Below are 44,428 nucleotides of genomic sequence, written 5' to 3' on the forward strand. Positions count from 1 at the left end.
CTCCTTCGAGAATTAATCTATGAAGATTATCTCATCTGGAGACTGAGTTGCATACGTGTGTAGTATTTGACGCTTACTAATGAATTAGACCCAATTAAAAATATTTTGAATGCAAAAGATCAAACTAATTATGAGGACGAAAAACAGGACTATTATAAATTTTATAGAGGACATATAGAAAACTATCAAATAATAGAAGATATTTTTCAAAGTAAATTTGGTTATCACAATACAGATTACAAAGATATAATGAATTCTTTTTGGATTACATACAAATGTTTTTTACAGCTTGAATATCCAGAAATATTTTTGCCAAAAAGAGTAATAAGAAATAGAAAGTTGATCTCTTTAGAGGTGGGGGCTGTGAATGAAATATTATCTAAATATAGCTATCCACCGAATTATGGTGAAATAGATAAGGTATATGTGAAATTTTATCATTCAAATTTTCCTGAATTAATAGTTAAAGAAGGAGATACTTGGATAAACTTGTTGCTGCATAATTATGAATATTTTGGTCTTGTTCATGAAAACGATGAACTTAAAAAATTTGCTACTCGAACGCACACAATTGGTAATATTGCTGTTGTGCCTAAAGGATTTAATAGTGGTAGAAAATCTCATGATTATTGGGATTGGGGCATGAAATATTTAAATGAATTTTTAGCATATTTAGGCTCTTGGGAAATTTTTTTACGCATGCATTTTTTAGAGATGTATGTTGATAAACAGAAAAAAGTTTTACCTTTTTGGAAGGAACATCTGAAAATAAACGCAGATGTACTTCCAAATAGTACAGAAGATATTTTAAGTTTTTTAAAATTTGTTAATAGTGCAATTGAGGAACGTGGGAAATTGATTCTAGAATAGTTTTAGTTAAAAAAACTAGTATTTTTATAAATAGCATCTCAAATTCAAATAAATGAAATTAAGATGCTATTTATTTTTAGTCAGTGTTTTGATAGGTAAGCGTCAAATGATATAGCTACCATTCGTTTTTAATACTGTTATTTACTTTCATTATCCAACAAGTCACCATTCACTATGATTTAGAGCTAAATGCCGTTATGTTCACAACAGCATTCATTCCATTTTCACTGTTTTGCTCATACTCAAGCTGGTTAATCTCTAAAATTCGCTCTGCATGCGTTAATTCGTCTAAAAATGTGTACATATCATCATAATTATCCGAGCTAAATGCAATCGAATAGTTTGGTGAGTTTAAAGCAGGGTAAGATTCTGGTAAATCACTAGCTTCACTAGCCACTATTTTTGAGATTGCAATATCGGATGCTGATTCTATATCTTCTAATTCCACTAATAATTGGTCAATCAATATAGTTTTTGGCAATTGTCTTTCTAATTGTTCATTACGAACCGTTGCTTCACTGATTGCTTGTTGATTATCTTTTACTTCATTGATTAACTTTTCTTGTGACGCTATCTCCTCTTCTAACTGCTTCACTTCTGTTTGGGCAGGGTAAACGTATTTATAAAAACCAAAGATTCCCCCAAGGATAAGCATAAGCACAATAAAAATTAAGGCCACTGAATATCTTCTATTCCATTCTATAATCACATTAATCAGCCTCCTTTAATAAAGAATCCTTGTTAATGGAGAACGTAAACACAGCTAAGTATTCATCCTCTATTTGTTCCAACTCGACTAGATCAGCTTGTTCGACAAATGCAAAACCACGCATTGCTTGAGCAAATTTTGACGTATCGTCAATTGATTCCGCCTTTACACTTACCCTTAGACCATCTGTTATTGTAAACATATAATGCTCGATAGAGGATTGATCTGGTAGTATGGAATGGGCTTGCTGTACTACATAAGCACTTGGAAAAATAACGCCTTGTAATTGCTCGATATGCCTTTCTAACACATTTACTTTTTGAATCACTTCGCTTTCCTGACTTATTTCGTTAAGGTGTATACTATTCTTGGTTCTTACCTTCATTAGCGATTCTTGTTTACTATCTAAATAATTTTGATATAGAAAAAAACCAATACCTATCAGTAACGCACTTATAATAGAAATCCCGATTAAGACATACGGAGATGCATTCGTTTTTTTCTTTTCAACTAAATTAATTTCTATCATATGATTGATCTCCTTAACGTTTAATATGGAATAAAAAGAATTATTTTCTTAACGTTAGGCCATACAGTTCCGTATACTCTAATGGAAGCTCTTGATTATTTAATGGTGTCTGAACACTTAAATTAAATCTTTCCTCTAATAAACTTTTTATTTTCAAATGGTACTTAGAATCACCAGCTAACGCCATACGATCAATTTGCGCACTGTTATTCGTAATCGAATATTGATAAAAATCCATGAAACGCTCAATGGTGACAAATTGTTCTTCTACTATACTTTGAAAAGGTTCTTGATCGATTGAATTTGACGCATTATCTTCTTCTTGGTGATAATTGTTAGACACACTAGCTCCTTCAAGATAAATATGTCGATTAAAGATAGGGCGATCATTATGAAACACTGTCAAAACGATATCGGCTTTTCTCCACTGAATCAATAACAGATGCGCCTCTTTGTTGATTAAATCATGTGTAGCAAAAACCCGATAGACAGATAAGAAAGAAAAATCTGCGATCGTCAACTTGCAATTGGCTTGATGAAACACATCTATGTATGATTCTAAGCGATCCTTTGGATATGCAAAAAGTAAAATATGGCTTAAATCTTCCTCTTGTTTAATTATTTCATAATCAATGACAGGATTTTTAAATGGTAAACGAATTGAGTTATCTAATTCCATTTCGATATATTGTTTTATTTCTTCACCACTTAATTGCTTCGGAACAGCTTCATCACGTAACGTAACAAAAGCGTCAGGTACGCAAAAGGCTACTTCTTTGTTCCTCCAATTTTTTTCTTTGACTAAAGCTTTTAAAACACCTATGAATCGAGGCTTATCAATGATTTTTCCATCTTCTATTAAACCAGGCTCGAGTTTAATCTCGCCATGATCACTTGTTTGATTATTTTGATATAGATAACGAACAACATGATCTGTTAACATCAAGTTAATTCGATCCTTTTTGAGAAGTCCCATTTTCATCCGTCCTTAAAAAAATGATGTCATATACCAGTTCAACATATCTTGTCCGAAAAAGTAAGTAATACAAGCAGCTACACAAATAAACGGCCCAAACGGTATCGGTGATTTGCGATCTACTTTTTTTCTTATAAGTAATATCACACTAACAACAGTACCTATTAATGTAGCAATGAAAAACGTCAATAACACACCTTGATATCCAACAATTAAACCTAGTAAAGCAAATAACTTCATGTCTCCTGCACCCATTCCTCCTTTACTACTAATAATAATAAGAAAAATCATAATAAATCCTATCAGCGAGCCAACAATCGGAGACCACCATGGATCAAGCGGTGACAGGATTCGCATAAATAGGATGAATGGGGAAAAAAACAGCAAAATTTTATTGGGGATTAGCATATATTTTATATCAGAAACGATGATAATCGCACATATTGAAACTAACAATAGTGCCATAAGTAATTCTATTTTGAAACCTATTAAATAGTAGCTAAGCGCGAATAGTGAAGCTGTAAATAGTTCAATGACAGGATATATTAACGAAATGCTTGTTTTACAGCCTCTACATTTCCCACCTTGACGTATAAATGAAATGATCGGTAATAATTCATACCAAGATAAGTTTTTACCACATCGAGGACAATACGATCGTTCTGACTCTAAAAATTTTTTTGTTGGGATTCGTAAACCCACAACGTTAAAGAACGAACCAAACACACTTCCGAATATAAATAATATAATTGTAATAATAAGCTCCATCCTATTCTCCTAGATATGTATAGAGACCCCTTACATAAGGGATCTCTGAAAATATTAGCTGATTTAACCTCATTTTAATTCATACGTATTACTAGCCTCAACGAAACTAATTGTTCCAGTTGGTAGTTCACCATCGTCCTCTAAATATCCGCCAGTAACTAAATCAGCCACTGACATCCCATCAGTAAAATTGCCCTCAGCATCTGCTAACCTTGCTGCATCTAGAACTAATTCTATTTCTGCTTCACTTGCATTAGTCTCCGCTGATTCAATCACATTACCAATAGCAGGTACAGCAATTGCAACGATAATTGCTAGAATAACGATTACTGCTAATAGCTCAACTAATGTAAAACCTTTCTCACTACGTAATACCTTCTTCAACTTGTTTACCATTTCCTTACCTCCCCTAATTTGTATAAAAAAAAGACTCACATCATCTAGTACATTCATGGTGTCAGTCGGTTGCACTACTAGCTCCAATCTATCCAAGTGCCCAAATAAAGATAGATCTTCTTCACTCCTATATTATTTCATAACAATTACTATTATACTATAAACATGGTAAATGTCTATAACTTTAATACTATATTTTATACTTTTTTTAGATATTTTCAAACAAACTAAACATCGGGATAACAATCGACAAAACAATTGCTCCTACGACAAAAGCTAGGAAAATAATCATCACTGGCTCTATTAATGACTTTAGTTTATCTGAGCTTTCATCTAATTCTTGTTCATAGAATTCTGATACTTTTTTTAGCATGGCATCTACTGAACCTGTACGCTCTCCCACAGTAATCATTTGAGTAATTAATTTAGGAAATATCCAATGGTTCTTCATCGGCTCTGTTATTGATTCACCACTCTCTAATGAATCCTTCGATTGTTGAAGAACTTGCTTCATTACTTTATTCTCAATCACATTTTCCGTAATAGACACAGCTTGAAGAATTGGAACAGAACTATTTAATAATGAGCTCAGTGTTTGTGTCATTCTAGCTAATAGTGCTTTTTGAATAAAAACTCCAAATATCGGCATTTTTAATTTCATTACATCAAAATAGTATGACATTGTTGGATTTTTATTTAATAGCCGAACAATAATGACACTAAGTAAAGTGATGAGCAATAAGACCCACCAGTATGATTGGACAATCTCACTAATCTGTAAAACAACTTGCGTATAAGTTGGAATCTCTTGGTCAAATGACAGAAACATATTCGTGAATATCGGTACAATAACAGCTAATAAGAATATAGTAATAACAATCGCCACTATTCCCACAACGATTGGATAAGTTAAAGCGGTAATAATTTTCTGTCGTAATTGATATTGTTTTTCATAGTAATTTGCCATTCGATTTAATATTTCATCTAAGTTACCACTCACCTCGCCAGCTCGTACCATACTAATAAATAATTCTGGGAATAACCGCGGAAATTCTGCTAGGGCATTAGACAAGCTATTTCCTTCTTCAAGTGAATATTGTACTTGGTTTAATGATTTTTTTAACGGTTTACTATTTGTTTGCTCTTGTAGGATGACTGTTGCTTCAACTAATGTAATCCCCGCATCAATTAACGTAGCAAACTGTCGTAAAAAAATGACAAAATCTTTGTTTTTAATCGGTTTTCCTATATAAATATCTTTGTAAAGAATTGGATTCAACTCTTTTAGTTCAAACAAGATAAGACCATTCGCTTGTAAATGTCTCATTGCTTCTTTTTTTGTTTCACTATTCACCTTGCCTTTAATTAATTTGCCCTTTAAATCTTTTGCTTTATAAGAAAAATATTTCATCCATTTCACCTTCTTTCATCACAAGCAAGGAATCAATCGTTTAAATTTTCACATATGCCGCAGCATGCTTTTCACTTATCATGCCTTGTTGCAACAACCGTTTGATATCCATTGACATCGTATGCATGCCAAATTCTTTTGACGTTTGCATTGTGTTCGGTATTTGATGCATTTTCTCTGAACGAATCAAATTTTTTACCGCAGGTGTATTAATTAATATTTCAGTTGCTGCTATTCTTCCAGACCCTTTTAACAACGGAAACAATCGTTGTGAGATAATTGCTTCAAGCACATTTGCTAGTTGAATTCTGATTTGTCCTTTTTGATGCGCTGGAAACACATCAATAATTCGATCCATGGTAGATGCTGCATTTGTTGTATGTAAAGTACCTAAAACTAAGTGCCCTGTTTCTGCAGCTGTTATAGCGGTTGATATTGTCTCTAAATCTCTCATTTCACCTACTAAAATGACATCGGGATCTTGCCTTAAACACGCACGTAAACCTTTTTGGAAATTGATCGTATCAAAGCCAATTTCGCGTTGATCGATGAGACAATGATTATGCTGATGTAAATATTCAATTGGATCTTCTAAAGTGATAATATGCCGATTCATACGCTGATTCATATAATCGATCATCGAAGCCAATGATGTACTTTTTCCACTGCCTGTTGGCCCAGTTACTAATACTAAGCCTTGGGATAATTGCGCAATTTCTTTCATCACATCCGGAAGGTTTAACGAATCAATTGACGGAATTACTGTCGGTATTGTACGTATCGCTAACGAAAGGCAATTCCTTTGAAAATAAATATTCATTCGAAAACGTGAAACTTGCTTCACGCCATGTGACAAATCAAGCTCTCGTTCTTTCATTAGCTTATCCCATAATGTTTCTGTTAGAATTTCTTTTGTCATTCTCTCCGTATCTTCTGGCTTTAGTTTATTTTCACCGAAAGGTTGCAGTCTTCCATCAATTCGAAATATTGGTTGTGAACCAACTGTTAAATGGATATCTGAAGCATTCTTTCGATACGCTGATACTAACAAATCTTCTAAGCTGTAATGCACATGAATCACCTACTCTTCCGTTGCTACTCGTAATACTTCATCTATTGTTGTCAATCCATTTTTCACTTTTAATAATCCATCATCTAATAAAAATCGCATCTGATTATCTTTTAAATAGGCTTTTATTTCAGACATATTCGATTGATTCATCATTAAATTTTTTACTTTTTCATCAATGACTAACAATTCATGAATTGCTAATCGTCCTCGATATCCTGTATGTCTACAACTATCACAGCCTCCCCCTTCATACACTTCATTTATTTCAATAAAACGATTTTCAAGTACCCGTTTTTCCATTTCAGATATCGGTCGTGTTTTTTTACAATCAGGACATACCTTTTTCACCAAGCGCTGAGCCATAACAGCAGATAGTGCAGATACGACAAGATAAGGCTCAACACCCATATCAAAAAGACGCGGAATAGCAGCAATTGCACTATTAGTATGCAAGGTGCTAAAAACTAAGTGTCCAGTAAGCGCCGATCGAATAGCAATTTCAGCTGTTTCTCTATCTCGAATTTCCCCAACCATGATAATATTCGGGTCTTGCCTCAAAATAGATCGAAGTCCTTTAGCAAATGTCAAGCCAACAGTACTATTCACTTGAACTTGATTAATGCCTTCAAGCTGATATTCGACTGGATCTTCAATCGTAATAATGTTGACATCTTCCTGATTAAGTTCATTAATCGAGCCATATAACGTCGTTGTTTTACCAGAACCAGTTGGCCCTGTTAGCAAAATTAACCCAGATGGCTGTTTGATCGCTTCCCTATATTGAGTTAACGTTCCTTCTGAGAAGTCAAGCTCTGTTAACGTCTTAAAAATATTAGATAAATCTAATATTCGAATAACAATTTTTTCACCAAAAACAGTTGGAAGTGTGGAAATTCGTAGATCAACTGGTTTTGTATCAATCATTAAACGAATCCGCCCATCTTGTGGTAACCTCGTCTCAGTAATGTTTAATTCTGATAAAATTTTCACACGTGCAATTAGTGCATTTTGCAGTCTTCTTGGGACTGTTTTTTCAGAACGTAACATGCCGTCTACTCTATATCGAATGACCACTTTTGTTTCAGTCGGATCAATATGAATATCACTTGCTTTCATCGTTACGCCGGTTTGTAGTATTTGATCTAGTACTCTAACAGCTGGCGCGTCCTCAGCATCCATTTCTTCATCTGAATAGACATTACCCATATCATAATATTTATTGATGGCTTGGAGAATATCGTCTCTTGTTGCAATGACTGGCTTTACGATAAAACCAGTAGAAAGCTCCAAATAGTCAATTGCGTAATAGTCTAGTGGATCATTCATCGCAACCGTCAACACATTCTCGCGTTGTTCAATCGGTAATAAAATATATTGTCTCGCGAACTCTTTTTGAACTAATTCCATCATCGCGTCATCAATTGAAAATCGATATAATGAAACACTGTTTATTTTTAGATGAATCTCTAATACTTCTAACAGTTGGCGTTCAGTGATATATCCCTGTTCAACTAATGCATCGCCTAACTTCTGCTTTGGCTTCTTTTGTTCTAGCACCTGAATGATTTCTTGCTCTGTAATTAATCCGTGCTCTTTTAAAACATCACCGAGTTTTCGTTTCGTTCGGGTAACCATATGACACCTCATTCTATGTTAAATTTCTACATCAATCTATCTCTACCGATGGTTCTTTCGTAATTAAATCATCATCAGATGGTGAATCAGCTGATCCAAAAGGAAATTCACCTGACATATCTTTATATGTAACACCAGTTCCACCACTACCAGTTAGTGAATTACCAATTAATGTTCCGGTTATCATTGCTCCGGCTCCCACTTTAATATTAGCGTTAGGGGCTAGTAATAATAGATTGGAAAAAGAACCTCCATCAAAGGTTACATTGTTACCTCCAGTAACAATAAATCCTTTAAAACCACCACCACCTTTTAATGTTACATTAGCAGTTTTAGCAAATAATGAACCTATAATTTTTGTACTACTTGATAAATTCACACTATTATTTCCTGCCAAATAGACATTTACTTGGTTAACTGCACCTCCACCATTGATTTCACCGTAGCCCATCGAAAAAATATTTTTAACATAAAAATCAATTGTCCCTGTACCAATAATCTCTATATGTCCACCAGGAACATTTAGATTATCAACGACAATATCAACATTTTGGTTGTTCGTATTAATCTTCAACGTGCTATCGCCCGTTATTGAAATGCTGTTAAAGGAAATATTTTCCAATAAATTCAATGTATGATTTTGAGTTATATTTAGATTTCCATTGACATCAACTTTTTCAAACTTCTCACTTGTCGCTAGAGTATAAGAAGGGAAAATTGGAAACGAATCCACAATTCGCTGATATTCTATCCAAGGTAATATATTCGTATTTGGTTTTACTATCGGTGGTGTTCCTCCTGCATCATTCAAAGCATGATTAACCGCTGATTCTGGCACATATGCCGCTCCATCAGTTATTGATGTCCCACCGCTCATATTTATCGTATTTGAATCAGAAGACTCAACATAAACATTTCCGTTTAAAGTTGATGAACCCGATAAATGAATATTATTTTTAACGATCGCTACTGCTCTGTCTGGGATATTCAGTACATTTCCTGATGTCCAATTAATCTGAAATGGACGTGTAACCGTACGTGTTCTTTCGCCGATTACACCTTCTGAAATGATTTGATAGTTTCTAGGATTTGAAGTATTTAGCTCTTGGATGGAAATGTTCGCTGAGGGGTTGTCCTTAAATATGCTAGAAAAGTTAGTCAGTACTTTGTTATCTAATTCGTCTAACTTATTATTAAACGTCGTATAAAATTCTGCTTGATTACTAGTACTATCGTACACATCATTTACAATTGATTCTATCGATGCATACGTTTGATTCGCTCCTCCTTCTGCTATATAAAAAGTTGACTGGTAGGCACGATCAACACTGGACAAATTTACATTGGCAAATGATGCAGTAGCTAATGCTATACCTAATAAAGATAATACAGTCAACGTCATTAATACAGTAGCTAATATGGAACCATTCTCTTCTTTTAATCGTAGTTTACTAAAAAACAACACCGATCCTCACCTACTCCCTAAGGTATATTATTGTTGATAAGCGCTGTTGTTCATTTCCTGCATCTGCTGTACTGGCAATCGCAATGTCAAGCTCTAGATCGTTTTTTTTTATTTCAAATAATCCAATTTCATCACTAATTGAAGTTCCATTTTTCAATACATGTGGGGCACTGAATTCATAGCTATCTGAACCAATGTTTAACACATCATCCGTGACACTTACTTGACTAGGATTGTGTGAACGTACTTCTTTCGTTATCGTTGCCATGACATAACGAACCTGATCCTGATGTTCAATCATTTCTGTTTGGTTCTTGTATTGCTTTTGACCAAACATCATAGCAGAACCTACTAGCATAATAATGATTGACATTAAAGATAGAACCGCTAATAACTCTACTAACGTGATACCTTTTTGCTCCTTCCACATGGAAAACACCTACTATTCTTCCCAAAGGATTTTTGTTTCCATTTGACCTTTCAATTTACCTGATAGGTCGTATACATGAACAAGTACATTTTTTAACTTATCACTAATTACTTGATCTTCTCCGTCTTCCGCTACTGCAATACTAATTTTCACTTTATTCGAGTCTACTGTTTTAGTGAACTTATGCTGACCAGACGAATCATCATATGTATCTGTTTCGGTCTTTAATTGATTCACTCCATCTAAAAAAGACATCGTTTGACTAATATGATAAGTATTCTCTATTTCTGACTGCGCAATATAAGTCGCATCACTTATCTCGTCCGATACGTCTACTGTTTTCCTAGATTGAATGAAAAAAGTTAAGAATGTAACAATAATAATGGATAACAGTAAGATAGATGCAAGGACTTCTACTAGAGTCATAGCCTTCTCTTCACGTAAAACAGATTGATTGATTCGAAAACGATATAGTTTTCTCAACTTTAATTCATCCTTTTTTACCAGTACTTACATTTAATATAGTACATTAGAACCTATTTGTACATACTAAAGTATAAAAATATGAACTTTTTTAACTATATCATATTACCGGTGTTTTCTCATTTATTTCCTTGTATTTTTTTTCTTGATTTTCCGACAAAATTTAATGAACCTGTAATACATGTCATCATCGATTGATTTTTCAAATGATCTAGTACCTCTCGATAATCTTCCATCACCTGTTTATTCTCGTTTGTCGAAACATGAAATAAATCAATTGCTTTTGCAGCACGTGGATGATCAAAGCTAGTAAATATAATTTGATCAAATACCGGATCGACTAGCTGAATCATTTCTTCAATCGGTTTATCCTTGAACATCGCCATGATTAATTGTTTCTTTTCACTTGGATAATATGCTCTAATTGATTGAATAAATTGTGCAATACCCTCTGCATTATGCGCGCTATCTACAATAACTAATGGCTGATCTAACACCTGTTCAAACCGTCCACTTATGCTAGTATCTGCAATCCCTGTCAAAATAGATTGCTTCGTAAGACTTAGATTACTTTCATTTAATTGTAATAATGCTTGCACGGCTAACGTTGCATTATGTATCTGATAGACACCTCTTGTTCCTAAAGAGACAGGAAAGCGGTGATTCGCATTTATGAAATGAAATGGGTTTTTGTTATTTTCTAATTGATAGGAAAATTCAACACCGAGTTGAAAAAGTGGTGCTCTTTTTTCCTGTGCAATCGTTTTGATTACTGAGACTGCTTGCTTTGGCAATTCACCTATAATGACTGGGGTTTGCGCTTTTATAATACCTGCTTTATGTGATGCAATCGCTTCATAGGAATTACCTAAAAAATGCTGGTGGTCTTTTCCTATCGTTGTAATAATACTAAGAATTGGCTTTACAACATTAGTAGCATCATCCTTTCCACCCATTCCCGCTTCAATTAAAGCAATATCAGCATGATCTTTTAAGTAATTGAGCGCAACAACCACAATGATTTCAAACGAGCTTGGCGGGTCTCCTTTCAAATCTAAACGTTCGATTTCCTCTAGTAATAAAAGTAAATATCTAATAAATGATTCATCAGTAATTGATTGTCCATCCAATTGAATCATTTCATTTCGAGTTGTTAATGATGGAGAAGTAAACGTTCCCACAGTGTAATTAGCTTGCTGTAATGCGGATGCCATAAACGCTAGCGTTGAACCTTTTCCATTCGTACCTGCAATATGAATTGCCTTTAGCTTCTTTTCGGGATGGTTACATGCCTTCAACAATCGTTTTATTCGTTGTAATCCAGGTTTAATTCCTATTGTTTCTCGTTTATCTAAAAATTGATTGACTTGTTGTATTGTTTGTATCATATGATCCCTACTTCCATTACCATTGTTTTTCCGTCATAATATACTATAGTATATCAAATCATCACAAGAAAGGATTGGAGGCCATGCATGGATGGGTTGTTTATAATGGACATTTACAAAGTGAAGCATTCCTCACTTTTTCACAGTGGATATATGATGCGGGCAAAAAACTTGGTATTACGATGGAGCAACGAAAAAACAATGAGGTTTTCGTATTATTAGAGCAGGATAAGCCGTTAATTGATACGCTAAATTACCAACAGAAGCCTGATTTCGTTGTTTTTATTGACAAAGATATTGCGTTGGCTAAACAATTAGAAGCGATTGGTATACCTGTATTTAATTCAGCACAAGCGATTGCCACCTGCGATAATAAAGTCGACATGTATCCTGTGTTAAACCAAGCTAGTATTGCAATTCCAAAAACAGTCATTGCACCAAAAATATTTTCTAAAGAAAAAGCAATACAGTTATCTCCCTTTCATCAATTAGAAGAAACTTTTCAATACCCTTTTATTATTAAAGAAGGTTATGGCTCTTATGGTCAACAAGTATATTTGATTCACAGTCGAGAGCAGTTGGATGAGAAAATACAAGAAATTGCCGATCGCCCTTTTTTATTCCAAGAATTCATTTATTCTAGTTATGGGAGAGATCTGCGTATTTATGTAGTAGGAAATGAGGTAGTTGCTGGATTAGCACGCACGGCTCAAGATGATTTTCGTGCAAATGTTGCGATCGGAAGTACAGTGAAAGCACACTTACCTACTGATAAGGAAAAAAAACTAGCAATTGATGCTGCACAAGCGGTTGGCACAGATTTTGCTGGAGTGGACCTGTTGTATGATGAAAATGAAGAACCGATTGTTTGTGAAGTTAACACCAGTGCACATATTAAGAATATTTATGATTATACAGGAGTGAACATTGCTGAACATATTATGACTTGGATCGTGAAAAAACAAATGAGTGAAAACAATCATTTTTATCCTCATTAAATTAAAACCCAAGCGGGTCAATCCACTTGGGTTTTAATTTTAACCTTTTAGCTCTTGTAATCGTTCCTTAACTTTCTCGCGTTTGTTGAGATAGTCTTTTTCTTTTTGACGTTCTTCTTCTACTACTTTTTCAGGTGCTTTTTTAACAAAACCTTCATTTCCAAGCTTCTTCTGAACACGTTCTACTTCCTTATTTAATTTATCTAATTCAGTATTTAATCGTTCAATTTCTTTATCAATATCGATTAAACCTTCAATAGGTAAATACAGCTCTGCCCCAGTAACTACTGCTGACATTGCTTTTTCTGGTGTAGTTACCTCTGTAACAATAGTTAATTCACTTGTATTACAGAATCGCTCTAGATAATGACGATTTGCTTGTAATTGTGATTCAATGGTTTCATCTCCAGCTTTTACAAAGAGCACAATTTGTTTAGACATTGGTGTTTCCACTTCCGCACGAATATTACGAACAGAACGAATAATCTCAACAAGACGATTCATTTCTTCTGCAGCTTGCGCATCATGTAATTCTGGACGAACAACCGGCCATGCAGCACGCGTAATAGATTCTCCTTCATGAGGTAGATGCTGCCAAATTTCTTCCGTAACAAAAGGCATTAACGGGTGAAGCATTCGCATGATTTGATCTAACACATAAGCAAGGATCGATCTTGTCTTTTGCTTAGCCGCTTCATCATCACCATACAATGGAAGCTTCGCCATTTCGATATACCAATCACAGAAATCGTCCCAAATGAAATTGTAAAGATGGCGACCAGCTTCACCAAAGTCATATCGATCAGCATGTTTATTCACTTGCTCAATGGTTTCATTTAAGCGTGTTAAAATCCATTTATCAGCAACTGACTTTTCACCTGACAAGTCAATATCTTCGTACTTTAATCCTTCTAAATTCATTAAAACAAATCGAGAAGCATTCCAAATTTTATTAATAAAATTCCACGTTGATTCGATTTTTTCATATTGGAAGCGTAAATCCTGTCCAGGTGTAGAGCCTGTTGCCAGGAAGTAACGTAAGGCATCTGCACCATATTGGTCAATTACCTCCATTGGATCAACACCATTTCCTAATGACTTACTCATTTTTCTTCCTTCTGCATCACGAACCAGACCATGAATTAACACGTCTTTAAATGGGCGTTCATCATTAAATTCAAGCGATTGGAAAATCATCCTTGCTACCCAGAAGAAAATAATATCATAACCAGTTACTAATACACTTGTTGGGAAGAAATGTTTAAAATCCTCACCTTCCGCATTTGGCCAATTTAATGTTGAAAACGGCCATAAAGCAGAAGAGAACCAAGTATCTAACACATCACTATCCTGTTCCCAGTTTTCGATATCTGCTGGTGCTTCTTTCCCTACATACAATTCACCAGTTTGTTTATGATACCAAGCTGGAATTCGGTGTCCCCACCACAATTGACGTGAAATACACCAGTCACGAATATTATCCATCCAGTGAAGATACGTTCCTTCAAATCGGCTTGGTACAAAATTAACTTTTTCTTCTTCTGATTTTTTCTGGAGTTCTACTGCCGCTTCTGCTAAAGGCTTCATATTTACAAACCATTGCGTTGATAAATAAGGCTCTACTACCGCTCCGCTTCGTTCAGAGTGGCCAACTGAATGCATATGCTCCTCTATTTCAAATAAAACACCTTGTTCTTGTAAATCTGCCACCAATTGCTTTCTACATTCAAAACGATCAAGCCCTTGGTATTTACCAGCGTTCTCATTCATTGTACCGTCTTCATTCATTACTAAAACGCGTTCTAGATTGTGGCGGTTTCCAATTTCAAAATCATTCGGGTCATGTGCAGGTGTAATTTTTACTGCTCCTGATCCGAATTCCATATCAACGTAGTCATCAGCTACAATTTCAATTTCTCTACCTACAATCGGTAAAATTACTTTTTTACCAATCAAATGCTGATAGCGTTCATCATTAGGGTTTACAGCCACCGCGGTATCACCAAGCATTGTTTCCGGACGAGTTGTCGCAATCTCAATTGCACCTTCTTCGTCCTTTAGCGGGTAACGCATATGATAAAAATGACCTTTTACTTCCTCATGAATTACTTCGATATCAGACAATGCTGTTTTTGTTGCTGGATCCCAGTTAATAATATACTCCCCACGATAAATGAGACCTTTTTCATACAAGGAAACAAACACTTCTTTTACTGCGTTTGAAAGTCCTTCGTCCAATGTAAATCGTTCTCTTGAGTAATCTAAACCTAAGCCAATTTTAGCCCATTGTTCTCGAATAAAGGAAGCATACTCTTCTTTCCAATCCCAAGCTTTTTCAAGAAACTTTTCCCGACCAAGTTCATATCGGTTTGTTCCTTGCTCTTTTAATTTTGCTTCTACTTTTGCTTGTGTAGCAATACCTGCGTGATCCATTCCTGGTAGGTATAACACATCATACCCTTGCATTCGTTTCATTCGTGTAATGATGTCTTGAAGTGTTGTATCCCACGCATGACCAATATGTAATTTTCCTGTTACGTTTGGTGGTGGAATAACAATTGTAAATGGCTCTTTGTCTTTATCTCCACTTGCTTCAAAAAATTTTCCGTTTACCCAGAAATCATAGCGGTCTTTTTCAACTGCTGCTGGATCGTACTTTGGTGGTAAATTCGTATTGTTTTGCTCCACGCTATAATCCTCCTTCATTCCTTTAAAAACTGTTTCATGAAAAATCATTACCCATCATTTTTTTGTTATTTGTAAAAAGTGGTGATGTAATGTTCGCTCCATAACACCTATAATAAAAGACTTTATAATTAAAATTGTGGTTATTCTTGAACCGCAGATAAAATATACTCGCTTTCCGCAGGCACGGCTCGGGCCCACATGAGGTGGGTCAGTTAGACGTTGTCACAGGATGTGACGGTCTTAGTCTAACATACATCCAAGTGGATCTTCGGACTCGTGCTGTTCTTGCAGGAGTCTCGTATATTTTCTCTGCTAGGGTTCTCATGTTTTAAAAATTCCTATCCCTTTGCTTTATCTAACAAAAGAATCCACGTCTTCTAATATAGAGCCTACTATTCTACATGAAATGGACGTAAAAAACCCTTTTCATCCTAATTAAAGGACGAAAAGGGTCTAGTTTCCGTGGTACCACCTTCATTTGCATGTTTAAATAAGCACACATGCACACTCATTAATGATGTAACGATTCTTCACCGGCTGCTCTTACTATTATTTCTGAGAAGCTGCATCTGAGGCGACATTCCAAAACGGACAGTCCTAGAAAACCTTTCAGCAAATGGCTTTCTTCTCTGTTGGGGTCGATTTTGTACTCTTCCTCTTCTTAGCATTTCAAATTGATTCAATTGTATATTCGTTATTGTATACAATTCTCAGCATAAAAGTCAATATATAAACGAAATACAGTAAAATTAGAACATCTGATTTAGTGTAATCATACTATACACCAAAAGAATGATTTGAGGTGTAAATCATGAGTCGTTACTATCGTTATCGTTTACCACCATGGTGCCGAACTTGGTTAATCATTATTGAACGATGTATGTTACCTGTTTTGATCGTTCAATGTCTACGTACATTATTTTTCCCAACAACATTAGATGTATTCTTACTTGGGCTATTTACTGGTATTTATGTAGCTTTTTATTTAGAGTGGATCTAAGTTTGTTCTTCTTGGTTGTTTTCAATCATTTTTTCTCGAGCGATTTGCTGTTGTTCTTGAACCATTAATCCTGCCATTAACCTACGATAGCCTTGGATTAGTGAAGGAATTAGTTCTATTTGTTTACTTTCCCTCTCAAAGTACTGTTTAATGGTCTTCAAATAAGGATCAGGCTGTAATAAATAAATTGCTAATAAGCCACGTTGACTATTTGTTAGTGGATAATTTTTTTCATAATAAGGGATTGCTTGGGTGATCTGTGACATGTCCGTATCGTGTGTAGCTGTCTGGTAATAAACGAAGGATGCAATTTCTGTCATAGGATCACCTATATGCGTATGCTCCCAGTTGATTAGATAACCATAATCATCAGTTGCGACATAATGTGATGTCGTTGCAAACCCATGGCATACCGATTGATATCCGATTTCTTCTTCCTTTATATCTATTAAATAATTATCGTACCAATTATTTAGTTTTTGAAATATAGGTTCTATCTCATGGAACTGTGTACAGAGCTCTAACCCAAAAGGAGATAGATAACGTTTTTGCTCTACTTGCTCAACATAATCCACCAGTGATGAAAGTTTCTTTTCTGTTTCAAGCTTATCCCTCTTTATTTGTTCTTCTGTCAAAGAAAGGTTAACATAATGACGTTGTTTTGTTACGTCATGTAAACTCCCAAGCACTCCAAAAAAATCTTTATAGGAAAGATTCATTGGTGTGTTTTCTTGTTGACCCACCCATGGCATAACATAATAAATGGCTGATTGACGTAAGGTAAAAATAGTACCTTTTAAATTCTGAAATACAGGTAAAATAAAGGATAACTGTCTTTTTTCCCTCAATTGATAGACCTCATACCAATTATTTAATGTAGTCGGTGTAAGTGACGACATTTTTAGTGCGAAGATTCCGTTTTGGCTATATATTTTCCACAGACGAGGAGTTATTTGCTCTGCTCTAAATTGCTCTAATCCATAATGTTTTAAGACCTCTTTTAATTGCTCGATCCCTTTCACCTCCTTGTAGGTTAAAAGAAAAAATGGTAACAACACAACAATGTGCAGCTACCAAGGAAATCTCATCCTGATAAATTTAAATTATTTATTTCTTTTTACGTTTATTAGGAATATATAAAATTTGACCCGCCGATAAGTCATCATTTTCTAATGCATTTGTTTGTGAAAGCTGTATCGTTGGTACTTTATAGCGTTCAGCTATGGTTGCTAATGTATCAGATTCTTGAACAATACACATACGTAGTTTTGTATAAGATTGTTCTTCTTCATGGTTAAATAAGTGAACAATACTTGTTTCGTCTTCTGTTCTTTCTGTTTCAAAGGACTCCTCAGATGGCATTTCATTAATTTCTATACTTTCAATCGATTCGATAGACTCCACTGATTCTACTGACTCAATGGATTCATCTGAAGACTCTGATGATTCAATCGGCTCTGTTTTTTTACCAAAAAAGTCGGCAAATGATTGCGATTTATTTGTTGGCCATCTGCCTGCTTTTTCATTATCTACATTGTCTGTTGTTTCCTGACTTGATTCATTCGATGATTCTATTTCTTTTGATTCATTTAACTCTGCCGATTCTTCTAATTCTTCTGCCTGGTCTTTTATTTCTGGTTCTGCCACCTCAAAGCGAAAAGTATCTGAATCGTTTGTTTCTTCATCGAAGTCAACAGCTACTTGCTCTAATTCACTATCTTCATCCTGCTCTTCACTGCGTTCTTCACAATCAATTCCATGTATAGCAATAGTCGCGTTTAATCGTAGTTTGCTTTGTTCTGGGATTTCATAGTCAAACGTTTCAATACCAACTAAAACATCATCTAAATTAGAAACTCGATGTGACGGAATGGAGATTTCAACAGGAAATTGATGGGCAAAATAATTCACTCCATCTTCTTGCCGTTCAACTGTATCCAAATATCGTTGATTAGGGTACTCTCGAATATCAAGTGTTTCATCAATATAAACTGGATTAGCATCAAGGTCTACATAATATTCCCCTCTTAATTCCATAACACCTCGGACAGATATGTGGTCTGAAAATGTCTGTATAGAAATTTCAGGTTCCAAGGAAATATGGATCATCTCCCCTACTTCCTGTCCGTTTTTCAATCTTAATGATTCATCTAATTCAAATGTAAATACATTCTGATTATGATCTGACACAAAAATTCCTCCTCTCCAAATCAAATACCATTAGACAAACAATCTTCTCTTTTACAGGTATATGATTTTATTCAAGAAATATGCTTAAAACATGTAAAGGAGAGGAGAGGAGATTTACAATTTTTAAGGAGGTTTTGAGAGGAAGTTTTTAAGTGCCTAAATGCTTTATTTATGTATAGTATTAATTTTAAAATCGTTTGTTGAAGAGACTGTCTAGGGCATATTTACTTTCCATACATCGTGCTCTTTTTTCACACCAATAAATAAATGATACGTAATGGAGCCGAATGAAACTTTCAAATCAACAGAATCTGCTTTCGATGAAATAGAATCATAATTCCTAAAGGTCAATACTAAGTTTTCATCTTTTAATTGACGTTCTTTATAATATTCATTTTTAAATTCTAAAAAATTAGGTGTTGTCTCACCATGATAGGTTAACGAATAAATGCCTTCCAAATCATTTTTAGCCACTGAATGTAGATAAACTAAGACAATGTGTTCAGACGAAAAAGATCTGAGATAACTGATGTCTTTGTCTTCCTTAAACAGCTTATAGGCGGAGATTTCTTCTTCTGTTAGGTTATTTAAATATGAAAATTCTATAGTGTCTTCTTTTACATTTTCGTTGTTATTATTTGCTTCATTCTCGATAAAACCCGTTAAAAAGAATAAGGTAGTTAATAACGTAACAATGATTTTATACATCTTCCATTTCGCCTTCTTTGTTAGTTGTCTATATAAGGACAGATCCTATATTAACGAAAATGCTAGCTTAATAAAATTTCCGAAAAACAATACGAATGCTAAAAACACTGATAATCCCAATGTAAGAATGACGGTAGTTACACTCATCGCCATCCCTTTCCAATCTTGAATACCAGCAAAGCCTATTACACCGAAAACTAACGTTATTAGAGTAATAATTAAGACCAAATTTAAAGGATGGAAATTTAGAACAGAGTAATCAATAGGGCTTGAAAAAGAAACGATATAAAACAAAAAAATGCAAACGAATGAAGATATGAAAGAGCGCATATTAATTTTTTTCATAAGAAAAACACCTTTTTATTAAAGAATTTTTTGATCGACTGGTCCTAATTAAATTAGCGTTTAATATCTGTAAAATACCGATATAAACTTATTACCCCTACTACAATTAACACGGTCATAGCAACACCATAAAAAATTGACTTAAACGTATGACTAAGTGAATCCATACTACTTACCATTGAAGAACTTAAAACAAAAAATAATATCAATACTGTGATTTTTCTGTTTTCCAAATATCTCTTCCTTTCAGATAAAAAGAATTTTTCAGTTTAACGTTACTACTAAGTTAGCTGATTGTAATGTAGTAAAAATAGTTATTTCTTATATTGCCTATTCTTTTTGTTTAACCTCTATTTTCATATCCATATCTAGTTTAAATGACTCCGAATTATTATTCCATTTTACTGTCACTTCGACCTTTGTATTTTCAGTAACTTTTGCATTCGTTGGGTTTGCTTCACCATTCACTATAAGAACACCATTATCGTCTAATGTGACGCCGTTTCCATCAAAGCTACCAACACTATCTATACGATAAGCAATTTCTCCAACAGATTTAACATCATCTCCCGTATACTCAAGTACAAGTTCCTGATTTTCAAAATCATTACTAGTTTGAGTAACTTTTAATGTTGCTGACCAGTTTTCTGTCTCTTCAGAAAAAGTAAATGTTTTGGAATCCTTTACACCGCAAGCTACCAAAAACAGTAATAAAAACGCTAATAATATCAACTTCGATACATATACTCATCCCCTCATTATTTTCATAGTACAATTTTATTTTTGATCCTTACGCCCGTTTGTTGAATATAAATATCATAAACATCCGTGTTGTCTTTACCCGATCTAATAAATATTCCATAATCAATGTCATTTATCTCTTCTGTTTCTTTAATTTTCATTTAGAAGGTGATCCAATCACCTTCTAATGTAAATTATAATTTTTATGATGACTGATGTATAATATAACTAGAGACTTAGTTTACGAATAAATTGGAGGTTATACTATGAATTGGAGGTTATACTATGAATTGGTTGTATGTCACTTTTTTAATATTCATAGCTATTGGATTCCTATTATTTGTTTATGGGATGAAGAAAAAATCTATTATGTCAATGTTTTTGGGTGGTTCTATGATTATCGCACCAATATTTTTCGCTATCGATTGGAATGTTTTTGTGCCATTTGTCCCACCACTCGCAATGGCCATTGCACATTTTGTAAAGAAAAAATTAAATCTATCCTAAAGAGAACGGGCTTTTTTATGCACTCTTCAACATCTGAACATTCCTATAATTTGATTTTTGACACGCTTATATAAGCATTTGTTCTACACATTTATCAAATGTCAAATCTTTTCATTAATCGAGCCCACGAAACCAATAAAGGTAGTTTTTTAAGTATCTTGTTGCTACTACTCGGAATGTCGTTCTTTAACCATAACTATTCTCTATAATATTGACAGTAAATACTTATAAAAAGTTCCCCATTTCAATAGGTATTAAATGCCTTTATACTACATACATCGCATTAGCATAATTGCGTAAAGATTTTGTTAGCTTATAAAATCAATAAAGTATCTATTAAAAAAACAGCTATCTTGTTATATTGATAGCTGCTTTTCTGCAAATTGTATTAAATTCAAAGTCAAAATTATTTTGGGTGAAGGGATTTTGATGAATAAGGTTATAAAAATCACTTTCATCATGATTTGCACGGTAAAACAGTACCGTTAAGTGACCGTATTTGCTATTTATCTTCCCAAACGGTAACTTAGAACGGCTCTAAGTTACCGATATCGCTACGAATCCTCTCTAACGGTAACCTAGAACAACTTTAAGTTACCGCCATCGCAAAAAATCATCCTAAACGGTAACTTAGCCTCGCTACATATCCAAAAAAAGCATAGCTCACTTGTTCAAAAAAATTCTCAGCAAAACAGTTCTTCAAAATGTTAAACAGTTTCTTCTTTCGATATATATTCAAAAGCAGTACGCACTGCTTTGATCGTTTCTTCAATATCTTCATCTGTATGTGCGGTTGATAAGAACAAGCCTTCAAATTGTGAAGGAGGAAGAAACACACCTTGCTCTATCATTTGGCGATAGTAGCTGGCAAATCGTTTTACATTTGATTTGCTCGCTGTTTCATAATTAACTACTGGTTGATCATTAAAGAAAACGCCAACCATAGAGCCTGCACGATTTACTTGTAACTCAATTTGAAAATCGTTTGCGGCATGCATAAATCCTTCAATTAAACGATCTACTTTCTGATTCAACTTGTGATAAGCAGGCTTGTCCATTGCTTTTAGAGTTTCTAATCCAGCCGTCATAGCTAACGGATTACCAGATAGTGTACCCGCTTGATAAATATCACCAGTAGGTGCTACTTTCTCCATTATTTCACGTTTTCCTCCATACGCACCAACTGGGAGTCCTCCACCAATAACTTTTCCTAAACAAGTTAAGTCTGGTATAACATTAAAATGCGCTTGAGCACAATGATAACCAACTCGAAAACCAGTCATTACCTCGTCAAAAATCAATACTGAACCGTATTGTTCTGTTAGCTGACGTAACCCTGGCAAAAATTGTTCGGACGGTGGAACTACCCCCATATTACCAGATACGGGCTCTACAATTACTGCTGCGATATCATCACCATATTGTTCAAATGCATATGTCGCGCTTTCTAAATCATTATAAGGAACAGTAATGGTGTGCGTTGCAATAGATTTTGGAACACCAGGGCTGTCTGGTAAACCAAGTGTCGCTACGCCTGACCCAGCTTTAATTAGAAGCGAATCACCATGTCCGTGATAATTACCTTCAAATTTCAGAATTTTATCTCGACCTGTATAGCCACGTGCTAAACGTAATGCGCTCATGGTCGCTTCTGTACCAGAATTAACCATACGAATCATTTCAATCGATGGTACACGATCAATCACTAATTTGGCTAATTCATTTTCTAAAATCGTTGGTGCGCCAAAACTCGTTCCGTTCTCAGTTACTTTTTTCAGCTGTTCTACTACATTTGGGTGTGCATGCCCAAGAATTAACGGTCCCCAACTTAATACATAATCAATGTATCTATTTCCATCAATATCATAAATTTTCGATCCTTTACCACGTTCCATAAAAATTGGATTCATACCAACCGACTTAAAAGCACGAACTGGAGAATTTACACCACCAGGTAATAAATCTATCGCTTCTTTATAAGTATCAATGGAATGATTAAATGATTTCATTGTAAGGATTCATCCTTTCTTTTATTGCAACCATTTTGCCACATCTTTGGCATGGTAGCTAATGATTAAATCCGCTCCTGCTCGTTTCATCGCTGTTAGTGATTCTAGTACAACCGCTTTTTCATCAATCCAGCCGTTTTGAGCGGCTGCTTTGATCATTGCATATTCTCCACTAACATTATAAGCGACGATCGGAATATCTTGTCTTTCTCGAATGTCACGAACAATGTCCATATACGCTAATGCTGGTTTCACAATTAAAAAGTCTGCGCCTTCTTCTACATCTGATGCTGCTTCTCGAAAGGCTTCCATTCGGTTAGATGGATCCATTTGATACTGCTTACGATCACCAACTTGTGGTGCACTATCAGCCGCATCACGAAACGGGCCATAAAAAGCAGATGCATATTTCACTGCATAAGACATAATTGGCGTTTGTTTAAACCCTGCTTCATCAAGCCCTATTCTTATTGCTGACACAAAACCATCCATCATATTAGATGGTGCAATGATATCAGCTCCAGCCTTTGCTTGTGAAATAGCCGTTTGTACATGTAAAGGTAAAGATTGATCATTATCTACATGGCCATTTTTATGTATCACACCACAATGCCCATGTGATGTATATTCACACAAACACGTATCAGCTATAGTCAGCATATCAGGAAAATAACCTTTAATCTGCTTCAACGCCTCTTGTACGATACCTGATTCACAATACGCTTGAGTCCCTACCTCATCTTTTTCTTTTGGTATACCAAATAGTAATACACCACGGATGCCTAGTTGCTGTAATTGTTGTATTTCTTGATCCAAATAGTCTAACGAAACTTGATACACACCCGGCATGGAAACAACCTCAGTCCGAATGTTTTCTCCTTCGATCACAAACAATGGATAAATTAAATCGTCAATCGTTAAAGCTGTTTCACGAACTAACGCTCGCATTGCATCTGAAGAACGTAGTCGGCGATGTCTTTGAAAGTTTAGTTCACGCATCATTACACCCCTTACATCAGTTTGAAAAATACTCGGAAATGATTTGAATCATCTCTTCTGCAGTAAATTTTTTTGGTATGAATACCTGCTGAAAGCCACTAGCTAAAGCAGCCTCTTCTGTTGTTGTACCAATACAAACGCATAGTCTATTTCGTTTAACATATGCTGTTTGATTAGGGATATCTTTTGTTTGCTCGTTAAAAGAATATACAGTGGAAGGGCTAGTAAATGTGTACACATCTAGCTTATCTTGTTGTATCCACTTTTTTAATTCCTCTTGGTATGCCATGTCATATATTGTCTCATACACAAATATCACATCTGTTTTAACTGCTTCATTTGTTAATACTTTCTTCACCTCTAAAGAAGATTGATTTCCTAAAGCTAACAAAACATGTTTCTCTCTACCAAACTGTTCGACAAATTGATTTGCCATTTCTGTTGCTTGATACTGACTTGGTACAAAATTCGCTTGATATCCATAGAACTCTAATGTTTGTTCTGTTTTTTCCCCTATAGCTGCAAGTTTTACATCTTTCAGTTGTAAATCACACATTTGATAGTATTGCATATTGTCAAAGAAAAAACGGACACCATTTGCACTTGTGAAAAAAATCCAATCATAATCATTTACTTGTTGTATTTTTTTTCTATTCTCATCACTATATTTCGTCTGAAAGGTTATTAATGGAACATGCTTTGGTTCGGCATCCATAGCAGAAAGACTCTCCATCATCGATTGTGCCTGATCGATTGATCGGGTAACAAGGATTTTTTTTCCTTTCAGTCCATCATTCATTTTCAGATAGCTCCCGCTTCACTTGATCAATGATTGCTTGTGCTCCTCTTTCTTTTAAAAGTTTAGCAGCATGTTCACCTACTTGAACTGGGTCCTTACCTTTTACCTCTTCATGTAAAACGGTCTTCCCATCAGGTGTAGCAACTAATGCTGATAGCACGACCTCATTTTTGTCTATTTTTGCATAGCCAGCAATCGGTACAGAACATCCTCCTTCCATCCTATGTAAGAAGGTGCGTTCTGCAATTACTGTATTAGTTGTTTCTTCATCTCTAATTTTCTCTAGCCAGCTAATTAATTCTTTATCTGTTTCACGACATTCAATTGCTAATGCACCTTGACCAATTGCTGGTACACTTATAGTAGGCTCTAAATATTCTGTTACAATGGCTTGACTCCAGCCGACTCTATTTAGGCCTGCAGCCGCTAATATAATCGCATCAAAATCTTCTTCCTTTAATTTTCGAAGACGTGTACCTATATTTCCTCGTATCCACTTAATTTGTAAATCAGGACGAGCAGCAAGAATCTGCGAGCTTCTACGCAAACTACTAGTCCCAACAATTGCACCTTTTGGTAGATCCATTAATTTTTCATGTTTTTTTGAAATTAAAGCATCCCGATGGTCTTCTCGTTCTGGAATAGTCCCAATCGTTAAGCCTTCTGCAACAGCTGCCGGCATATCTTTCATACTATGTACCGCCATATCAATCTCTTCATTGTACATGGCTTGTTCTATTTCCTTTACAAATAACCCTTTCCCCCCGACTTTTGATAAAGTAACATTTAAAATTTTATCACCTTTTGTTGTGATTCTTTTTATTTCAAAAGTAAACGGTGCTCCAGCAGCTTTTAATTTGCCAATTACCCATTCAGTTTGTGTTATTGCTAATTCACTTTTACGTGAGCCAATAATAATCTTGCGCATATTTCATCACCCTTTGTTCGTAATAGGATAATACCCCACCTTTTTAAGGGCGGGGTATAGACTAGTGCGTTGCAACGGTTTCTAATACTTTCTCTGATTGGTTACTATCTGCTTTTAATGGAATAACATTATTTTGTTTCATCTGTTCTTTAATTTTTTGATTAACTAGATCTTCTATACCAAATATTTTCACAAAAAGTGCTAAAGCTTCTGTTGCATGGGGTTCAACAGCTAATTCTTTTGCTTCTGATACTGGTTTTTTCAATAATTGATTAATAATACTTTTCGTATGCTTGCTAATTACTTTTCTTTCACGGTCTGTTAGATCAGGGATTTTTCGTTCAATACTATCCATTGTTTCTGCTTGTATAGTAAGTGCATGTTCTCGTAATGATGAAATAATAGGCACAACGCCTAATCTGTTCAACCATTGATTAAACGCTACAATTTCCCCTTCGATCATTAATTCAATTTTATCAGATGCTTGCTTTCTCTGTGAAATATTATTATCAACAACATCTTGTAAATCATCAATGTCATACAAATAAATATTATCCATGCTTGCTATTTCAGGATCTATATCTCTTGGAACGGCAATATCTATCATTACTAATGGGCGATCAGGTTTGCGTTCTTCCATCACTGACCCAAGTGTATGCTTAGTAAGAACAAAATGGTCTGCATTAGTTGAACTAATAAAAATATCTGTTTCTAACAATGTTTGACTTAATTGCGCAGTGGTAAGTGCTTGTCCATTAAATTGCTGTGCTAACACTTGCGCTTTCTCAAGCGACCGATTCACTACTGTCAATGTTTCGATACCAGAATCATATAGATTTTTCGCTGCTAATTCACCCATTTTACCCGCACCTAATATGGTAATATGTTTTGATGTCATGTCGTAAAACAACTTTTTAATTAGACTAACTGCTGCATAACTAATTGATACAGGATGATCACTAATTCCTGTTTCTTTATGTGCGCGCTTTGCTAATGTAACAGCTTGTTTAAATAACTGATTAAAAACCGTTCCTGTCGCTTGTTTAGATTGAGCCAAATGAAAAGCATGCTTGACTTGACCTAATATTTGCGTTTCACCAACAACCATGGAATCAAGACCTGCTGTTACGCGGAACAAATGCTCTTTTGCTCCATCATTTTCATATATTACTAAGTGAGAGGAAAAAACGTCCTTCTCCATCCCAAACCAATTTGCTAAAAATTGTTTAAGGTAGTATCTACCTGTGTGTAATTGATCGACAACTGCATATAACTCTGTTCGATTACATGTGGAAATAATCACATTTTCTAACACACTCTTTTGTTGATTTAGTTTTTGGATTGCGTCAATGAGTTTATCTTGATGAAACGTGAGCTTTTCACGTATTTCAATTGGAGCAGTTCGAAAATTAACACCAACCATAAGGATATGCACACTATCTACCCCCAAGTATTTTGTAACTATATATTACATGACTAACTTCTTTTGTTTTAATTATAAAAATTTAATCTTCTTTACAGTACATTTAATTATTTTCCAATAATGATTTCTGCTATGATAAAATATATAAATAGTGTTGATCTATTATTCAATACTTATGTACTTTATCATATCTATCAGTCATAATCAAGAAACTAATATTATATAATAACTATTATAAATAAGGAGAGGCATATGCGCAAACAACATTCATTAACAGCTTTTTTATTGATTGGTATCGGTGGATACTTCTTATTAAAACAACTTAAATTACCAATTATTACTGACTTTTATTCTTGGCCAACCTTGCTGATCATTTTAGGTGTAGCCTTTTTGTTACACGCTTATATGGCTAACGATTATGATAAATTATTCCCAGGTGCTGTTCTTTTAGGACTAGGGATTCATTTTCATGGAGTAAAATACTATGGATTTTGGATTGATCATTGGGGAGTTTACACACTAATCATTGGTCTTGCTTTTATGATTCGCTATCAAAAAACGAAGTCTGGCTTATTTCCTGGTTTACTATTAATCGGGTTATCTCTGTTTGCTATCTTTGCTTCAAATAAACCGAGTTGGTTTTATTGGATTAATTCATCTATGTCATTTTTAGAATCTTTTTGGCCATTAGCACTAGTAATATTAGGTTTTTATTTATTGTTTAAAAAGAAGTAAAGCGTGATATAAAGCGAAATAACACGGTAGTTAATATAAGAAACAAGACAAAGAGCTAATGGTAAAACACGACTCGTTAAATGAAAACATGAACAAACGCTACTAATATTAAAGTTTAATCATTGCTTCAAAAATATACTCTCTTTTAGCAAAGCGCGAGCTAAAGGTATGTGTTATTTTCACTTGGAACGCAAGTATAGATCAGTCAATTATGTCGTCTACGCTATCTTTAATCACACTTTGATTAAAGATAGCTTTCATTTACAATGCACATAGAATAGGCTGAAAACTATTTTACGGAAAACAAGGCAGCTTCAAAAATCACTACATCGTGACGATTGAAACTGCCTTATTTCTATGATTATGTTATTTGCTAGATTACTTTCTACAAGTAAGATTGAATTGCTCTCCACGCTTCTTCTTTTCCTTGTGCAGTTTCTGCAGAAAAAGGAATCACTTGATCTTCCTGTTCTATTTCCAATGTGTCTTTGACACGTTGCACATGCTTAGATACTTGTGATTTTTTAATCTTGTCCAATTTAGTTGCTATAACAATAACAGGAATTTGGTGAAATTTTAGAAAGTCATACATTGCTATATCATCACTAGTTGGTTGATGTCTAATATCAACAATAAGCAACGTTGCTTTTAATTGCTCACGTGTAGAAAAATACTCTTCCATCATTTTACCCCAAACTTCTCGTTCTTTCTTAGAAACTTTGGCATACCCGTATCCTGGAACATCAACAAAATGAAATACATCATTAATTTTATAAAAATTTAATGTTTGTGTTTTCCCTGGCTTTGAGGAAGTTCGTGCCAATGCCTTTCGGTTAATCAGCTTGTTAATAAAAGATGATTTCCCAACATTGGATCGCCCAGCCAATGCAATTTCTGATATAGGATCTGCCGGGTATTGTTTTTTTGCAACAGCACTAATTACTATCTCAGCTTTGGTTACTTTCATTTTCATCCCCCATTAATGCATGTTCTAATACAGTATCCAAATGTTGTACTGTAATAAAGGTAAGCTCTTTTTTTACACTATCCGGGATATCCTCTAAATCTTTTTCATTATCTTTTGGCATAATAATGGTCGTAATACCAGCTCGATGTGCACTAAGTGTTTTTTCTTTTAGACCGCCAATCGGAAGTACCCTCCCACGCAAAGTAATTTCTCCGGTCATTCCAACTTCTTTACGGACAGCGCGATTAGTAAGCGCAGATACTAAAGCAGTCGCAATCGTAATACCGGCAGAAGGACCATCTTTTGGTGTAGCACCTTCTGGAACATGGATATGAATATCATTATTTTGATGAAATGCTGGATCAATCGAAAATTTGTCTGCTCTAGAGCGAACATAACTAAACGCTGCTTGAGCAGATTCTTTCATTACATCGCCCAATTTACCTGTCAGCGTTAGCTTTCCCTTTCCCGGTACAATACTAACTTCTATAGAAAGTGTATCTCCACCAGCTGCGGTGTAAGCTAAGCCTGTAGCTGCTCCAACTTGATCTTCTTCTTCTATCATACCATAACGGAACATCGGCTTGCCTAATAATGCTTCAAGTTGCTTTTCTGTTACAATGATTTTTTTTCGCTCTTCAGAAATAATGATTTTAGCAGTTTTTCGACACAAGGATGCAATTTGGCGTTCTAAACCTCTTACCCCTGCTTCTCTTGTATAACGTCGAATTAATTTTAATAATGCATCTTCTCTTAACTGCAGTTGCCCCTTTTTTAAACCATTTTCTTTTATTTGTTTTGGCAACAAATGATCTTTTGCAATATATTGCTTCTCTACTTCAGTATAGCCACCAAGTGAGATAATTTCCATACGATCTAACAACGGACGTGGAATAGTTTGTAAATTATTCGCTGTTGCAATAAACATTACTTTAGATAAATCATAAGTCTCTTCAATGAAATGATCACTAAAATTGTGATTTTGCTCTGGATCAAGCACTTCTAACATCGCAGAAGAAGGGTCACCACGAAAATCATTTGCCATTTTATCAATTTCATCTAATAAGAAAACAGGGTTAATTGTCTCGGCTTTTTTCATTCCTTGCATGATTCGTCCCGGCATTGCCCCAATATAAGTTCGACGGTGACCTCTAATTTCTGCTTCATCACGAACACCACCTAAGGAAATCCGAACAAACTTACGATTTATTGCCCGGGCAATAGATTGCGCTAAGGATGTTTTACCGACGCCCGGCGGACCAACTAAGCAAAGAATTGGCCCTTTTAATGATTGTGTAAGGTGTTGCACAGCTAAATATTCCAATATACGTTCTTTCACTTTGTCTAAACCATAGTGGTCATTATTTAAAATTGATTCAGCATGATTTAACTCTAAATTATCTTCTGTTTCTTTCGTCCATGGTATAGATATTAACCATTCGATATAATTACGTATGACAGAACTTTCAGCCGATGTTTGTGGGATTTTTTCAAAACGTTTCAATTCTTTCAAAGCTACTTCTTCTATGCGCTCTGGCATATCAGATGCTTCAATTTTATCTTTTAAATTTGCTACATCGCCTGTCTTGCCATCCTGGTCACCTAATTCTTTTTGAATAGCACGCATTTGCTCACGTAAGTAATATTCTTTTTGCGTTTTCTCCATTGACTTTTTCACGCGTTGACCAATTTTTCTTTCCAGTGATAATACTTCTCGCTCATTTGAAATAAGATAAATTAATTGTTGAAGACGATTTTTTATATTGATCGTTTCTAATAACTCTTGTTTAACTTTTAATTTTAATGTTAAATGTGAAGTAATAATATCAGCTAATCTTCCTGGCTGCTCAATATCTTGAACAGTATGGTATGTTTCTTTGGTTAATTTTGTTGATACTTGTATGTATGCCTCAAATTGGGTAAGCAATGAACGTCTTAACGCATCTTCTTCATTTGTCTCCACATGGACATCTACTAATTTTTCCACATCAGCAATCAACATTTCATCATCACTAATTTTCTTTATTTTTCCTCGGTCTAATCCTTCGACTAAAACCCGAAAAGTACCATTGGGCAACTTTAGCATTTGTTTAACGTATGCAATGGTACCTATTTGATACAAATCATCTTTTGTAGGGTTCTCTACACTGCTTTCTTTTTGTGCAACTAAAAAAATTTTATTTTCTTCCATCATTGCTTTTTCTAGTGCTTGCACAGATCGTTCTCTCCCCACGTCTAAATGCACCACCATTGATGGAAACACTAAAAGTCCTCGTAATGGGAGGAGTGGTAACTTTGTGTGATTTTTTTGTGACATATAATCCCTCCAATGCATTACTCATCATTTAACTTAGTTTCTTCCTTATATTCATTTCTTCTTTATCTATTTCAGATTGTAGTACATAAGGTAACGCTTCCTTAAATGTAGTAATAGGTATAACCTGTATACGATTATCACTTTGAGACAACGTATCTATATTTCCCTTAGGGACAAGTGCAATTTTAGCACCAGCTTGTTGTGCTGCTTTCACTTTCACCGGGACTCCTCCTACCGGACGAATTTCCCCATATAAACTGATTTCTCCAGTAACAGCTACTTGATGGTTGATTGGTGTTTTTTTCATACATGAGTAAATAGCTAATGCAATTGCCATTCCTGCTGAAGGCCCATCCACTGGTGTGCCACCTGGAAAATTAATATGAATATCATATTGATGAGCTGGTACTCCAATTGACTTTAAGTAAGTGATTACTGTTTCAACAGAAGATCTAGCCATACTTTTTCGTTTAATTGACTTACTTTTCGTACCTAACGTTTCTTCTTCAGCAATACCCGTAATTGTAATGCAACCTTTACTTGTAGTTGGAAGTGTTAATACTTCAATCGGAAGTAATTGACCTGTACTTGGGCCTGTCACGCCTAGTCCATTAATCTTTCCAACTTGCGTTTCTGATAAAACGCGTTGTGTCATTTTAGGTGTTAACCGACTTACATCAGCAACCCAATTTATATCTATTTCGGTAATTTGTTGTCTATTTTTATTTTTTGCAACTGTAGAAGCAATTTGTATCATATTTACAGCTTCTCGTCCGTTTTTCGCATACATCGTTAACAGATCTAATGCCATATTAGTTAAACTACTTCCGATTTTTTCGCATGCTCTTGTCCCGATTAACCTCATATCACCTTGATCTAATTCTTTAAAATATATCTCTAAACATCTTGAACGAATTGCTGGCGCTATTTCATCAGGCATTCTAGTCGTTGCACCTATTAAACGGAAATCAGCAGGTAAACCTTCTGAAAATATTTGATGAATATGTTTCGGTATTTGTTCATTTTCTTCACTATAATAAGCACTTTCAAATATTACTTTTCTATCTTCTAAGACTTTAAGCAGTTTATTCATTTGTGTCGGATGTAATTCTCCGATTTCATCTATAAATAAAATCCCACCATGCGCCTGAGAGACAGCTCCTTTTTTTGGTTGTGGAATACCCGCTTGTCCCATTGCTCCTGCACCCTGATATATCGGATCGTGTACCGAGCCAATTAGCGGATCAGCAATACCTCTTTCATCAAACCTAGCAGTTGTTGCATCTAGCTCAATAAAAGGTGCGTTGTTTGAAAAAGGTGAATCACTATTTTTCTTCGCTTCTTCTAATACTAATCGAGCCGCTGCAGTCTTACCAATACCGGGGGGGCCATATATTATAACGTGTTGTGGGTTGCTATGACAAATAGCTGCCCGTAAGGCCTCAATTCCCGTTTGTTGTCCAACTACATCCTCTAATGTTGTAGGCCGTATTTTCTCAGACAATGGCATAGTTAATTGCGTTTGTCTCATTAATTGTAACTTTTCTAACTCTTTTTTAGATTCTCTTACAACTCCATTTTTAGTTGTGCGTTGACGCCTAAGTAAATTCCAGAAATACAATCCTACAATAGCTCCAAAAAAAAGCTGCACAATAACAATCAACGTAACAAGTCCCATTTTTAACCTCCGTTAATATAAATGATACTTGTTAGTATTTCCGCAAATATAGAAGCTAAACCGTTTATTTAGAACTCCTTTATATGTACTAGAAATCCCTTGCTATCTACATAACAAGGGATCTCTAACACTTTGTATTAGCAAAAGTTACGCACTTTCTTTTGGAGACTGTTTGTTGTTATCTTTTACTGACCCATCCTCTAGAATTAACTTTGGATGACCATTTTCTATCGTCACTGTATCTTTCGTAATAATACATTTAGCAATGTCATCGCGTGATGGCAGTTCATACATTACGTCTAGCATAATGTTTTCGATAATAGAGCGTAAACCACGAGCACCTGTCTTGCGTTCAATGGCGAGTTTAGCAATTTCCTTTAATGCTTCCTCTTCAAATTCAAGCTCAACATTATCCATGTCAAATAATTTTCCATATTGTTTCACAAGTGCATTTTTTGGTTTTGTTAAGATCTCAATCAACGCACTTTCATCTAATGGTTCTAAGCTTCCAATTACAGGTAGACGTCCAATGAATTCAGGTATTAACCCAAAGCGAAGCATATCTTCTGGAAGTACTTTAGCTAATAATGCACCTTTATCTAAATCATCTGTTTCCGACCCGGCACCGAAACCAATCACTTTCTTGCCTAGGCGGCTTTTAATAATTTGTTCAATCCCATCAAATGCACCACCACAAATAAACAAAATATTTGTTGTATCAATTTGAATAAACTCTTGATGTGGGTGCTTTCTACCACCTTGTGGAGGAACACTAGCAGTAGTACCTTCTAATATTTTTAATAAAGCTTGTTGTACTCCTTCACCAGACACATCACGTGTAATGGAAGGATTTTCTGATTTTCGTGCTACTTTATCAATTTCATCAATATAAATAATACCTTTTTCAGCTTTTTCCACATCATAATCTGCTGCTTGAATTAGTTTAAGTAGGATGTTCTCCACATCTTCCCCAACATAACCAGCCTCAGTTAATGATGTTGCATCTGCAATTGCAAAAGGTACATTAATAATACGAGCTAATGTTTGAGCTAATAATGTTTTACCACTACCTGTTGGCCCAATCATCGCAATATTACTTTTCGCTAGTTCTACATCGTCAGTTACTTTTGGTGCATTGATACGTTTATAGTGATTATAGACTGCTACAGACAGGTTCTTTTTCGCTTTATCTTGACCAATAACATAATCATCAAGCGTCTTTCGGATTTCTTGTGGTTTTGGAATTTCAGTGAACTCTACTTCTTCCTCAGATCCTAATTCTTCTTCAACAATTTCTGTGCATAATTCTATACATTCATCACATATATAAACGCCCGGACCAGCAACTAGTTTACGTACTTGATCTTGGCTTTTTCCACAAAACGAACATTTCAATTGTCCTTTTTCTTCATTAAACTTATACATCTATTTCACCCCTCAAGTGTAAGTATCTACTGAAACAGGAAACAGATCATGCATATTATTCCCTATTACCTCTTTTTCACATCATATCAGATAAAAGCACCTAAACAAAATAAAACACTCTATCATCTATTCTATTTAGTGTCTCCATTGCAATCATTCAATAAACCTACGAATCATTAGAACATTGATGTATTAAAAACATATTAATGGAAAGATCATCATGTTAATCGAATACGACAAGGTTTTTGGTATTTAAAAACAAGGTATACTTCATTATGTATAAAATCAAATATTTGTCAACTAATATATGCTATATGTAGATTTGTTTATATTATGTAGAGAAACAAGACAGCCTATGCCTTGTTTCTCAATAGTTACTTACTTTGTTGTACTATTTTCCACTAAGAAGTCAATTGCCTTCTTAAATTTTAGGTCTTCTTTAATCATGTTTGTATTACCACCTAGCATTTGAGTTAATTGCTCCACATCTACTTGATACATGCTAGCCATTGTTTCTAGTTCTTCCTTAATGTCTTCTTCTGTTACTTCTAGCGTTTCAGCATCAGAAATTGCTTCTAATACAAGGTTTGTTTTTACACGATTTGTTGCATCTTGCTTCATTTGCTCTTTCAATGCATTTTCATCTTGGCCTGAGAATTGGTAATACATATCCATAGTCATACCTTGCATTTGAAGCCTTTGTTCAAACTCACGAATCATACGATCCAATTCTGATTTAATCATAGCATCTGGAATTTCAACGGTTGCATTTTCAGATGCTTGATTGATTAATGATTCACGTTTGTTATTATCTGCTTCTGTTTGTTTTTGCTCTTCTAAACGCTCTTTTGTTTTTTTCTTTAACTCGTCTAGTGTTTCTACTTCTTCATCTACATCTTTAGCAAATTCATCATCCATCTCTGGTAATTCTTTTGCTTTGATTTCATGAATTTTCACTTTAAAAGTAGCTTCTTTTCCAGCTAAATCTTCTGCATGATATTCTTCTGGGAAAGTTACTGTTACTTCTAGTTCTTCACCAGTTTCTTTTCCAACTAACTGTTCTTCAAAACCAGGAATAAATGAACCTGATCCGATTTCTAATGAATGATTCTCTGCAGCTCCACCTTCGAAAGCTTCTCCATCAACAAAACCTTCAAAATCAATGACAACGGTGTCACCGTCTTCTGCTTTCCCTTCTTCTTTTACAACTAATTCTGCTTGTTGTTCGCGCTTATTCTCTAATTCATGCGCTACATCTTCATCTGTTACTTCAACAGATACTTCTTCGATTTCTAATCCTTTATACTCACCTAAAGTCACCTCTGGTTTTACTTCAACCGTTGCTGTAAAAATTAGTGGCTGACCTTTTTCAATTTGTGTAATATCTACTTCTGGCTGATCAATTGGCTCAATTCCGGTTTCATCAATTGCACTCGCATATGCTTCTGGTAAAATAATGTCCACCGCATCTTGGTATAAAGATTCCACGCCAAAGCGTTGTTCAAACAACCCACGAGGTACACGCCCTTTACGGAAACCTGGTAATTGAACATCTTTCACTACTTTTTTGAATGCTTCATCTAATGCTTGATTAAATTGTTCTGCATCCACTTCAACAGTTAAAAGGCCTTTGTTGCCTTCTTGTTTTTCCCATTTAGCTGTCATTTTATTTCCCTCCATAAACATCTTATATAAATTCTATTTGCCGTTCATTCAAAGTACGATTCTGCTATACGAGACCGAACGCAAATTACAACCACTTTATTATAACATAAACATGCTCCCTTTCAAGATTTACTCATTGGGAACGTAAAACTATTTTTTCATTAATGAAAAGTATACTTTTTCATAATATAAAAGGTCTTCTATGTATAGCGAAAGTGTTTCACTTACATATTCGTCCTGTAGTGTTTTTTCATCCATAAAAGAGACAGAACTTAAATAAATAATTGCATCTTTAATATGTAACATGTTTTTGTCATTTAAAACAAATGGATAGACAACAAAAAAATAACGATAAAGCATTTGATCTGCTAATTCATACAATGATGGATTTTTCTGTTCTATTTCTTCTAGTTCTTTCTTTATTTTCTTATAAATTGGATGATCTGTCATGTATGGAAAAGTATTCGGATTAATATATGTAGTTTGTGAAAATTTGCAAATCGTTACCTCATCATTACACATGTTCGCTTGTAACAAGCCGATAATTACTGTTTTGACCATTGGATTGATGGCATTATTTTTTAACATATCCTTAAATAATGCAAGGAATGATGAGATATCGCTATGGTGCAAATGATTTACAAGGTGCCATTGTAAAACATCATCTTGCTTTTGGATCGCATCTTTTAATTTAGATAACGTTGCAGAAATTTGTTTATCCGTTTGCTCCTTAAGCAACGACTCGTTCAACTGGTACAGTGTATTTAATTGAGATGAATAAGGCTCAGGTACCGTTTGTTCTTCCTCAAATACTTCGTCTATTAAGAAGGAAACATCTTGATACTTATTCGCTTGAAACAGCAAAGTTGCATAGATATGTACATAAGCAAAGTAATAATCGTCTTTCTTAGCAAGTAACTCTTCACACAATACCTCAGCTTCGTGTTGCCTTCCTAATTCAATTAAACAAGTTAATCTAGCAATATCTACTTCTTGATTTGTTTCTTGATACTCAAGTAATAAATTGAGATTTTCTAATGCTTCATTAAATTTTTTTTCGCGTATGAATTGAAACGCTTTTCCTTCAATCTCATCCTTCCATCTAGGAAATAAAACAATTTTTTTATCATGTGTTTCCATGAAACATTCCTACTCTCAGTTCTAATTTTTTAGAATCGTGGTATCCTTTCACTTTTATTTACTTTTTTCTTTAGTCATACCTTCCCTTTTATTCACAACTTCAAACAATCCGGTAGCAGATAATCCTGCAAATCCCCCTGACCATAATCTTAGTACTAATTCCATTTCCGTAAAAGGATAGGCAATTGCACCTATAATCAGACCAATAATAAAACTAATCATCGGTATCCAATTTTTCGGCAAATAAACTGTCTTTTTGATCAATTCAACTATTGAAGTAACAATCGGAATTAATACCGTAGCAAACATCAACACTTGATCCACTATACCCACCTCCACTATAGCATACGACAAAAAAGAATGGAAAATGAATATGGATTAGAATGTTTTTATGATTTAAGTGCATAATGTATATTTCTCTATTACTAATTCTTTTCCTTCTGCTTTTAAAATCCAAAAAAATGATCATCATTTTTATTTAGAATAGACAGATACCTTTCCTATTTTTTTTAATATTCATATACTGCTTTTAGTACTAAATATGTAAAAGTAGGTGAGTGATTTGGCTGTATTATGTGATGTATTAAATAGCGGAGGAATTGTCTCGTGTTATTTGAGCAATAGTAATGGCGAACCAATTGATCCCTTCGATTCTTCGTCAAATGTATGTCGGGAAATAAAAAGAAACTCTAATGAAAGAGAAGATGTGCCCGTTACCTTACCGTCTGGAAAAGAAGTGACATTACAGAAAGTGGTGATTCAAAAATCAGGTTATATCGTTATTAAAGTGTCAAATGAAATGGATACTTGTTTATCAGATCCTATCCCCTTTCATAAGGTTGAAAATCTATTACTCTGTGCACCGAAAGGAACAGATATAGCGTGCAAAATTACTGACTTTAATTGTTCAGCAACGATCAATTGTCAAAACAACAATTATCGATCGGTACAAGTCCATCTAGATATCTGTCAAAGCATTCAATCAGTGACAGATACTACAATTGAAGTCGATGAAAGGTTATGTCAGCCTAGAGAACAAATCATAGATAAACGTTGTATCACACCTAGTATCCCTTCAAATTGCAATCATTTAGATCAACATAATCAAGATATGCAACCTGTCATTGCTGAAGAATTGAGCTGGGGAGATTGTAAAAAGGAAGACAAAATATGTGTCCATGTACCAAAAGTATACGATTGGGTTATACGACAATCCACGATAACCCTTAGAAAAAGTGCAGAACAAGTTCCTTTTGTTTGTAACATATGCTCACTAGATTTGTTTGTGCCAGCTGTAATTGTATGCGAAGGAACAATATCTGGTACAATCACTTGTGATGATGCGCCTATAGAAGGAGCCATAATAAATTTATCCGCCTCACCAAATATCGTTTCTTTCTCTCCTAATCCAACCGTTTCCGATGCATTTGGGAATTTCACCAGTACGATAACTGTTCCTGCTGGCACAGATCCAACAGAGGTTGAAATTATTGCAAGTACAATGGTAGATGATAAACTGCTAACTGTATCACTACCTACCATTGCTCAATGTCCAGTCGAACCATGTGAATTAACACTCTTTGGCCCGGATGTAATTGAATGTAATGATGTAATTAGTGGTAACGTGCGGTGTGGTGATTTATTCATTCCTAATGTTGAAGTTACCTTAACTGCGAATCCTGCAATTGTGACTTTCGATCCTAACCCTGTCTTTACAGATGAAAATGGCAATTATATATCTGCTGTAAACGTCCCTGCTGGTACACCACCAACAAATGTTGAAATAACCGCTTCTGCTACAGTGGATGGAGATTTACTAACTACATCTATCAATGTAATTGTTTCCTGTGAACGAGATTGCTTTTTAGAATTAAATGCAGATGCGATCATATCCTGTGAGGGGATTATTACTGGCTTTTTAATTTGTGATGGCATACCTGTTGATGGAGCAATTATTGAATTTAGCAATTTTCCATCCATAGGTATGTTCACACCGAATCCTGCAATAACAGCCGCCGACGGCACATTCTCTACTACACTAACTATTCCAGAAGGTACACCTCTCCTTTCTACTACCATTACAGCTACTACGTTCATAGACGGTGAAATAATAACCACCTCGATTGCTGTGCAGGTGGAATGTCCTGAAGTAGAATGTCCATGCAAATTCAGATTTGGTATTGAGGGCGGCGCGGCTCCAACAACTGTTAATATTACTAGAAATGGCGTCCCATCTTCTTTATCAGGTACAATTAATGTTACGGCGATACAATGCTTCACCGATGCACCAATGTGTAATCCAGCAGTAGACAACTTTAACGTTTCCTTTGGAGATGATAACAATACAATTAATTTTATTAACGGTAGAAGAATAGAAATTGAATGCGACGGAAACACATTTGCTAGCGTAAGAGGTATAGCGACAGCGACAGGAAACTATTTACCAGACGGCATATATGAAGTCACCATTACGTTAACAATAGGTGCTGGCAATATTGGTTCGTGGACAGTAGATGCTACAGATATGCATGGCAATACATTTTCCACTTCATTTACAGCACCAATTACACCAATTACATTCATTGGTGATTGTGATGAGCGCCCATAGAGTATTTGATAGCTCTTATAATAGTAGTCAATAAATACAATCATAAAATAACCGCAAGAAATCAAAAATTTTAAATTAGTTTCTTGCGGCTTTTGTATGTTATACTTCACGTAATAAATTTAAGTAGGTGAACGGTATGAAAAGAAAAATTATTCTTAATTTAGCCATAAGTCTAGATGGCTATATAGCAGATGCGAATGGCAATTATGATTGGATCGAAGGAGACGGCCAAACCAAACTTGATACAGAAAAAGATTTCAGTTTCCCTGAATTTATGGATCGAATCGATACGATTGTTATGGGAAGAAAATCTTTTGAAGATTGTCCGATGGAGGCGTTCGCTAATCATAAAATCATTGTAGCTACTTCTCATGATAAGAAGAATGAGAATAATGTAGCATTTGTAAACACAGACATCGTTACTTTCGTTCAAGATTTCCAAAAGCGTGAAGGAAAAGATATTTGGTTATTTGGTGGAAGTACCTTAACGGCAGACTTTATTCAAGCGAATATAGTGGATGAGTATATTATTGGTATTGTACCCATCATTCTTGGTAGCGGGATACGCTTATTCAAAGATAACAATCCAACTATTCCATTACAGCTAAAAGATTATACAGTGAAAGAAGGATTGCCGATTTTTACGTATACGAGAAGATGAGATAGACATCTTTCTTGTACGCGACTTGCTATTTATGAACAATCTATACTCTAATATTTTTTCAGTTTTGAAGAAGCATAATTATAATTTAATATAAACAATCACACAATTAACTATTACTTCTTAATTGATAATATGGTAAAGTTAAACTGTTAAATACGAATTAAGTTCATTTAGTATATAGCTTTTTTTCTATTATTCTATTGCTTAAATCATTTTAGAATATGCAGTAGTCTAATTTTGTATCGCCAAACCTGAATGTAAGGAATAAAAAAATGAAATTTAACAAAATTAATCTTGTTTATGAAATATTTATCCTTTTACTAGTAATAACTTCTATCGCTACCATATGGATAGATAACAAAATATTTATTTATTTTGATAGGTTAGTTTGGTTTATTCTATTTTTAGATGTGTTTATTCGCTTCATCTTCGCAACAAACAAATGGAAATTTTTAAAATCTAATATATTTGATATTATTGCAATTATTCCACTAGGTACTATCTTCCAGACTGCTAGATTCGCTAGAGCAATTCGCTTAGTTCGGATATTCCTCTTAACTAAAAATCATGCACCTATCTTATTAAAGATTTTGAAAACAAACGGCTTAGATAAGCTTATCTATACATCTTTTACACTAATTTTTATTTCTTCATTAATTGTTACGTATTCTGAGCCAAACATTACATCATTTGCTGATGGGGTTTGGTGGTCTATTGTTACAACTACCACAGTTGGCTATGGAGACATTTCTCCTTCAACCATAATTGGTAGAGTGGTTGCGGTTATTTTAATGATTGTAGGGATAGGTTTAATAGGAATGCTAACAAGCTCTATAACTACTTTTTTCATAAAAGAAAACAATGTGAAAATAAAAAGTGTTTCATTTATTCAAGACCAGCTGAATAATTTTGAAGATTTATCTAGTGAAGATATAAATGAAATGATTTCACTTTTAAATGAACTAAAAAAAAGAAAAAGTGATACACATTATTGATATTTAACTTATCTGAAATCCTATTCCGCCTCAGTTACTTACAATATTCGATCAGGAAATGATAATACTGTTAATTAGGACTTAGACAACAAAAAGAAAAATATTTAATTTAATGATGGGAATAAAGCCACCGTGAGCATTGAAAAGATATTAGTAATCGCTAGATTGTGAAAGGCGTTCGTGAGTTTAAATTCACAAACGCCTTTTTATACTTTGTGGGAGCATGTTAAATCGTCAATCATATCAAAAAATTAATGTGTTAAGTCACTTATAAAAAGTGAGCTAATATAAACTATTCAGTCGTTTCCATATCTTCCGGATAATTTACTGTATCCAATATTTCGCCATTCGTATTTTCAACATTGATTGTCACATCATAGTCTTCTGGTGAAACCCCATCGAATAATTGATAAAACATTCCTGATATTCCTAGCGTGAAGGAAACCATTCCATCCAAGCTGTTTTCAAATTTTTCTTGTTCTACAGTCATTGTGAACTTAGAGAAATCCTTATTTGCTTTAATGTCTTGAATAGATGGATAATCACCACTTGAAGTTATTTCTTCAATCGATTCACCTATTTGAGTCTTATACTCGTTCATCATTTCTTTATGCTTTGCTTTCGACATTTTATAAGTTAAACTGCCATCTTCGTTCTTTTTGACTTTTAGTCCCTCTTCTTCAGCGTCGGCGATCGATTGTTCAGCAGAATCTACCATAGAAGCTGGGATAGTTACTTCCACACTTAATAAATTTTTATCTACTTCTACGTTCTCATCTTCTTCACTATTTGCTTGTTCAGTTCCCTCAGAGTCTTTATTCGATGAATCATTTTTAGAGGCCTCGTCACTACAAGCCACCAAACCAAATAACATCATACTAAATAATATAAGTGCAATTTTTCTCAAACTAATTTCTCCCCCTAATTTATCATTACTTAACACTATATCATTAATTGGATTGTTTTACCATTATAATTCAGAACTTTTATCCTATTTAAAATTAAAGATAGCCTTTTCTAACGTGTATGCAATAAGAAACAATCATAATAAACATTCACAAAAAATAACAATTGTGGTAATCTTAATAAAATAATGCGAAATCTAATGAATAAATCGTTTAGATAAAAGTGTTGAACATACTAAGTTTAGCCTTATGAGGTGATCTTATGAATGATCAACAATTTTTACAACTGCAGGAACTCGTAAAAATTGGTGAAGAAATAAATTTTGATTTTGATGATGTGGAGTATTGGATAAGTCATACCTCTGATGGGTTGTGTCATCTGACAAGAGTAAGTGATTCATATACTCAAACATTTGATAGTGTTGATTCTTTATTTAATAATGCAAAGTTAGACAATAAGAACCTTAATTTAATATACCCAAATATTCCATGGATGTATTAAATTATATGATTTAGTTACTAACATAAGGGCAACCGACTAAGCATTAATAGATAAATCAGTAGTTATAGAAATTATGACAGACATGTTTAGATCGTTCTGCAATACAGTTAAAATAGAAAGGATAGATTTAAATGTATAAAGAAATTGATTTTTTTGATTGGACAGTTAAATTAGAATCAGATATAAACCCAGTAATAGATACTAAGGTAGGGAGAAGTATTAACCCAAGAAGCATTAGAAGTCTTAGAAAGAAACAATATTCCATATAAAATTAAAGATAATTTCATTTATATACCAGAAGACGCTTTTGATAAAGCTATTTACTGTTGTAGTTAGTTATAACACCATGATGTACATCAAAATATTGCCCTCCCTGAACGCATCACTTTATTCGAACAAACAAAAAACCTTACAATTTAAGATTTTAAGGCTATTTTTTAGAGTCCAAGGAGAGATTCGAACTCCTAACCCACAGCTTAGAAAGCGGTTACCACTAGTTTTTTATTATTTCTCGAAATATCATAAAACCGTCTATAAAAGGATTTTGTGGCTTTATTTTATCTTAAAATGTGATCCACTTTAATTAGCAGGTGCTTTTTGTATTTACAAATGTTCTTACCTTCATTTGTTTTGTCTCAAGTTCAAGTTCTAATAATCTAACTGCTTTAAGCTCAATAATAAACCATCATCTGTAATCTTTTTAACCTTGAATAAATTTAACTTTGTGTCAATTTTTTTATCCATTTTATCTGCATTACTGAATGAAATTCTTACTGCATCTATTGCATAATTAAGAACTGATAACACACCTGCACTTCCTAATCCCACTCCTATACTTTCATGCTCTGGAAGATGAGTATCCATAATCTTTTTTACTTCCTTATAATAGTCTCCTTTAATAAAGATATAATCAGATTTCGCCTCTAAACCTGCTAATAACTCAGTTCGATTATGTGCTTCATAAGCTTCTATACCATTTACTTTGTACATAAAAAATTCCGCCTTTCAAGTGTCATAATAATTATACGAATATAAACAAACTAAAGTTTCGCTTTTTTCTAATTTTATTTATTAGACTAAACTACCCGATACATGAGCATTATCAAAGTGGTATATCATACACGCCAATTCTAATCGGATCTCTTCTTTCTTGTACAAACAGCTTCAATACTAGCATGTCTAAATCTTCTACTTCATCTTCATAATACAAGTATGTAAAATCGTGTTGGTGATCACGTACTTTAATGATCCGACAATGAAGAAAATATTCTTTAACTTATATGCCTAAATTGCAATATTAAATGCAACACCCTTTGAGAAACCACTGATTAAGGTTTACCTGTATTTGTGGATCGTGTTG

40 protein-coding genes, 1 pseudogene, 1 riboswitch and 1 other annotated feature are annotated in these 44,428 nt (G+C 34.4%); of the genes and pseudogenes, 9 read left to right on the top strand and 32 right to left on the bottom strand.

All coding sequences use genetic code 11. The features are described 5' to 3' along the window. Positions 1–66 precede the first annotated feature (66 nt). Positions 67–870 (top strand): hypothetical protein, encoded by an 804-nt coding sequence (locus ACH6CY_RS12730; RefSeq protein ID WP_374067708.1) that lies wholly within the window; start codon positions 67–69, stop codon positions 868–870. Between the two features lie 172 nt (positions 871–1,042). Here the strand turns inward: ACH6CY_RS12730 and pilO are convergent, their stop codons facing one another. From pilO to ACH6CY_RS12790, 12 genes are all read right to left on the bottom strand, one after another. Next, complete coding sequence (gene pilO / locus ACH6CY_RS12735; RefSeq protein WP_374067709.1) at positions 1,043–1,579, bottom strand: type 4a pilus biogenesis protein PilO; 537 nt, start codon at positions 1,577–1,579, stop codon at positions 1,043–1,045. Position 1,580: 1 nt separating this feature from the next. Continuing rightward, positions 1,581–2,108, bottom strand: a complete 528-nt coding sequence (locus tag ACH6CY_RS12740) for a hypothetical protein (protein WP_374067710.1) — start codon at positions 2,106–2,108, stop codon at positions 1,581–1,583. A 40-nt stretch (positions 2,109–2,148) separates the two neighbouring features. Next, the gene (gene pilM / locus ACH6CY_RS12745) at positions 2,149–3,084 is read right to left on the bottom strand and encodes a type IV pilus biogenesis protein PilM (protein WP_374067711.1); all 936 of its coding nucleotides are present in this window, start codon (positions 3,082–3,084) and stop codon (positions 2,149–2,151) included. A 12-nt stretch (positions 3,085–3,096) separates the two neighbouring features. Next, positions 3,097–3,852, bottom strand: a complete 756-nt coding sequence (locus ACH6CY_RS12750; protein WP_374067712.1) for a prepilin peptidase — start codon at positions 3,850–3,852, stop codon at positions 3,097–3,099. 69 nt (positions 3,853–3,921) lie between these two features. Then, positions 3,922–4,248, bottom strand: a complete 327-nt coding sequence (locus ACH6CY_RS12755; protein WP_374067713.1) for a prepilin-type N-terminal cleavage/methylation domain-containing protein — start codon at positions 4,246–4,248, stop codon at positions 3,922–3,924. A gap of 54 nt (positions 4,249–4,302) precedes the next feature. Then, positions 4,303–4,385, bottom strand: a riboswitch (cyclic di-GMP riboswitch). A 71-nt stretch (positions 4,386–4,456) separates the two neighbouring features. After that, positions 4,457–5,659, bottom strand: coding sequence for a type II secretion system F family protein (locus tag ACH6CY_RS12760; protein WP_374067714.1), 1,203 nt, complete (start codon positions 5,657–5,659; stop codon positions 4,457–4,459). A gap of 40 nt (positions 5,660–5,699) precedes the next feature. After that, on the bottom strand, positions 5,700–6,731 hold the full coding sequence (locus tag ACH6CY_RS12765) for a type IV pilus twitching motility protein PilT (RefSeq protein WP_374067746.1): 1,032 nt from the start codon (positions 6,729–6,731) through the stop codon (positions 5,700–5,702). A 9-nt stretch (positions 6,732–6,740) separates the two neighbouring features. Continuing rightward, positions 6,741–8,366 (bottom strand): GspE/PulE family protein, encoded by a 1,626-nt coding sequence (locus tag ACH6CY_RS12770; RefSeq protein WP_374067715.1) that lies wholly within the window; start codon positions 8,364–8,366, stop codon positions 6,741–6,743. Between the two features lie 31 nt (positions 8,367–8,397). Beyond that, positions 8,398–9,828, bottom strand: coding sequence for a pilus assembly PilX N-terminal domain-containing protein (locus ACH6CY_RS12775; RefSeq protein ID WP_374067716.1), 1,431 nt, complete (start codon positions 9,826–9,828; stop codon positions 8,398–8,400). A 13-nt stretch (positions 9,829–9,841) separates the two neighbouring features. Next, positions 9,842–10,261, bottom strand: a complete 420-nt coding sequence (locus ACH6CY_RS12780) for a PilW family protein (protein WP_374067717.1) — start codon at positions 10,259–10,261, stop codon at positions 9,842–9,844. A gap of 12 nt (positions 10,262–10,273) precedes the next feature. Further along, complete coding sequence (locus ACH6CY_RS12785) at positions 10,274–10,744, bottom strand: type IV pilus modification PilV family protein (RefSeq protein ID WP_374067718.1); 471 nt, start codon at positions 10,742–10,744, stop codon at positions 10,274–10,276. Positions 10,745–10,863: 119 nt separating this feature from the next. Next, positions 10,864–12,132 (bottom strand): bifunctional folylpolyglutamate synthase/dihydrofolate synthase, encoded by a 1,269-nt coding sequence (locus ACH6CY_RS12790; RefSeq protein ID WP_374067719.1) that lies wholly within the window; start codon positions 12,130–12,132, stop codon positions 10,864–10,866. Between the two features lie 83 nt (positions 12,133–12,215). Here ACH6CY_RS12790 and ACH6CY_RS12795 point away from each other — a divergent pair, with 83 nt between their 5' ends. Further along, positions 12,216–13,130: an ATP-grasp domain-containing protein gene (locus ACH6CY_RS12795; RefSeq protein WP_374067720.1), complete on the top strand. Its 915-nt coding sequence runs from the start codon at positions 12,216–12,218 to the stop codon at positions 13,128–13,130. Between the two features lie 39 nt (positions 13,131–13,169). Here ACH6CY_RS12795 and ACH6CY_RS12800 read toward each other — a convergent pair whose 3' ends face one another. Continuing rightward, positions 13,170–15,836, bottom strand: a complete 2,667-nt coding sequence (locus ACH6CY_RS12800) for a valine--tRNA ligase (RefSeq protein WP_374067721.1) — start codon at positions 15,834–15,836, stop codon at positions 13,170–13,172. A gap of 417 nt (positions 15,837–16,253) precedes the next feature. After that, positions 16,254–16,490 (bottom strand) — a binding site (T-box leader). A 139-nt stretch (positions 16,491–16,629) separates the two neighbouring features. Between ACH6CY_RS12800 and ACH6CY_RS12805 the strand changes: the two genes are divergently transcribed. Further along, positions 16,630–16,818, top strand: coding sequence for a hypothetical protein (locus ACH6CY_RS12805; protein ID WP_090857548.1), 189 nt, complete (start codon positions 16,630–16,632; stop codon positions 16,816–16,818). Here the strand turns inward: ACH6CY_RS12805 and ACH6CY_RS12810 are convergent. The 4 genes from ACH6CY_RS12810 to ACH6CY_RS12825 all read right to left on the bottom strand — a co-directional run bounded on the left by ACH6CY_RS12810 (position 16,815) and on the right by ACH6CY_RS12825 (position 20,763). Continuing rightward, positions 16,815–17,876 (bottom strand): hypothetical protein, encoded by a 1,062-nt coding sequence (locus tag ACH6CY_RS12810; protein ID WP_374067722.1) that lies wholly within the window; start codon positions 17,874–17,876, stop codon positions 16,815–16,817. The two genes, ACH6CY_RS12805 and ACH6CY_RS12810, sit on opposite strands and share 4 nt — an antisense overlap. A gap of 49 nt (positions 17,877–17,925) precedes the next feature. Further along, on the bottom strand, positions 17,926–19,008 hold the full coding sequence (gene spoVID, locus ACH6CY_RS12815; RefSeq protein WP_374067723.1) for a stage VI sporulation protein D: 1,083 nt from the start codon (positions 19,006–19,008) through the stop codon (positions 17,926–17,928). 213 nt (positions 19,009–19,221) lie between these two features. After that, positions 19,222–19,716, bottom strand: a complete 495-nt coding sequence (locus tag ACH6CY_RS12820; RefSeq protein ID WP_374067724.1) for a hypothetical protein — start codon at positions 19,714–19,716, stop codon at positions 19,222–19,224. Between the two features lie 675 nt (positions 19,717–20,391). Then, a complete protein-coding gene (locus tag ACH6CY_RS12825; protein WP_374067725.1) occupies positions 20,392–20,763 on the bottom strand; it encodes a hypothetical protein in 372 nt (123 codons plus the stop codon). Between the two features lie 324 nt (positions 20,764–21,087). Here ACH6CY_RS12825 and ACH6CY_RS12830 point away from each other — a divergent pair, with 324 nt between their 5' ends. Next, positions 21,088–21,309, top strand: coding sequence for a hypothetical protein (locus ACH6CY_RS12830; protein WP_374067726.1), 222 nt, complete (start codon positions 21,088–21,090; stop codon positions 21,307–21,309). Positions 21,310–21,375: 66 nt separating this feature from the next. Here ACH6CY_RS12830 and ACH6CY_RS12835 read toward each other — a convergent pair. The 6 genes and pseudogenes from ACH6CY_RS12835 to hemA form a co-directional block, all read right to left on the bottom strand. Beyond that, positions 21,376–21,486, bottom strand: a pseudogene (locus ACH6CY_RS12835) (IS1595 family transposase); the annotation flags it as partial. A 530-nt stretch (positions 21,487–22,016) separates the two neighbouring features. Further along, on the bottom strand, positions 22,017–23,318 hold the full coding sequence (gene hemL / locus ACH6CY_RS12840) for a glutamate-1-semialdehyde 2,1-aminomutase (RefSeq protein ID WP_374067727.1): 1,302 nt from the start codon (positions 23,316–23,318) through the stop codon (positions 22,017–22,019). 21 nt (positions 23,319–23,339) lie between these two features. After that, positions 23,340–24,317: a porphobilinogen synthase gene (hemB, locus tag ACH6CY_RS12845; RefSeq protein WP_374067728.1), complete on the bottom strand. Its 978-nt coding sequence runs from the start codon at positions 24,315–24,317 to the stop codon at positions 23,340–23,342. A gap of 16 nt (positions 24,318–24,333) precedes the next feature. Then, positions 24,334–25,116: a uroporphyrinogen-III synthase gene (locus ACH6CY_RS12850; RefSeq protein WP_374067729.1), complete on the bottom strand. Its 783-nt coding sequence runs from the start codon at positions 25,114–25,116 to the stop codon at positions 24,334–24,336. Next, positions 25,109–26,044 (bottom strand): hydroxymethylbilane synthase, encoded by a 936-nt coding sequence (gene hemC / locus ACH6CY_RS12855; RefSeq protein ID WP_374067730.1) that lies wholly within the window; start codon positions 26,042–26,044, stop codon positions 25,109–25,111. Before hemC ends, ACH6CY_RS12850 begins: the two co-directional genes overlap by 8 nt. Positions 26,045–26,105: 61 nt before the next feature. Beyond that, positions 26,106–27,479, bottom strand: coding sequence for a glutamyl-tRNA reductase (gene hemA, locus ACH6CY_RS12860; protein ID WP_374067731.1), 1,374 nt, complete (start codon positions 27,477–27,479; stop codon positions 26,106–26,108). A gap of 240 nt (positions 27,480–27,719) precedes the next feature. Here hemA and ACH6CY_RS12865 point away from each other — a divergent pair, with 240 nt between their 5' ends. Beyond that, complete coding sequence (locus tag ACH6CY_RS12865; RefSeq protein WP_374067732.1) at positions 27,720–28,202, top strand: LiaI-LiaF-like domain-containing protein; 483 nt, start codon at positions 27,720–27,722, stop codon at positions 28,200–28,202. A gap of 385 nt (positions 28,203–28,587) precedes the next feature. Here the strand turns inward: ACH6CY_RS12865 and yihA are convergent, their stop codons facing one another. The 7 genes from yihA to ACH6CY_RS12900 all read right to left on the bottom strand — a co-directional run bounded on the left by yihA (position 28,588) and on the right by ACH6CY_RS12900 (position 37,718). Further along, positions 28,588–29,169, bottom strand: a complete 582-nt coding sequence (gene yihA / locus ACH6CY_RS12870) for a ribosome biogenesis GTP-binding protein YihA/YsxC (protein WP_374067733.1) — start codon at positions 29,167–29,169, stop codon at positions 28,588–28,590. Further along, positions 29,150–31,486: an endopeptidase La gene (gene lon, locus ACH6CY_RS12875; RefSeq protein WP_374067734.1), complete on the bottom strand. Its 2,337-nt coding sequence runs from the start codon at positions 31,484–31,486 to the stop codon at positions 29,150–29,152. Before lon ends, yihA begins: the two co-directional genes overlap by 20 nt. 28 nt (positions 31,487–31,514) lie before the next feature. Further along, on the bottom strand, positions 31,515–33,164 hold the full coding sequence (lonB, locus tag ACH6CY_RS12880) for an ATP-dependent protease LonB (RefSeq protein ID WP_374067735.1): 1,650 nt from the start codon (positions 33,162–33,164) through the stop codon (positions 31,515–31,517). A 147-nt stretch (positions 33,165–33,311) separates the two neighbouring features. Continuing rightward, positions 33,312–34,589, bottom strand: coding sequence for an ATP-dependent protease ATP-binding subunit ClpX (clpX, locus tag ACH6CY_RS12885; protein ID WP_374067736.1), 1,278 nt, complete (start codon positions 34,587–34,589; stop codon positions 33,312–33,314). A 378-nt stretch (positions 34,590–34,967) separates the two neighbouring features. Continuing rightward, entirely contained in the window at positions 34,968–36,254 is a 1,287-nt protein-coding gene (tig, locus tag ACH6CY_RS12890; RefSeq protein WP_374067737.1) for a trigger factor, read from the bottom strand. A gap of 150 nt (positions 36,255–36,404) precedes the next feature. Beyond that, a complete protein-coding gene (locus tag ACH6CY_RS12895; RefSeq protein WP_374067738.1) occupies positions 36,405–37,394 on the bottom strand; it encodes a hypothetical protein in 990 nt (329 codons plus the stop codon). 54 nt (positions 37,395–37,448) lie between these two features. Further along, positions 37,449–37,718 carry a holin gene (locus tag ACH6CY_RS12900; protein ID WP_374067739.1) on the bottom strand — a complete coding sequence of 90 codons (270 nt, stop codon included), beginning with the start codon at positions 37,716–37,718 and terminating at the stop codon, positions 37,449–37,451. Between the two features lie 229 nt (positions 37,719–37,947). Here ACH6CY_RS12900 and ACH6CY_RS12905 point away from each other — a divergent pair, with 229 nt between their 5' ends. The 3 genes from ACH6CY_RS12905 to ACH6CY_RS12915 all read left to right on the top strand — a co-directional run bounded on the left by ACH6CY_RS12905 (position 37,948) and on the right by ACH6CY_RS12915 (position 41,661). Continuing rightward, a complete protein-coding gene (locus ACH6CY_RS12905; protein WP_374067740.1) occupies positions 37,948–40,002 on the top strand; it encodes a BMQ_0737 family morphogenetic spore coat protein in 2,055 nt (684 codons plus the stop codon). Between the two features lie 136 nt (positions 40,003–40,138). After that, entirely contained in the window at positions 40,139–40,663 is a 525-nt protein-coding gene (locus tag ACH6CY_RS12910; RefSeq protein ID WP_374067741.1) for a dihydrofolate reductase family protein, read from the top strand. A 275-nt stretch (positions 40,664–40,938) separates the two neighbouring features. Continuing rightward, complete coding sequence (locus ACH6CY_RS12915; RefSeq protein WP_374067742.1) at positions 40,939–41,661, top strand: potassium channel family protein; 723 nt, start codon at positions 40,939–40,941, stop codon at positions 41,659–41,661. Positions 41,662–41,953: 292 nt separating this feature from the next. On the opposite strand, the gene ACH6CY_RS12920 is transcribed toward ACH6CY_RS12915, so the two are convergent. After that, positions 41,954–42,568: a hypothetical protein gene (locus tag ACH6CY_RS12920; RefSeq protein WP_374067743.1), complete on the bottom strand. Its 615-nt coding sequence runs from the start codon at positions 42,566–42,568 to the stop codon at positions 41,954–41,956. A 260-nt stretch (positions 42,569–42,828) separates the two neighbouring features. Between ACH6CY_RS12920 and ACH6CY_RS12925 the strand changes: the two genes are divergently transcribed. After that, positions 42,829–43,068 (top strand): hypothetical protein, encoded by a 240-nt coding sequence (locus ACH6CY_RS12925; protein ID WP_374067744.1) that lies wholly within the window; start codon positions 42,829–42,831, stop codon positions 43,066–43,068. Between the two features lie 648 nt (positions 43,069–43,716). Here ACH6CY_RS12925 and ACH6CY_RS12930 read toward each other — a convergent pair. Further along, entirely contained in the window at positions 43,717–44,058 is a 342-nt protein-coding gene (locus tag ACH6CY_RS12930) for a hypothetical protein (protein WP_374067745.1), read from the bottom strand. Positions 44,059–44,428 lie beyond the last annotated feature (370 nt).

It is taken from the genome of Paraliobacillus sp. JSM ZJ581, from assembly GCF_044383835.1.
GTDB lineage: Bacteria > Bacillota > Bacilli > Bacillales > Amphibacillaceae > Paraliobacillus.

What these genes read in the sequence shown, in the direction of transcription:
- ACH6CY_RS12930 (WP_374067745.1), bottom strand. Translation starts at nt 44,058, where the DNA reads ATGTACAAAGTAAATGGTATAGAAGCTTATGAAGCACATAATCGAACT.
- hemL (WP_374067727.1), bottom strand. Translation starts at nt 23,318, where the DNA reads ATGAAATCATTTAATCATTCCATTGATACTTATAAAGAAGCGATAGAT.
- ACH6CY_RS12830 (WP_374067726.1), top strand. Translation starts at nt 21,088, where the DNA reads ATGAATTGGTTGTATGTCACTTTTTTAATATTCATAGCTATTGGATTC.
- hemC (WP_374067730.1), bottom strand. Translation starts at nt 26,044, where the DNA reads ATGCGCAAGATTATTATTGGCTCACGTAAAAGTGAATTAGCAATAACA.
- ACH6CY_RS12755 (WP_374067713.1), bottom strand. Translation starts at nt 4,248, where the DNA reads ATGGTAAACAAGTTGAAGAAGGTATTACGTAGTGAGAAAGGTTTTACA.
- ACH6CY_RS12895 (WP_374067738.1), bottom strand. Translation starts at nt 37,394, where the DNA reads ATGGAAACACATGATAAAAAAATTGTTTTATTTCCTAGATGGAAGGAT.
- hemB (WP_374067728.1), bottom strand. Translation starts at nt 24,317, where the DNA reads ATGCGTGAACTAAACTTTCAAAGACATCGCCGACTACGTTCTTCAGAT.
- ACH6CY_RS12925 (WP_374067744.1), top strand. Translation starts at nt 42,829, where the DNA reads ATGAATGATCAACAATTTTTACAACTGCAGGAACTCGTAAAAATTGGT.
- ACH6CY_RS12740 (WP_374067710.1), bottom strand. Translation starts at nt 2,108, where the DNA reads ATGATAGAAATTAATTTAGTTGAAAAGAAAAAAACGAATGCATCTCCG.
- ACH6CY_RS12805 (WP_090857548.1), top strand. Translation starts at nt 16,630, where the DNA reads ATGAGTCGTTACTATCGTTATCGTTTACCACCATGGTGCCGAACTTGG.
- ACH6CY_RS12780 (WP_374067717.1), bottom strand. Translation starts at nt 10,261, where the DNA reads ATGTGGAAGGAGCAAAAAGGTATCACGTTAGTAGAGTTATTAGCGGTT.
- ACH6CY_RS12770 (WP_374067715.1), bottom strand. Translation starts at nt 8,366, where the DNA reads ATGGTTACCCGAACGAAACGAAAACTCGGTGATGTTTTAAAAGAGCAC.
- ACH6CY_RS12800 (WP_374067721.1), bottom strand. Translation starts at nt 15,836, where the DNA reads ATGAAGGAGGATTATAGCGTGGAGCAAAACAATACGAATTTACCACCA.
- ACH6CY_RS12820 (WP_374067724.1), bottom strand. Translation starts at nt 19,716, where the DNA reads ATGTATAAAATCATTGTTACGTTATTAACTACCTTATTCTTTTTAACG.
- tig (WP_374067737.1), bottom strand. Translation starts at nt 36,254, where the DNA reads ATGACAGCTAAATGGGAAAAACAAGAAGGCAACAAAGGCCTTTTAACT.
- ACH6CY_RS12915 (WP_374067742.1), top strand. Translation starts at nt 40,939, where the DNA reads ATGAAATTTAACAAAATTAATCTTGTTTATGAAATATTTATCCTTTTA.
- lon (WP_374067734.1), bottom strand. Translation starts at nt 31,486, where the DNA reads ATGTCACAAAAAAATCACACAAAGTTACCACTCCTCCCATTACGAGGA.
- lonB (WP_374067735.1), bottom strand. Translation starts at nt 33,164, where the DNA reads ATGGGACTTGTTACGTTGATTGTTATTGTGCAGCTTTTTTTTGGAGCT.
- ACH6CY_RS12750 (WP_374067712.1), bottom strand. Translation starts at nt 3,852, where the DNA reads ATGGAGCTTATTATTACAATTATATTATTTATATTCGGAAGTGTGTTT.
- yihA (WP_374067733.1), bottom strand. Translation starts at nt 29,169, where the DNA reads ATGAAAGTAACCAAAGCTGAGATAGTAATTAGTGCTGTTGCAAAAAAA.
- ACH6CY_RS12790 (WP_374067719.1), bottom strand. Translation starts at nt 12,132, where the DNA reads ATGATACAAACAATACAACAAGTCAATCAATTTTTAGATAAACGAGAA.
- clpX (WP_374067736.1), bottom strand. Translation starts at nt 34,589, where the DNA reads ATGTATAAGTTTAATGAAGAAAAAGGACAATTGAAATGTTCGTTTTGT.
- pilM (WP_374067711.1), bottom strand. Translation starts at nt 3,084, where the DNA reads ATGGGACTTCTCAAAAAGGATCGAATTAACTTGATGTTAACAGATCAT.
- ACH6CY_RS12865 (WP_374067732.1), top strand. Translation starts at nt 27,720, where the DNA reads ATGCGCAAACAACATTCATTAACAGCTTTTTTATTGATTGGTATCGGT.
- ACH6CY_RS12795 (WP_374067720.1), top strand. Translation starts at nt 12,216, where the DNA reads ATGCATGGATGGGTTGTTTATAATGGACATTTACAAAGTGAAGCATTC.
- ACH6CY_RS12760 (WP_374067714.1), bottom strand. Translation starts at nt 5,659, where the DNA reads ATGAAATATTTTTCTTATAAAGCAAAAGATTTAAAGGGCAAATTAATT.
- ACH6CY_RS12850 (WP_374067729.1), bottom strand. Translation starts at nt 25,116, where the DNA reads ATGAATGATGGACTGAAAGGAAAAAAAATCCTTGTTACCCGATCAATC.
- ACH6CY_RS12910 (WP_374067741.1), top strand. Translation starts at nt 40,139, where the DNA reads ATGAAAAGAAAAATTATTCTTAATTTAGCCATAAGTCTAGATGGCTAT.